The organism is Streptomyces sp. NPDC050535 (assembly GCF_044457665.1).
Taxonomy (GTDB): Bacteria; Actinomycetota; Actinomycetes; order Streptomycetales; family Streptomycetaceae; genus Streptomyces.
Genome location: NZ_JBITHE010000006.1, coordinates 247,263 through 304,382 on the forward strand (window position 1 = coordinate 247,263; position 57,120 = coordinate 304,382).

Here is a 57,120-nt window from a genome sequence, read left to right on the forward strand (position 1 = left end):
ACAGCGGCTTCTTGACCGCTGCTCGACGGCGCCCGCTCCGACGGCGGCTTCTTGGCGGCTGGTTCCTGGCAAGTGATCCAGTGACTTCCACAGAAAGGGACGGATAACCGGTGTCGACGCCGTTCTATGTCTCACCCCAGCAGGCGATGGCCGACCGGGCGGAATACGCCCGCAAGGGCATCGCCCGTGGTCGCAGCCTCGTTGTGCTGCAGTATGCCGACGGCATCGTGTTCGTCGGCGAGAACCCGTCCCGCGCGCTGCACAAGTTCAGCGAGATCTATGACCGGATCGGCTTCGCGGCCGCCGGCAAGTACAACGAGTACGAGAATCTGCGGATCGGCGGTGTGCGCTACGCCGATCTGCGGGGTTACACCTACGACCGTGACGATGTGACCGCCCGCGGTCTCGCCAACGTCTACGCCCAGACGCTGGGCACGATCTTCTCCAGCGCGGCCGAGAAGCCGTACGAGGTGGAGCTTGTGGTCGCCGAGGTGGGGGACACCCCCGAGGGTGACCAGATCTACCGGCTCCCGCACGACGGGTCGATCGTGGATGAGCACGGGTCGGTCGCGGTGGGTGGCAGCGCCGAGCAGATCAGCACCTATCTGGACCAGCGTCATGAAGACGGCATGTCGCTTGCCGAGGCGTTGAAGCTGGCCGTGCAGGCGTTGTCGCGTGAGGCGAACGGGGGAGAGCGGGAGATTCCCACGGAGCGGCTCGAGGTCGCGATTCTTGACCGTACGCGGCCGCAGCAGCGGAAGTTCAAGCGGATTGTCGGACGGCAGCTCGCTCGGTTGCTCGAGGCGGGCGGGGCGTCCACGGCTACCGAGGCGGAGGATCCTGACGACGACGAGTGAGTCGTTCGTCAGCGTTGTGCCGTTTGTCGCGTGCCCCGGGCCTTCGTCGGCCGGGGCACGTGGCGTTTCCGTGCCTGCCGGTGCCGGTGCCGGTGCCGGTGCCGGTGTCGTGTCGGTCCGTTGTGGGTCGGGGCCGGGGGGCCGGTACATCCGCCCGTCGCCGATGGGCACTTTGGTTTGTTGTGGGGCTGGGGGGCGGTGTGACCACGTACGCGACGGGCATTTGAAGTACCGGCCCCCCGGCCCCTTCCGTGCGGTTCCGGGTGCGGCTGCGTGGGTGGTGATGAGTGGGGGGTCAGGAGGGGGGCGCGCTCAGGTCGTGGGTGGGCCGGGCGCGCTCAGGTCGGGGGAGTCGCGGGGTGGGGTGGGGCTGTGGAGCCTCGTACCACCAGTTGCACCGGGATGTCGTCCTGCGGGGGTGTTCGGCCTTCCAGGACGGCCAGGAGGGCCTGCATGCCCTGTTCGCCGAAGAGTTCGGCGTTGAGGCGGACGGTGGTGAGTTCGGGGTCGATGGCTCTGGCCAGGGCCAGGTCGTCCAGGCCGGTGATCGAGAGGTCGTCGGGGATGTGGAGGCCGAGGCGGCGGGCCGCCTTGTAGGCGCCGGCGGCCAGTTTGTCGTCGTCGCAGACCAGGGCGGTGGGGCGGGGGCCGGGGGCCGCCAGGGCCCTTTCGGCGGCCTCCAGGGCGCCTTCCATGGAGATGGGGGCTCTGGCTGTGCGGAGGCGGGTGCCGGGGACGTCGGACAGGCGGGTGGCGAGTTCCTGGGCGCGTACCTCGAAGGTCCAGGAGGGGATGTCGGCCGCCAGGTGCAGGAAGTGGCGGTGGCCCAGGGCCAGCAGGTGTGCGGCGACCTGGCGTACGCCGTCTCTGATGTCGAGGTTGACGGTCGCCGCGCCCAGGCTGCCCTCGGGGTCGCTGTCGAGCATGACCAGGGGGAGCTGGTCGCCGCGGATGGCGGTGAGGGCGTCGGCGGCCATCGAGGAGGCGATCATGCCGTCGAGGGCGGCGGGTGCCGAGCCGAAGGGGTCGCGGGCCGGGCCGATGCCTTCGGGGGAGGGATAGAGGACGACACCGAAGCCGTGCTCGGCCGCCACCCGGGCGGCACCCGTGTACACCCCCGCGAAGAACTCGGTGGTCAGCGCGGGAACCACGAGGAGGACCGTGCGGGTGCGGCCCAGGCGCAGGTTGCGGGCGGCCAGGTTCGGGCGGTAGCCGAGCTCCTGGGCGGCTTCCCGGACCCGTTCGGCCGTCGCCTCGGAGACCCGGCCGCGCCACTTGTCGCCGAGCACCAGCGAGACGGCGGCCTGGGAGACGCCGGCGGCCTGGGCGACGTCCCGGCTCGTGGGGCGCGTGCTGCCTTGTGCCACCGTCGACCTGCTCCCTCGTATGGACTCGCGGACTGCGCACATGGTACGTATGGGAGAGGGAGTTATACGTAAAACTTCGGACGCGGCGGGGTGCGGACGGAACGGGATCAGGGGAAGGGCGCGTCATGGCCGCGGGATATCTGGAGATCCTCCGGGCGAGGCATGCCGCCAGGCTGCTCGCCGGCACGCTCATAGGACGGCTGCCGAACGCGACCGCCGCCATCGCCGTGGTCCTCTTCGTCCGCGCGGAGGGCGGCACGTACAGCCTGGCGGGTGGACTGGCCGCCGTGTACGGGGTCGCCAACGCCGTGGGGCAGCCGCTGCTCGGGCGGCTCGTGGACCTCTACGGGCAGCCCCGCGTCCAGTTGCCCGCCGCGCTCGTCTCGGCCCTCGGGATGGCGCTCTTCGCCTTCTCGGGCACGGACCCGCTGGCGCTCGCGTATGTCGCCATGGTGGTCGCCGGGCTCTTCACGCCCCCGCTGGAGGGCGGCCTGCGGGCGCTGTGGCCCTCCGTCCTCCGCAAGGAGGAACAGGTGCACACCGCGTACGCGATGGACGCCGTGGCGCAGGAGATCATGTTCACCGTCGGGCCCCTGCTGGTGACGCTGTGCGTGGCGCTCTGGTCCGCCGAGGCGGCGCTGCTCGTCCTGAACGTCATCGGCCTGCTGGGCGCCCTCTCCGTGGTCGTGTCGGTGCCCTCGCGCGCGTGGCGCTCGGCTCCCCGCGAGGCGCACTGGCTCGGGGCGCTGCGTTCGGCGGGGCTCGTGGCCCTGCTCGGCGCGTTCCTGTTCGTCGGGATCGCGCTCGGCTCGATCACGGTCGCCGCGCTGTCGTACTCCGACGCGCACGGTGGGGACGCGGTGTACGGCTGGCTGATGGCGGGCATCGGCCTCGGCGCGCTCGTCGGCGGCGCGGTGTACGGCGCCCGGCAGTGGACCGGGGCGCCCGAACGGCGACTGCGGCTGCTCGTCGCGCTCCTGGCGGTGTGTTACGTGCCGCTGACGCTGGTGCCGGGTCCGGTGGCCATGACGGCCCTCACCGCGCTCGCCGGGGTGTTCCTGGCGCCCTGTATCGCCTGCGCGTTCGTCCTCGTCGACCGGCACGCTCCCCAGGGCACCGTCACCGAGGCTTTCTCCTGGCTTGTGACCACGTTCACCGTGGGAGCGTCCGTCGGAACGGGCCTCGCGGGACCTGTCGTCGAGTGGGGCGGGGCGGTGTGGGGCTACGCCGTACCGGGTGCCGCGGGAGCCGCCGCGCTGGTGGTTCTGCTGGCCACGGGGCGGGTCCTCGCGGCCACCGGGAACACGGCGGTCGTCGCGGTCTCCTCGGAAAATGATCCAAACCGTGCCGTCGAACCCCGTTTGCGCTCAGGGGATCGGGCGTAATGTTCAGTCATGGACCGCCGCATTTTCGGGCTGGAGAACGAGTACGGCGTCACGTGTACGTTCAGGGGACAGCGCCGCCTGTCTCCCGACGAGGTGGCTCGGTACCTCTTCCGCCGTGTCGTGTCATGGGGCCGCAGCAGCAATGTCTTTCTGCGGAACGGTGCCCGCCTCTATCTCGACGTGGGATCACATCCGGAATACGCGACTCCCGAATGTGACAACGTGACCGAACTGGTCACCCACGACAAGGCCGGCGAGCGCATTCTCGAAGGACTCCTGGTAGACGCAGAACGACGCCTGCACGAGGAAGGAATCGCGGGCGACGTCTATCTGTTCAAGAACAACACCGACTCTGCGGGCAACTCGTACGGGTGCCACGAGAACTACTTGGTGGCCCGGCACGGGGAGTTCTCCCGGCTCGCGGACATTCTCATTCCGTTCCTCGTCACGAGGCAGCTCCTCTGCGGCGCCGGCAAGGTGCTGCAGACTCCGCGCGGCGCCGTGTACTGCGTCAGCCAGCGTGCCGAGCACATCTGGGAGGGCGTCAGTTCCGCGACGACCCGCTCCCGGCCGATCATCAACACGCGCGACGAACCGCACGCGGACGCCGAGCGCTACCGCAGGCTGCACGTCATCGTCGGCGACTCGAACATGTCCGAGACGACCATGCTCCTCAAGGTCGGTGCCACCGACCTCGTGCTGCGCATGATCGAGGCGGGCACGGTGATGCGCGACCTGACCCTGGAGAACCCGATCCGGGCGATCCGCGAGGTCAGCCACGACATCACGGGCCGGCGCAAGGTGCGTCTGGCCAGCGGCCGTGAGGCCTCCGCCCTCGATGTGCAGCGTGAGTACTACGAGAAAGCCGTGGACTTCGTCGAGCGCCGCGGCATCCGTACCGGAGTCGTCGAGCAGGTCCTGGAACTGTGGGGTCGCACGCTGGACTCGATCGAGTCCGAGGACCTCGACCGGATCGGCACCGAGATCGACTGGGTCATGAAGTACCAGCTCATCGAGCGCTACCGAGCGAAGCACAACATGACCATGTCCAACCCGCGCGTCGCGCAGATAGACCTCGCCTACCACGACATCCACCGTCGGCGCGGCCTTTACTACCTCCTGGAGAGGAAGGGCCAAGCCGCCCGGATCTGCAACGACTTGAAGATCTTCGAGGGCAAGTCCGTGCCCCCGCAGACAACTCGGGCACGGTTGCGCGGCGACTTCATCCGGCGCGCTCAGGAACAGCGCCGGGATTTCACGGTCGACTGGGTGCATCTCAAGCTCAACGACCAGGCGCAGCGCACCGTGTTGTGCAAGGACCCCTTCCGCAGTGTCGACGACCGGGTGGAGAAGCTGATCGCAGGAATGTGAGCGGAGTGCTCCGGGCCTGATTCCGGAACGCAACGCGGGGCGCCGTACGTTTTCCGTACGGCGCCCTTCTCACGTCGTAGAGTTGCGCGCACGCCATCAACCAAGATCGACCGAACGAGGGCCCCCACCGTGCGCCGACGCTCACTTCTTGTAGCCGTACCCGCTGGACTTGTCACACTCGCCGCGTGCAGCGACGACAAGTCGGACTCGGCCGAGTCCAGCAGCAGCCTGTCGGCTTCGGCCTCCGGCTCCGCCTCGGCCGCGCCGCCGCCGAAGATCGTCGACGGTCCGGTGCCGGCCATCACGGCGGGTACGAAGTTCGGCGAGAAGCCGACCGTCGCCAAGGGCAGCGGCGACCCGTCGAAGGACCTGGCCGTCAAGACGGTCATCGCGGGCAACGGCAAGCCGGTCGCGGAGAACGACTACGTCCAGGCGCACTACCTGGGCCAGGTCTGGGCGACGGCGAAGGTCTTCGACAACTCCTACGACCGCAAGACGCCGCTGCTCATCCAGCTCGCGCAGGGCAGCATCATCGACGGCTGGCGCTACGGCCTGGCGGGCAAGAAGGTCGGCAGCCGCGTCGAGATGGCCGTACCCCCGACCTGGGGCTACGGCAAGGAGGGGAACACGCAGGCGGGCATCAAGGGCACCGACACCCTGGTGTTCGTCGTCGACATCCAGAACACGTTCAACTCCAAGAGCTCCGCCAAGGGCAAGACGGTCGCGCAGGACAACATCGACCTTCCGAAGGTGGGTACCAACACCGACGGCAAGGCCCCCTCCATCGACGTACCGAAGTCGGACGCCCCGACGAAGCTCGTGGCGAACTACGTCATCGAGGGCGACGGCGCGGAACTCGCGGCGGACAGCACGGTCCTGGTGCAGTACGAGGGTGTTCTCTGGGACACCGGCAAGGAGTTCGACTCGACGTACGGCAGGGACGCGCTGACGTCGTTCTCGCTGACCCAGGTCGTCAAGGGCTGGGCGCAGGGTCTGACGGGCAAGAAGGTCGGCAGCCGCGTCCTGATCGTCGTCCCGCCGAGCCTGGGCTACGGCGACAGCCCGCCGGAGGGGAGCGGTATCAGCAAGGACTCCACGCTGGTGTTCTCGGTCGACATCCTGGCGAAGATGTAACGCCTTCGGGGATGTGAGACTGTCGGTATCGCTTTAAGGCCTTTACGCGAACAAGCAGGAGCTAGAGACGTGAGCATCGAGAAGCCCGAGATCGACTTCCCGGGCGGCGAGCCCCCGGCGGACCTCGAGATCAAGGACATCTGGGAGGGCGACGGGGCGGTGGCCAAGGCCGGCGACTTCGTCAAGGTCCACTACGTGGGCGTGGCCTTCTCCACCGGCGAGGAGTTCGACGCCTCCTGGAACCGCGGCAACCCGCTCGAGTTCCAGCTCGGCGTCGGCCAGGTCATCAGCGGCTGGGACAAGGGCGTGCAGGGCATGAAGGTCGGCGGGCGTCGCCAGCTGGTCATCCCGGCGCACCTCGCGTACGGCGACCGTGGGGCCGGCGGCCGCATCGGTCCCGGCGAGACGCTGATCTTTGTCTGCGACCTCGTCGCCGTCTGATCGTCCGATTGTCCGGGTCACGGACTGATCTTCGTACATCATCCGGCGAGGTCTGACCGAACTTGATCATTTGGGGCCCATGCCTGTTCGGGCATGGGCCCTCGGCTTTTGTCGCGACAGGTCGGAGCGGTACGGTCATCGGTCTGAAGCACCATAGGAAGGGCGTCGATGGCCATTGCCAAGGCCGAGCGGCTGATGAACCTTGCGCTGTGTCTGCTCGGGACACGGCGGCCGCTCAGCAAGCGCGAGCTCCGCGAGTCCATCGAGGCCTATCTGGAGGCGAGCTCGGACGACTCCTTCAACAGGATGTTCGAGCGGGACAAGGACGATCTGCGCGAACTCGGCCTGGTCATCGAGACGGTGGAGAACCTCGACGGTGAGGTCGGCTATCTCGCGCGCCGCGACAGCAACCGGCTGCCGGCCATCACGCTCGACGCCGAGGAGGCCGCGGCCCTCGGACTCGCCGCCAAGGTCTGGCAGCAGGCCCGCCTCGCCGGTGCCGCGAGCGGCGCGCTCCAGAAGCTGCGCGCCGCGGGCCTGCCCGAGGACGTCGATCCGTACGAGCCCCACGGCGCGCTGGAACCGCACATCCCCGTGCACGAGGCGGCCTTCGAACCGCTGATGCTGGCCTGCCGCGACCGCCGTCCGGTCGCCTTCGACTACCGCAAGGCCACCGCCGCGCGTCCCGAGCCCCGCCTTGTCGAACCCTGGGCTCTCGAATGCTGGCGAGGCCACTGGTACCTGGCGGGCTGGGACCGCGACCGGGGAGCCGAGCGTGTCTTCCGGCTCTCGCGGATCACCGGCAAGGTCCGCAGCAGGTCGGGCCGGTACACCGCCGAGGTGCCCGACGTCGTCACCGTCCGCGAGACGGTCGCCGGCTGGGCGGGCGAGATCGCCGACCGCTCCGCGCTGATCCGGCTGCGCACCGGCTCCGGCTACCCGCTGCGGGCCAAGGCCGCCTCTGTCCGGGAACTGGACGACGGCTGGGACGAGTTGGAGATTCCGTACGGGCACGGTCTGGACGCCTGGCTGGTCGAGTTCGGGCCCGACGTGGTGGTCCTGGAGCCGGCCGAGCTCCGTGCGGATGTCGTGGACCGGCTGCGCGCCGTGGCCAAGGGCTGAGGGGGAACGTAGGAAAGTGGCAGGAAAACCGGCCAGGCCCACGAACGCGATCGACCAGACCCGGCGGATGCTCTCCCTGGTGACCTATCTGCGTGAGCGCCCCGGGGCACGCGTCAGCGACGTCGCCCGGGCCTTCGGGATCACCGAGGACGAACTGATCTCCGACCTCGACGTGCTGCCGCTGTGCGGGACCAGTTTCCGCGGCGGTGACCTGCTCGACATCGACACCGACGGCGACCGGATCTGGTGGCGCAACCCGGGCGCGCTCGGCGCGGACGCGGCCGAGCCACTGCGGATCGCCGCCGACGAGGCGACCGCGCTGCTCGTGGCCGCCCGTGCGGTGTCCACGCTCCCCGGGCTGCGCGAGGGCGACCGGCAGGCACTGCTGCGCGCCACCGCCAAGGTGGAGGCCGCCTCGGGGGAGGCGGCCGGGGCCAGCTCACGGCTCTCGGTCACCTTCGAGTCCGAGGGCGGCGTCTTCGCCGACGTCGACCGCGCCATCTCCGAGCGCCGCCGGCTGTGGATCCGCTACTACTCGCCCTCGCGCGACGAGCTCACCGAACGCGAGATCGACCCGATCCGGCTGGTCAGCGTCGGCCACACCTATGTCGAGGCCTGGTGCCGTCGCTCCGAGGCGCGGCGCACCTTCCGGCTGGACCGGGTCGCCGAGATCCGCATCCTGGACGAGCCGTCCGCCCCGCCCGAGATCGAGATGCGGGACCTCTCCGAAGGGCTGGTGCAGCCTGCGGCCGAGGATCCCGAGGTGGTCGTGGAGGTCGGTCCCGGCGGGCGCTGGGTCGCGGAGTACTACCCGCACGACAGTGCGGATGAGCTTGCGGACGGCGGGCTGCGTATCACCTTGCGGACCCCCGACCCCACCTCGCTGCGACGACTGGCGCTGCGGCTGGGCCGGGACGGCCGGATCGTGTCACCCCAGGCCCTCGCGGACAGCGCCCAGCAGGCGGCGCGCGAGGCCCTGGCGGCCTACGACGGGCTTCAGGGAGTTCAGGACGGGCCGTACGACAGGCAGGAGCAAGGGCTTTGAGCACGTCGACGTCGACGATGTCCGGTTCTGGTGCGTCGGAGAAGGCTGGTGTGGCGGCGACCGCCGGTGCTCTGGACCGGGCCGGTGTTCCGGACCGGGCCGCCGGTGTGTCCTCGGGCGGCCCCGAGATGTCCGTCGTCACGGCCTTCGCCGGGATGAGGAGGGTCGTCGAGACGGTCTTCCGGGCCGGCTGCCCCGACTGCGGGGCCGAATTCGAGCTCACGGCGAGCGCCCTGATGCTGGCCATCGGCGGATCTAGCCGTACCACCTTCTACTCCTTCACCTGCCCGGAGTGCGACAGCGCCGTGCGCAAGCCCGCCGGTGAGCGCATCGTCGAACTCCTCACCGGGGGCGGGGTGCGGACACTGCGTCTGCACTCGACGGTCTGAAGGAGTGACCGTGGCGGTGCCCGGGTCTCCGGGGTCGTCTAGGGTCGGCGTCATGTTCTGGCCGATGTTCGCTATTGCTGTGGGTTTCCTGGGAATCGCCGTTCTCGGCGTGCTCGCTGTCCGTGTCTTTCTCGAAGCGGAGCGTCTGGGCAGGCAGGTCTCCGATTCCGCGGAGCGCATCGGCAGGGCCGCCGAGGACCTGGAGCGCGCGGCTGTGACCACGGCTCGCTCTGTGGACGCGCTGTGAGTCGAGGGTTCGTCGCGCTTCGAGTGGCTTTCGCCCTGTCACCTTCCCGGCAACGGCAGGTACGCTGCTGGTCGCGGCCCCGATAAACGAGGCGCGGGTCGCGAACTGGGAGTACGCACAGGGATTGCCCCCCGTTTACCCCTGAGCGTTACGATCGCTGTCAGCGCGACGATCGGACAGATGTCCGACCGATCGGACAGCCCCCATTCCATGCCGCCTCGGTGAGAAGGTAAAGAATTATGTTCGGAAGGCTCGGAGCTCCCGAGATCATTCTCATCCTCGTCGTCATCATCCTGCTGTTCGGCGCGAAGAAGCTTCCGGACATGGCGCGCTCGCTCGGCAAGTCCGCGCGCATCCTGAAGAGCGAGGCCAAGGCCATGAAGACGGAGGGCCAGGACACGGCCGCCGCTCCGGCCGCCCCGCCGGCCACCGACGAGCAGCCCCCTGTCCAGCGGACCATCCAGGCGGCGCCCGGCGACGTGACCAGCTCCCGCCCGGTCACCGAGCCGACGGACTCGACGACCAAGCGCTGACGCAGGGCCGGTGACCTCCGGCCCGCCGCACGAGATGGGAACGTGGGTTGCTGAAGCCTGCCCGCCAGAAGGAGAAGGATCCCGAGGGGCGCATGCCCCTCGCGGAACACCTTCGCGAGCTCCGCAACCGGCTTGCGAAGGCGATGCTGGCCATCGTCGCTATCACCGTCGTCGCCGCCTTCTTCTACAACGACATCATCAATCTCATCACCAGGCCGATCCTCGACTCGGTCGGCTGTGACCAGAGCTTCGAGCAGCTGGCGAAGTCGTCCTCCTCCGAGCCGTGCGCGCAGATCACCATCAACGGTCTGCTCACCCCCTTCACGCTCGCGCTGAAGGTGTCGCTGATGGCCGGTGTCGTGCTGGCCTCGCCGGTCTGGCTCTACCAGCTCTGGGGCTTCGTCGCCCCCGGTCTGCACCGGCACGAGAAGAAGTACGCCTACGCGTTCGTCGGCACCGGCGCCCCGCTCTTCCTGGGCGGCGCCTACTTCGCCTACTCCGTGCTGCCCACCACGGCGAAGGTGCTGCTCGACTTCACACCGGACGGCACGTCCAACCTGCTGCCGCTGGACGACCTGCTCGACCTCGTCACGCGCATGGTGCTCGTCTTCGGCCTCTCCTTCGAACTGCCGCTGCTGCTGGTCTTCCTCAACCTCACCGGGGCGATCACCGGCAGGCGGATGCTCAACTGGTGGCGCGCCATGATCATGGGCATCACGGTCTTCGCGGCCGTGGCCACGCCCAGCACCGACCCGCTGACCATGCTGGCGCTCGCCGGACCGATCTGGGTCCTCTACTTCGGCGCCGTCGCCTTCTCGCTGCTGAACGACCGGCGCAGGCGTCGGCGCGACGCGGCGGGACCGGCCGACGACGAGGCCTCCGAGCTTGACCTCACGCCCGAGGCCATCGGCGAGATCGAGACGGTGTCGGCCAGCCGGACCGCACTGCCGGAGCAGGCGAGCACGGAACGCGTCAACGGTTATGACGACGTGACCTGAGGAACCGCGAAGAGATCATAGGGTCGGGCTCGTGACCAGCGAGATCACCCTCTTCGTGAACCCCACCGCGGGACGCGGCCGGGGCGCCCACGCGGCGCAGCCGGCCGCTTCCGCTTTGCGGGCGGCGGGATTCTCCGTCCGTACGGTCGTCGGGGAGAACGCCGAGGACGCCCTCACGCGCGCGTGTGCCGCCGTCGCGGAGGGGACGGGTGCCCTGATCGCCGTCGGCGGCGACGGCATGGCCAACCTGGCCCTTCAGGCCGTCGCCGGGACGCGCACCCCGCTCGGCCTGGTCGCCGTGGGCACCGGGAACGACTTCGCGCGAGCCCTGGGCCTGCCCGTACGGGATCCGGCGGCAGCGGGGCGAGTGATCGCCGAGGCACTCAAGACGGAACGGCTGCGTGACGTCGACCTGGGCAGGGTGGGCGGTCGCTGGTTCGGTACCGTCCTCGCCTCCGGCTTCGACTCCCGGGTCAACGACCGGGGCAACCGGATGCGGTGGCCCGTCGGCCGAATCAAGTACGACCTCGCGATGCTCGCCGAACTGGCCGCCTTCAAGCCCGTCCCGTACCGGATCACGCTGGACGACGGCGAGGCCCGGGAGATCGAGGCGACGCTCGTGGCGGTCGGCAACGGTTCGTCGTACGGCGGCGGCATGAGGATCTGCGCGGGCGCGGAGCTGGACGACGGGCTGTTCGATGTGACGGTGGTCGGGAACTGCGGCCGTACGACACTGCTGAAGGTGTTCCCGAAGGTCTACCGGGGCACACATCTCGATCACCCCAAGGTCACCGCGTACCGGGCGGCCAGGGTGGAGCTGGCCGCCGACGGCGTCACGGGGTACGCGGACGGCGAACCGCTGGGGCCGCTGCCGCTCACGGCGGAGTGTGTGCGTGGTGCGGTACGGGTGGCGATTGCCTGAGCTGCGGGGACCCTCGGGTTTCGCGGGTGTGGATCCGGATATTGATCGTTGTGTTGTCAGTGGCTCCCGGTAGTCTCGAAAGCACGATGACAGAGGAACTCTCCCCGGCCGAGCGGTACGCGGCAGCACGGAAGCGCGCTGTCGAGCAGGCCACCGCACTCGCCGGCTTCCGCGAGATGTACGACTTCGGCCTCGACCCCTTCCAGATCGAGTCCTGCAAGGCGCTCGAGGCGGGCAAGGGTGTGCTGGTGGCCGCGCCCACCGGATCGGGCAAGACGATCGTCGGTGAGTTCGCCGTCCACCTCGCCCTCCAGCAGGGCAAGAAGTGCTTCTACACGACGCCCATCAAGGCACTCTCCAACCAGAAGTACGCCGACCTCTGCCGCCGTTACGGCGCGGACAAGGTCGGCCTGCTGACCGGTGACAACAGCGTCAACTCCGAGGCTCCGGTGGTCGTGATGACCACCGAGGTGCTGCGCAACATGCTGTACGCGGGCTCGCAGACCCTCCTGGGCCTCGGCTATGTCGTGATGGACGAGGTGCACTACCTCTCCGACCGGTTCCGGGGTGCCGTCTGGGAGGAAGTGATCATCCACCTCCCCGAGTCGGTGACCCTGGTGTCACTCTCGGCGACGGTGTCGAACGCTGAGGAGTTCGGCGACTGGCTGGACACCGTCCGCGGCGACACCCAGGTGATCGTCTCCGAGCACCGGCCCGTGCCGCTGTTCCAGCACGTGCTCGCCGGGCGCCGGATGTACGACCTGTTCGAGGAGGGGGAGGGCCACAAGAAGGCCGTCAACCCCGACCTCACGCGCCTGGCCCGGATGGAGGCGAGCCGCCCGTCGTACCAGGACCGCAAACGGGGCCGCGCGATGCGCGAGGCGGACCGGGAGCGCGAACGCAGACAGCGCTCACGGGTGTGGACGCCGAGCAGGCCCGAGGTCATCGAGCGCCTGGACGCCGAGGGACTCCTGCCCGCCATCACGTTCATCTTCAGCCGCGCGGCCTGCGAGGCCGCCGTCCAGCAGTGCCTGTACGCGGGGCTCCGGCTGAACGACGACGAGGCGCGGGTCAGAGTGCGTGAACTCGTCGAGGCGCGCACGGCGTCGATCCCGAGCGAGGACCTGCACGTCCTGGGCTACTACGAGTTCCTTGAGGGCCTGGAACGCGGCATCGCGGCCCACCACGCGGGCATGCTGCCGACGTTCAAGGAGGTCGTCGAGGAGCTGTTCGTACGCGGTCTGGTGAAGGCCGTGTTCGCCACCGAGACCCTCGCGCTCGGCATCAACATGCCCGCCCGCTCGGTGGTGTTGGAGAAGCTCGTCAAGTGGAACGGCGAGCAGCACGCCGACATCACCCCCGGCGAGTACACCCAGCTGACCGGTCGCGCCGGTCGCCGTGGCATCGATGTCGAGGGCCACGCGGTGGTGCTGTGGCAGCGGGGCTTCAGCCCCGACCACCTGGCGGGACTCGCGGGCACCCGCACCTATCCGCTGCGCTCCAGCTTCAAGCCGTCGTACAACATGGCGGTGAACCTGGTCGAGCAGTTCGGCCGGCACCGCTCGCGCGAGCTGCTCGAGACGTCCTTCGCACAGTTCCAGGCCGACAAGTCGGTCGTCGGGATCTCCCGGCAGGTGCAGCGCAACGAAGAGGGGCTCGACGGCTACAAGGAGTCCATGACCTGCCACCTCGGGGACTTCGAGGAGTACATGGCGCTGCGCCGCGAGCTCAAGGACCGTGAGACGGACCTGGCCAAGCAGGGCGCGGCACAGCGGCGCGCGGAGGCGGCCGTCGCGCTGGAGAAGCTCAAGCCCGGCGACGTCATCCACGTCCCGACCGGCAAGTACGCGGGTCTCGCGCTGGTGCTGGACCCCGGACTGCCGGCCGGGCGGTCGAACGGCTATCGGGGCTTCGAGCAGCACGACGGGCCGCGCCCGCTGGTGCTCACCGCCGAGCGCCAGGTGAAGCGGCTCGCCTCGATGGACTTCCCGGTGCCGGTCGAGGCGCTGGAGCGGATGCGGATCCCGAAGTCCTTCAATCCGCGCTCGCCGCAGTCCCGCCGTGATCTGGCGTCCGCGCTGCGCACGAAGGCCGGGCACATCGTCGCCGACCGGCACCGCAAGAGGCGGTCCGAGGCCGCCGACGACCGTGAGATCGCCCGGCTGCGCACCGCGATCAGGGCCCACCCCTGCCACGGGTGCAACGACCGGGAGGACCACGCCCGTTGGGCCGAGCGCTACCACCGGCTGCTGCGGGACACCTCGCAGCTGGAGCGCCGTATCGAGGGCCGGACGAACACCATCGCACGCACCTTCGACCGGATCGTCGCGCTTCTCACCGAGCTCGACTACCTGCGCGGCAACGAGGTCACCGAACACGGCAAGCGGCTCGCCCGGCTGTACGGCGAACTCGACCTGCTCGCCAGCGAGTGCCTGCGTGCCGGTGTCTGGGAGGGCCTGAGCCCGCCCGAACTCGCCGCGTGCGTCTCCGCTCTGGTCTACGAGTCCCGGGTCGCCGACGACGCGATGGCGCCGAAGGTGCCGTCCGGCAAGGCGAAGGCCGCGCTCGGGGAGATGGTGCGGATCTGGGGGCGACTGGACGCGCTGGAGGAGGACTTCGGGATCACCCAGACCGAGGGGGTCGGACAGCGGGAGCCGGATCTCGGGTTCGCGTGGGCCGCGTACGAGTGGGCCTCCGGGAAGGGGCTCGACGAGGTGCTGCGAGAGGCGGAGATGCCCGCGGGGGACTTCGTGCGGTGGTGCAAGCAGGTGATTGACGTGCTCGGTCAGATCTCGGCGGCGGCACCGGTGTCCGGGGCCGCGGACTCGACGGTCGCGAAGAACGCGCGCAAGGCGGTGGATGGGCTGTTGCGGGGGGTTGTGGCGTACTCCTCGGTGGGGTGAGCGTCGGGGGCTCGGGAGGGGTGGGTGCGGGGGAGTTTTTCGCCCCCTCCGCCCCTTCCCGTCCCTTGTTTCTGTGGCTCCGCCCCAGGCCCCGCCAGGGGCGCTGCCCCTGGAACCCGGCTCCTCAAACGCTGGCGGGGCTGACTTTCCTCAAGCGCCGGAAGGGCTGAGGATCTTGTCCCGCTTCGCGACCTCCTCGCGGACGATCGGGATGACGTGGCGGCCGAAGTCGACGGCGTCGTCGAGGAGGTCGTAGCCGCGGGCCGAGAGGATGTCGACGCCGAGGTCGTAGTAGTCGAGGAGGGCCTGGGCGACCGTCTCGGGGGTGCCGACCAGGGCGTTGGAGTTGCCGGCGCCGCCGGTCTCCGCCGCGGTCGGGGTCCACAGGGCGCGGTCGTGGCGGTCGCCCTCGGCGGCCACCGCCAGCAGACGCTGGGACCCGGTGTTCTCCGGATTCTTCACGGGGTAGCGGCGGTTGAGGAGCCCGCCGGACCTACGGGTCTTGATCCTCGCGAGGGTGTCGTGCGCCTTCTCCCAGGCCAGTTCCTCGGTCGGCGCGATGATCGGGCGGAACGCGACCTGGATCCTGGGCACGTCCGTGCGGCCCGCCGCCTTCGCCGCGGTCCTCACCGACTCGATCTGCTCGGCGGTCTGGGCCAGCGGCTCGCCCCAGAGGCAGTAGATGTCGGCCTCGGCGCCACCGGCCTCGTACGCCGCCGGGGACGAGCCGCCGAACGAGACGCGCGGGTGCGGCTGTTGGACGGGGAAGGTGTCGCTGACGAAGTCGTTGAAGCGGTAGTGCGTGCCCTCGTGGTCGAAGGGCTCGTGCGAGGTCCACGCCTTCTTGATGATCTGGATGGCTTCGCGGGTACGGGCGTACCGCTCGTCCTTGGTGAGGAAGTCGCCCTCGCGCTGCTGTTCGTGGTCGTTGCCGCCGGTGATGAAGTGCACCGCGAGGCGGCCGTCGCTGATGTGGTCCAGGGTCGCGAAGGTCTTCGCCGCGAACGTGGGGTACGAGACGTTCGGGCGGTGGGCGACCAGGATCTGCAGCTTCTCGGTACGCGCGGCGATGTACGCGGCGGCCGGGGTCGGATCGGGGGAGCCCGAACCGTACGCGAACAGGACCCGGTCCCAGCCGTGGTCCTCGTGGGCGCGGGCGAGCCGGAGCGTGTACTCCCTGTCGAAGGAGACGCCACTGCGCGCGGTGACTTCGGAGCCATCGTTGGTTGCGGCTATGCCGAGGAACTCGACGGGCATGGGAATGCGGCCTCGATTCAGCTGTGCGGAGGTGTCGTGCGGTGACGGAGAAGGCGTGGGTTCTCGTCAGGCACTACACGCCGCCGACCACACACGACCGAAGTCGATGTGGTCGCGGGTGACCAGCCGCAGCTGAGGGCGCATGGCTTCAGTGGAACAGGCGGTCGTGGACCGAGTCAACCAGGCGTCCCGCGAACGGATCCCGCCGCGAACAGCCGTCCTCCCGAGGTGTGTTCACGAGCGGGCCCTGAGGTAGGCACGCCAGCCTCCGTACGCGGTGATGTCCCGCGCGCCTTCGAGCGCGGCCGGTTCGCACAGGAAGCCGGGTACGTGCGTGCCGTCCGCCAGTTCGACGCGGCCGAGGGTCATCGGACGGGGCAGCTCGGAGAGCAGGCTGCCGAGGCCCTCGGCCGGGAGGCGCCAGACCTCGGCCTCGACGGCGGCGCCGCCCGCTCCGACATGGACCAGGCCCGGTTTGGGCGGTGTCGTGGACAGTGCGTGCAGGTGGTAGACGGGTGCCGTGGTGGTGGCTTGTTCGAACTCCGCGCCCAGGGAGAGGAGTTGGCTGTTCAGTGGCTGGCCCGACAGGTGCGCTCCCACCACGGCGACCCGCAGTCGCGGCTGGAGCAGGCGGGCGATGCTCGCGAGGCGCTCGTCGGTGAACGCCGGGCCGATCAGCATCACGCCGAAGGGCAGTCCGGCCACCGTGCCCGCGGGGACGGCGACCGCCGCCAGGTCGAAGAGGTTCGTGGAGTTGGTGAAGCGGCCGAGGCGGGCGTTGGCGCCCAGGGGGTCGGCGGCGACCTCGGCGAGGGTGGGGTGACCCGGGGTCGTCGGCAGCAACAGGGCGTCCGCGTCACCGAGTTGTGCGAGGGCGCGGGAGCGGAGGGCGGCCAGGCGGTCCTGGTCCGCGTACAGCTGGTGGGCCGGGATGTCCCGGGCGCGGGTGATGATTCCGGCGACGGTCGGGTCGAGCCCCTCACCGCCCTCGCTGATCAACTTGTCGACAAAGCTCCCCACGGCGGTGTAGCGCTCGGCGACGAACGCCCCTTCGTAGAGCATCGCGGCGGCCTCGGTGAAGGGGCTGAGGTCGAGGGTGCGCAACTCGGCACCGGCGGACCTGAGTTGGTCGACCGTCGCCTCGTACGCCGCCGCCCAGCCCTCGTCCAGCTCGCCGAGCTGTGCCGGTGACGCGACGGCGACGCGCCACGGGCCGGGCGTCCGCTGGGGGAGGGCCGGCAGACCGCGTCCCGGCGGAGCGGCCATGTGCGCGAGGGCCTGCTCGGCTTCCGGGAGCGTACGGGCGAAGACGGTCACGCAGTCGAGGGAGGCGCAGGCGGGGACGACGCCGGTGGTGGGGACCAGGCCGCGGGTCGGTTTGAGGCCGACGATGCCGTTGAAGGCGGCGGGCACCCGGCCCGAACCCGCCGTGTCGGTGCCCAGGGCGAGGTCGACGATTCCCAGGGCCACGGCGACGGCCGATCCCGAGCTGGAGCCGCCGCTGATCCTGGCCGGGTCGAGGGCGTTCCGTACGGCGCCGTGGGGGGAGCGGGTGCCGACCAGGCCGGTGGCGAACTGGTCCAGGTTCGTGGTGCCGAGGACGATCGCGCCTGCCGCGCGGAGGCGGGCGACGACGGGGGCGTCGCCCTCCGGGGCGTACGCGTACGCCGGGCAGCCCGCGGTGGTCCGCAGGCCTGCCACGTCGATGTTGCCCTTCGCGGCGAGGAGCCTGCCGGCCAGGGGGAGGTGTTCGCCCGCCGTGACGCGCTCGTCGATGACGCGCGCCTCTTGCTCGACCTCCCTCTGAGGGCGCAGGTCGATCCACACCTCGGGGCGGTCGACCTCTTCGATGCGGGCGTAGGCCCTTCGGACGCGGGTCAGGGTGGGGGACGACATCTGTGCTCCTTGCCTCGGGGTTCGTGCTCGACTGCCGGCCGGTGGATGGTGTGTGCCCACCCGTTCCGCCCCGCGGAACGCCTGCCCACACACCATCCGGCGGGTTGATGGCGCCGCCCACACACCATCGGGCGGGTGTATGGAGCTCCACACACCATGCGGCGGGTTCGCGGCGCTGCCCACCCCGTCCGGTGGGTGTACGGCGGTGCCCACGCCACTCGGCGGGTTCGCGGTGCCGCCCACGGACCGTGCCCGGGGGCTTCAGGACGCTGCCGGACTCGCCGGTGCCAGCACGATCAGGGCTGTGCCCGCCTCCACCTGGTCACCCGGCTTCGCGAGGATCTCGGTGACCACGCCGTTCATCGGGGCGGGCACCCTGGACTCCATCTTCATGGCCTCCAGTGCGAGGAGGGGCTGGCCGAGGGTCACCTCGTCGCCCGGCCGGACGTTCAACTGCCATACGGAAGCGGCGAATTCGGCCTCCACCAGACGGCCGCCCGCAGGGACGGTCACCTCGGCCGCGGGAGCCGTGGAGGCCGGCGGGGCCTCGGCCCGGGTGAACTCGCCCGCCGCCTCCCAGGCGTCGCGCTCCGCGGCGAACGCCCCGCCCTGCCGGGCACGGAACTCCCCGATGGAGTCGGCGTTATCGGCGAGGAAGGACTCGTACGCGGCGAGGGAGAACTCGCCCTCCTCGATCCGCGGGACGAAGCGGCCGGAGATGATGTCGGCGCGTAGATCGAGCAGTTCGTCGGGCTCGACGGGGTACCACCTGACGCGGTCGAAGAAGCGCAGCAGCCAGGGCGAGCCCGGCCGGAACGCGCCGCGCTGCTGCCAGGGCGACCACACCTGGGTCGTACGGCCGACGAACTGGTAGCCGCCGGGCCCCTCCATGCCGTAGACGCAGAGGTAGGCACCGCCGATGCCGACCGAGTTCTCGGCGGTCCAGGTGCGCGCCGGGTTGTACTTGGTGGTCACCAGACGGTGCCGCGGGTCCAGTGGTGTCGCGACCGGGGCGCCCAAGTACACGTCGCCGAGACCCAGTACGAGGTACTCGGCGTCGAAGACCGTGCGGTAGACGTCGTCCACCGAGTCGAGGCCGTTGACACGGCGGATGAACTCGATGTTCCACGGGCACCAGGGCGCGTCGTCGCGGACGCCCGCCATGTAGCGGGCGATCGCCTCGCGGGTGGCCGGGTCGTCCCAGGAGAGGGGGAGGTGGACCGTGCGGGAAGGGACGACCAGTTGGTCGCTCGGTGGGAGTGTCGTCACGATCTGCCGTACGGCCGCGAGGAGTTCGCGCAGTGGCAGCCGTCGCGGGTCCGTCCGGATCTGCAGGGAGCGGATGCCCGGGGTGAGGTCGGTGACGCCGTCGGGAGACGCCTCGGCGACCGCTTCCATCAGCGCGTGCACTCGCATGCGCAGGGCCAGATCCAGCTGCATGGGACCGAATTCGACCAGCAGGTTGTCGTCGCCGCTGCGCCGGTACGTCACGTCGCCGTCCCGCGCGAGGACGCCGCCGTCGACGATCGCGGCCCGTGTCGAGCCGTCGTCGGCGACCGGCGTGAACCGCACCGTGTCACCGGGGCGCAGCTGCCCCAGCTTCCAGCGCTCCGAGCTGACGACCGTCGCCGGGCAGACGAAGCCGCCGAGCGAGGGGCCGTCCGGGCCGAGCAGCACCGGCATGTCGCCCGTGTAGTCGACGGCGCCGACCGAGTAGGGCGTGTCGTGGATGTTGGACGGGTGCAGGCCCGCCTCGCCGCCGTCCTTGCGTGCCCAGCGGGGCTTGGGACCGACCAGTCGTACGCCGGTGCGGGCCGAGTTGAAGTGGACCTTCCAGTCGGCGGCGTAGAAGTCGTGGATGTCCTCCTCGGTGAAGAACTCCGGTGCCGCGTGCGGGCCTTCGAGGGCGCCGACGTGCCAGCGCGCACCGAGGACCGGCCGGTCGCCGACGGGGACGGCAGTTCCCGAGCTCACCGGTCCGCCGTCGGCGGCTACGGGCGTGCCCGAGGTCACCGGTCCGCCGTGCAGCACGTCCCCCGTCCGCAGTGCCCGCCCGCCGTGCCCGCCGAACCGGCCGAGGGTGAAGGTGGAGACGCTGCCCAGGAACGCGGGCACGTCCAGGCCGCCGTCCGCGAACAGGACGTAGGTGCGCAGTCCGTGTGCGGCGGGTGCGCCGACCTCCAGTACGGCTCCGGCGGGCACCGTGACCGGCTCCCACTGGGCGACCGCCGTGCCGTCCACGGTGACCGGAGCGGGGGCGCCCGTCACGCACACCGTCGTGGGGTGGGTGAAGCGCAGGGCCGGTCCCTGAAGCGTGCACTCCAGGCCGGGGGCTCCCTCGTCGTTGCCGAGGGCCCGGTTGCCGAGGCGGAAGGACAGGTCGTCCATCGGGCCGCACGGCGGCACCCCGACCTGCCAGTAGCCGGTGCGGCCCGGCCAGTCCTGGACCGTGGTGAGCGTCCCGCCGGAGACGACCTCGACGCGCGGCGTCGGATCCACGACTCCGGCGAGTGTCGCCGTCGAGTGTGCGGCCGCCCGGAAGGACTCCTCCGACAGTGCCGCGCGCACCAGCCCGAGGTTCGTCTCGATACCGTCGACCCGGGTCGCGGCCAGGGCCTCGTCGAGCCGCTCCAGCGCCTGTGCCCGGTCCGAGCCGTACGCGATGACCTTCGCGAGCATCGGATCGTACGAGGTGGTAACCTCCGTGCCCGTCTCCACCCAGCCGTCCACGCGGACGCCCGCGGGGAACTCGACCCGCGTCAACAGGCCCGCGCTGGGCCGGTGTTCGCGCGAGGGGTCCTCGGCGTAGACCCGGGCCTCGACGGCATGACCGCGCGGCGTCCCCGGGTCCCGTACGACCTCCGACTCGCCGCGCGCCAGGCGCAGCATCCAGGCGACGAGGTCGACCCCGTAGATCTCCTCGGTGACCGGATGCTCCACCTGGAGACGGGTGTTGACCTCCAGGAAGTACGCCTCCTCGCGGGCGGCGTCGTACACGAACTCGACGGTTCCGGCCGAGCGGTAGCCGACCGACGCGCACAAGTCACGTGCCGCGGCCGCGAGTCGGTCGCGCACCGAGGACGGGAGCCCGGGTGCCGGAGCCTCCTCCAGCACCTTCTGGTTGCGGCGCTGGAGCGAGCAGTCACGGTCGCCGAAGGTGACGACGCGGCCCCGGCCGTCGCCGAAGACCTGCACCTCGACATGGCGGGCCCGCTCCACGAGCCGCTCCAGGAACACCCCGGCGGAGGAGAACGAGGCCGCGGCGACGCGCTGCACGCTCTCCCAGGCCTCGGCCAGTTCGTCGGCGGATCGACAGGCCGACATACCGATACCGCCGCCACCACCGGTCGCCTTCAGCATCACGGGATAGCCGACGCGCCCGGCTTCGAGCAGGGCCTCGGCCAGGCCGGAAAGCAGCCCGGTGCCCGGCGCCATCGGCACCCCGGCCGCCTCCGCCGCGGCCCGCGCCGTGTGCTTCGCCCCGAACAGCTCCAGTTGCTCCGGCGTCGGACCCACGAACACGATCCCCGCCTCCTCGCAGCGGCGTGCGAAGGCCGCGTCCTCGGAGAGGAAGCCGTAGCCGGGGTGGATCGCCCCGGCGCCGGTGTCCTTCGCCGCCTTGAGGACGAGGTCGGCGTCGAGGTAGGACTCCTTGGCGGGCGCCGGACCCAGGCGTACCGCCTCGTCGGCGAGCCGGACGTGGGGTGCGGAGCGGTCGGGGTCCGCGTACACGGCGACCGTGCGCAGGCCGAGTTCGCGGGCCGTCCGGATGATCCGCACCGCGATCTCGCCCCGGTTGGCGACCAGCAGCGTGTCGAAGGTCATGCGCCGGTCCCGCCGATCGCGCCGTACGCCATGTCGGTCCCGCCGGTCGCCACGTCGGTCCCCCCGCTCGTCACGTCGTCCCCGCCGTACGCGACGCGGGTCCCGCTGATCGTCATCTCCACGGCGGTCGGTTCGAAGCCGTTGCAGGGGTTGTTGATCTGGGGGCAGTTGGAGACCAGCACGAGCACATCGCGTTCGGCGCGCAGCGTCAGGCCCAGTCCCGGGGCCGAGATGCCGTCGACGATCCCGAGGGTGCCGTCCTTCTCCACCGGCACGTTCATGTACCAGTTGATGTTCGAGACCAGGTCCCGCTTGCCCAGGCCGTATCTGGCGCCCTCCGCGAGGAAGTTGTCCACGCAGGCGTGCTGCGACCAGGTGTGATGCCCGTACCGGAGGGTGTTCGACTCCTTGGAGCAGGCGCCGCCGACCGTGTCGTGCCGGCCGACCTGGTCCTCGGCGACGGTCATCAGCGGCGTGTGCTCGTTGGACATGAGCACGCTGCCGGTGGTGAGGAAGAGGTTGCCCTGCGCGTGGATCGTGTCGGGCGCGCTGTAGCGGACCGCCGTGTCGTGGGCGTCGTACACCAGGAAGTCGACGGCCTGGTTGCCGTGCAGGTCGGTGATGGTGAGCGTCTCGCCCTCGGGCACGACGGCCGACCAGGCGGCGCGTGCGGGAACGGTGACCGTGCTCGTGTTCATGCGAGCCCCCTCGCGGCAAGGAATTCGGCGGTGTTGAGGAAGGCGCGACGGCCCTCGGGTGTGGCCTCCCACAGCGGATCGCCCGGCCTGGTGGCCTCCGAGCGCCAGGCGAGCACCTCCAGCGGGGAACTGACGTACTCCGCACGGGAGTCGGCCGGGTGCGGCACGTTCGCGATCAGCACGGTGACGTCCTGCTCGGTGCGCAGGGTCACGCTGCCGCCCGCACCGGCCGAGCCGGTGAAGTCGAGGGAGCCGTCGTCGCGTACCTCCACACCCTGGAAGAAGGAGAGCGACGGCGGCAGATCACGCGGTCCGAGGCCGTTCTTGGCCGCGGCCAGCTTGAACAGCTCACGGCCGGCCGGGGACGCGGACTGCGGCGCCCCGTCCCCGTACCGGTCGGTGTTCCGTACGAGGGTGGAGGTGCCGCACAGCGCGTCGTGCCGTCCGGAGGTGTCGGCGATCAGCGAGGCGAGCACGCGGCCCTGGTCGGACAGCAGGAGCTGACCCTCGCCCAGGTAGGCGTTCCACTGGACCTTGACCGTGTCCGCCACGTTCAGACGCTCCCAAGGGCGGTCGGCGACGTACAGGAGCAGATGCGCGCAGGCGTCGCCGGCCAGGTCGGTGAGGCGCACTTCGGTGCCGCGGGCCAGCACCCGGTGGGTGTAGTTGCCGCCCGCCACCGTCTCCGCCCACACCAGGTGGCCCGCCTCGCAGGGCGGCGCCGGCCAGCCGCTCGCCGGGACGACGGGCATGGCCTCGGCGCGGGTGCCGTCCTGGGAGCGGGCGTGAGCGCGAGCTCCGTACGGGGTTGCTGTCGCCATCGCGGGACCTCCGGCTCCGGGGGGTTTCTGTCGCTCGACAGAAATTAGGAGCGGGGAGGGTCGGCGCCGTGTCCCGTGCGTTGCCGTCCGGTAACCGATCCCTCACGGTGATCGCCGCAAGACCCCGTGTGCGAGGATCGAACACATGGGAACCGGTGGTGGGCGACGGGTCGGCCGGCCGCGGGCGGATCAGCGGCCGGACAGCGGTCTGCCGCCTCGCGACGAACTGCTCGACGCCGCGGCCGAGTTGTTCACGACCCGGGGATACGCGGCCACCACCACCCGTGCCGTCGCCGAACGGGCGGGCATGCGCCAGGCGTCGATGTACCACTACGTCTCCGGCAAGGAGGAGCTGCTCGCCGAGCTCCTGGAGTCCACGGTCACGCCCTCGCTCGCCCTCGCCCGGGAACTCCTCGCGGACGACACGGCCCCGGCCGAGGGCAGGCTCTGGGAACTGTGTCGTGCGGACGTCGAACTGCTCTGCGATGGCCCGCACAACCTGGGCGGGCTCTATCTGCTGCCCGAGGTGCGCACCGAACGCTTCGCCGGCTTTCACGCCGTACGGGCCGAACTCAAGGACACCTACCGGCAGTTGCTCGCGGCGACGACCGCGGGGGGTGCGCTCGCCAAGGGTGAGCTGGCGCTGCGGACGGATCTGCTGTTCGGCCTCATCGAGGGCGTGATCCTCGTGCACCGCTCCGATCCGGAACGCCCCGTGTCGGCGTTCGCCGAGGCCACCGCGGACGCGGCGCTCCGCATCGCCGGAATCTGACCGCTCGGGCCCACGCGGAGGGCGGATTCCGCACGCCCGTACGTCATTACGCAACGTGTGCGAACGACGTCGCAGCGTATAAATGAGCCGAGGGTACTCCTCTTGAATGGGCGATTTCAGGCGCTTGCTGAATATGACACGGCGATGATCCTGTCGGACTAAGCTCGCCCGCAGCGCACCGAGTTGGGATGTATTCGTGCGCTTGTTCCCAAAAGTTCCGAAGATTCAGTTTGATCCATGCCGTTTCCCCGCAGAACTCCCCGATCCCCCAGTCGATTTGTCTTAGAGGGCATACATGGTGAGTGTTCAATCGCCTCCCGGTGGCCGCGAACTTCCTTACGCGCGCGTGCTGTTGCTGCCGGCCATAGTCATGGCCGCGGCGACCGGAGCCGCCGTCGCCGTGGTGACCGACCCGGCCCGGGCCGCCGTCGGCTGGTGCGGAACCATCGCGACGCTCCTGGTCATCGCGATCGGCGCCGAAGCCGTACGACGCGGCCGCGTAGCCCGCGATCTGCGCCTCGACCTGGCGCAGCGCACCGCATATCTCGAACAGCGCATCGCCGTCCACGACCAGGAGATCCTGTACTTCACCCACGAGGTCCTGCCTGTCGCGCTGGACCGGCTGCACGCCGGAGCGTCTCCGGCGGAGGTGATCCGCACGCTCCCCGAGACGGATCCGGACATCGGTGAACTCCCGGCGCCGCAGCGCGAGTTGCTGAAGAACGTGCTCAAGGTCATCGACCGCGAGGAAGCGATGCGCGACTCCGCGCAGCGTGCCTTCGTCAACATCGCCCGGCGCGTCCAGGCGATCGTCCACCAGCAGAACAAGGAACTCCGTGAGATGGAGGAGGACCACGGGCGCAACCCGGAGGTCTTCGACGACCTCCTGCGCATCGACCACGGCACCGCGCTGATCGGCCGGCTCGCCGACTCCATCGCGGTGCTCGGCGGCGGCCGTCCCGGACGTCAATGGCCCGAGCCCGTACCGCTGTTCAGCGTGCTGCGCGGCGCGATGTCACGCATCCTGGAGTACCGCCGCATCGAGCTGCACAACGTCGTCGAGGTCGCCGTCAACGGCGTGTCCGTCGAACCGCTCATCCACGCCGTCGCCGAACTCCTCGACAACGCCACGCGCTACTCGCCGCCCCACACCAAGGTGCACGTCACCGCCCTGGAAGTGCAGACCGGCGTCGCCATCGAGATCGAGGACGGCGGCGTCAGCCTCAGCGACGAGGCCCGCGACAAGGCGGAGGACCTGCTCCGGCAGGCCGCCCTCGGTGTCGACATGGACTCCCTCGGCGCGACCCCGCGGCTCGGCATGGCCGTCGTCGGCCGGCTCGCGAAGATGTACAACCTGCAGGTCTCGCTAAGGCAGTCCGCCTACGGCGGTGTCCGCGCCGTCCTCGTCGCGCCGCGCGCCATGCTCACCACCGACGACGCTCCCGGTCTCGCGCACGGCATCGGCATCGCCTCCGTCCCGACCATGGACACCGACGGCGTCGAGGGCCCCAACCGCAAGCCCAAGAAGCGCCGCCCGACCACCGGCCCCCGGGTCTCCACCCCCCTCGGAGCGATGGAGGACGACGTCCCCCAGGTGACCGAGTGGACGGCCAACGGCCTGCCGCAGCGGCGCAGCCGCGTCAAGGTCTCCTTCCACCAGCGGATCGCCGAGGCCCGGGCGGACGCCGAGGCCGCGGAGGCCGCCGCCGCGGCGCCCGCGTGGTCGCCCGAACCCGTCCCGGAGGAGAAGGAGCCCGAACCCGGCCTGTGGGTCGAGGCGTTCATGGAAGGGCTCAAGGGAGACCCGGACCCGGCCGCCACCGGCACCGACACCGAGCCGGCCCCTGTGGAGGCCGACGACGAAGGGGACCTCAAGTGATCCAGCAGCGCGCCAACTTCGACTGGATGCTGAAGGAACTCGCCGACGGCGTACCGGGAATCCAGCAGATCGTCGTGCTCTCCGCCGACGGACTGCGCATCGCCCGGTACGGCGGTGACCCGGACGCCGCCGACCGGGTAGCCGCCGCCTGCGCGGGCCTGCAGAGCCTGGCCGGAGCCGTCGCGAGCGAGATCCCCAACAGCGACGGCCGGATGCGCATGGTCATCATCGAGATCAACGGCGGCTACTTCTACCTGATGTCGGCAGGACCCAACGCCTATCTCGCGGTCCTCGCCAACCAGACCGCGGAGCCCGGCCTGATGAGCAACCGCATGCGCGACCTCGTCGTGCGGATCGGAGCCCATCTGACGAGTCCGCCGCGCCGCAACGGGCAGAGCGTATGACTCCTCCGCAACGCCGACGGCGCTATCCCAAGGAAGAACCCGCGGGACCTCCCATCGAGGGACCTCCCAGCGAAGAACCCTCTCAAGGGGGACCCCCGAACGAGGGATCGCCGAAGGAGGGGCAGGACCCGAAGAACCCCGAGCGGCTGTACCTGCTCACGGGCGGGGCCGAGGGCGGCGACCGGGCCGCCCTCGACCTGGTCACGTTGATCGTGGCCCGCGCCGAGGCGCCGCCGCCCAACGCCCAGCCGGAGAAGTCGGCCCTGGTCCGGCTCTGCACGGCCCCCCTGTCCGTGGCCGAACTCTCGGCCTATCTCAACCTGCCGGTCAGCGTGGTGACCGTCCTGCTCACCGAGTTGCTGGCGGCCGAACTGGTACAGGCGCGCGCCCCGATCGTCCGCTCGGCGCTCCCCGACCGTTCCCTCCTCGAAGCGGTGATGCATGGACTTCAAAAGCTCTGACACCATCACGGGCCCTCGCGCCGAGGACCATCTGCCGCACACCACCCAGGCAGCCGTGAAGATCGTCATCGTCGGCGGCTTCGGAGTGGGCAAGACGACCATGGTGGGCTCCGTCAGCGAGATCAAGCCGCTGACCACTGAGGAGACCATGACGCAGGCCGGGATCGGGGTCGACGACAACTACGGCTCCGAGACCAAGACGGCCACCACCGTCGCCATGGACTTCGGCCGCATCTCGATCACCGAACAGCTGGTGCTCTACCTCTTCGGCACGCCGGGCCAGGAGCGCTTCTGGTTCCTGTGGAACGGCCTCTTCGAGGGTGCGCTCGGCGCGGTCGTCCTCATCGACACCCGCCGCCTGGAGGTCAGCTTCGACGTGATCGGCCGCCTGGAGGAGCGCGGTGTGCCGTTCGTGGTCGCCATAAACACCTTCCCGGACGCACCCGACTACCCGGTCGAGGATCTGCGGGCCGCGCTCGACCTGGCCGACGAGATCCCGATCGTGCAGTGCGACGCGCGCCGCAGGGCCTCCAGCCGCGACGTCCTGATGACGCTGATGCGTTTCCTGCACTCGCTGGCGATGACCTCCACCAGCGCCTGAGCCCCGTACGGAACGACGAAGATCCGGCCCCGCACCGGCAGAAACGCCCTCCCCAAGACACCAGTTTCGGAGCGATCACCGTGACGCCTGAATCCCACTCCCCGACCGGTATGGACGATCTCACGCTCGACCCGCCGCCCGGCTGCCCCGCCCATGGCTCAGGTCCCGGCGGGCTGCGCCGGCTGTACGGGCCCGAGGCGGAGGACCTGGAAGCCCTCTACGACAAACTCCGCGCCGAACACGGCGCCGTCGCCCCCGTGCTGCTCCACAACGACGTGCCGATCTGGGTGGTACTCGGCCACGGCGAGAACCTGCACATGGTGAGCACCCCCTCGCACTACGCGCGCGACAGCCGCCTGTGGACCGCGGTCCAGGACGGCACGGCGGGCCCCGAGCACCCGCTCGCACCGCACATCGCCTGGCAGCCCATCTGCTCCCACGCCGAGGGCGACGAGCACCTGCGGCTGCGCGGGGCGGTCACCGGAGCCATGTCGACCATCGACCACCGCAGCCTGCGGCGGCACATCAACCGCGCCACCCAGCGTCTGGTCAACCAGTTCTGCGAGCAGGGCAGGGCCGACCTGGTCGGCCAGTTCGCCGAACACCTGCCGATGGCCGTGCTGTGCGAGATCCTCGGCATGCCCGAGGAGTACAACGACCGCATCGTGCAGGCCACCCGCGACCTGCTCAAGGGCACCGAGACGGCGATCGCCAGCAACGAGTACGTCCAGGGCGTCCTGTCCCGGCAGACGGCCCGCCGCCGAGCCCAGCCCGAGGAGGACTTCACCAGCCACCTCATCAACCACCCGGCCCGCCTCACCGACGACGAGGTCACCCAGCACCTGTGGCTGGTGCTGCTCGCCTCCTACGAGACCACCGCCAACCTGATCGCCAACGTGCTGCGCATGGTCCTCACCGACCCGCGCTTCCGCGCCCAGCTCAACGGCGGCCAGATGACGGTCCCCGAGGCGGTCGAGCAGTCGCTGTGGGACGAGCCGCCGTTCAGCGCCGTCCTCGGCTACTTCGCCAAGCAGGACACGGAGTTGGGCGGCCGGCGCATCCGCAAGGGCGACGGGCTGCTCTTCGGGATCGCGCCGGGCAACGTCGACCCGAAGGTACGACCGGACCTCGCCGCCAACATGCAGGGCAACCGGTCACACCTCGCCTTCGGCGGCGGCCCCCACGAGTGCCCCGGCCAGGACATCGGCCGTGCCATCGCCGACGTCGGTGTCGACGCCCTGCTGCTGCGCGTGCCGGACGTCCAACTCAGCTGCGCGGAAAGCGAGTTGCGCTGGCGCGCGTCGATGTCGTCACGCCACCTGGTGGAGCTTCCGGTGCGGTTCGAGCCGAAACCCCTGCAGGACGTCACCCAGTTGCCCGCCCTCCACGCGATGCCGCGCCAGCGTCCGAACCGGCAGGTCACGACGGAGCGTACGGAGCCGGCCGCGACCGCTCCGCAGCCGGTGACGACGCCAGAGCGCGCCGCGCGGCCGGAGCCCGCCCACCGCCTCGGCGCATGGCAGCGGTTCGTGCGGTGGTGGCGCGGCTACTGAGCCGTCTCCGCCAGGAGGTCCGGCGCCGCCCAGGTGTCGAACGAGTCCCAGGCCTCCAGCTCCCGCCCGCTGACGAAGCGGTGCTCTTGCCCCGTGACCGGATCGGTGAACTCCAGCCTCCGCGCCAGCAGTTGGAGCGGACGCCGGAAGTCACCGGCCGGCACGGGGCCGGTCACCACCGGGTACAGGGGATCGCCGAGGATCGGCACGCCCAGGGCGTTCATATGGACCCGGAGCTGATGGGTCTGCCCCGTGCCGGGCGTCAGCCGGTAGCGCCCGATGTCCTCGCGACGGCCGGCCAACTCGACCAGGCTGACGGCGTTCGGCTCGCCCTCGACCTCCCGGGCGGCCATCACCCCGCGCTCCTTGACGATCCGGCTGCGGACGGTGCGCGGGAGAGCGAGGCCGGGGGAGTACGGGGCGATGGCCTCGTACTCCTTCCTGACCCGCCTGTCGCCGAACAGCGACTGGTACGCGCCGCGTTCCTCGGGCCGTACCGTGAACAGCAGGAGCCCGGCCGTGAGCCGGTCGAGGCGGTGCGCGGCGCCGAGCGCCGGGATGCCGAGGTCCCGCCGCAGCCGGGCGAGGGCGGTCTCGGTGACATGGCTGCCGCGCGGGGTGGTGGCGAGGAAGTGCGGTTTGTCGGCCACCACGATGTGCTCGTCGCGGTACACGACGCCGAGCGCGAACGGCACCCGCTCCTCGTCCGGCGGCTCCCGGTGGAACCACACGAACATCCCCGGCGCGTACGCCGTGTCGCCCGCCAACGGCCGCCCGTCCGCCCCGACGATCAGCCCGTCCGCGATCATCCGGTCGATCACCTCGGCCGACGGCGCCAGCCGCTCCACCAGATGCTCCCGCACGGTGGCCCAGCCCCCGCCCTCGGGCAGCCTGATCCGCACGGGGTCGACCCCGTCACGCTGCGGCAGGGGAGAGGGCGGGATCCGGGATTTGCGTCTCACCTGGTCAAGCGTACGAGGGCGGAACCGCCTCGGAGGTCTCCGGCACCGTCGTCCGTGACTTGTACGCCCGGTACGCCGCCCCCGCGACGACTGTCGCGCCGAGGAAGAGCAGCGTGAACCACTGGAAGTACCAGTGCCCGCCCGCCGGGTCGTACACCGCGGCGCGCGGCCAGGCGAGGTTGACGGTCATGAAGAGGCCGTACAGGAGGGCGATCACGTTGACCGGGACGCCCCAGCGGCCCAGGGAGAAGAGCGGGCGGCCCTCCTCGTCGACGCCGTCCGGGCCGGGGAACCGGCCGCGCAGCCGTCGGACCAGGAGCGGTCCGGTGACCATCGCGTACGCCAGGTACAGCATCACGATGCAGGTGGTGCCGATGGCCAGGAAGGCCTCGGGGGATGCGAAGTTGAGGAGCAGCACGGTGGCGGCGAGGACACCGACGACCAGGGCCGGGGCGTTCGGCATGCCGGTGCGCGGGTTGACCTTGGCGAGGCGGGCGGAGAAGGGGAGCCGGCCGTCGCGGGCCATGGAGAAGAGCATGCGCGCGGCGGCCGTCTGGATCGCCAGGGTCGCCACCGCGATGGCCACCACCACGTCGGCCAGGAGCGCGCGCCCCACTCCGTCGCCGAGGGTGCTGGTCAGTACGTAGCTCAGGCCCTCCAGGCCGAGGCGTCCGTCCGTGAGGCTCGGGGCCGCGAGCAGTCCGCCGAGGACGATCAGCCCGCCGAGCAGGCCCGCCGCTCCGAGCGCGGTGAGGATCGTACGGGGCGCGGTACGGCGTGGATCGCGGGTCTCCTCGCTCATCTCGCCGGCGCTGTCGAAGCCGATCATGACGTACGCCGCCATGAAGGAGCCCACCATCAGCGCCCCGATGAGGCCGGTGCTGCCCTCGGCGGTGTGGAAGGTGATGCCGGGGGTGCGCTCGGAGTGGGTCAGCAGCAGCACGATGATCAGGGCCGCGCCGATGATCTCGGCGGTCACACCGACCCGGTTGATCACGGACATCACCCGGTTGTCGAGGATGTTCACCAGCGTGGTGAGGACGAGCAGGATCACCCCGAGGACCGCCGCGTTGGCCGCGCCGTCGGCGCTGGTGGGCGCCGGGTCGCTGCCCACGAACTGGAAGCCGGACCAGATCGCGGGCAGCACCATCTGGAGCGCGAGCGCCGCCGCAGCGACCACCACGATCTGCCCGATCACCATGATCCACCCGGCGAACCAGCCGAAGGAGAGGTTCGAGAGCCGGGAGGACCACTGGTAGATCGCGCCCGAGATCGGATAGCGCGCGGCCAGTTCCGCGAAGCACGCGGCGACCATCAACTGGCCCACCAGAACGGCCGGCCAGGTCCAGAAGAAGACGGGGCCGCCGAACGCGTACCCGAAGGCGAAGAACTGGAAGACGGTCGTCAGTACGGAGATGAAGGAGAAGCCGGCGGCGAATGAGGCGTACCGGCCGAGGCTGCGGTGCAGTTCCTGGCGGTAGCCGAACTCGGCGAGGGAGTGGTCGCCGGGGGACTCCGGTGGGTCGGGGCGTACTTCGGACGGGGCGGTGGTCGTCACGGTGGCACCTGCCTTCGGCGCGGAGGGCGAGCGGAATTCCTGTCGGGTGACAGAAATTAGGGATGGCCTGTTTCGCTCGCGTGACGTGGCCATGTCTGCGACGGGCCTAAGTCCTCACGCCCTTGCGGTCGGCGGATAATCGCGATACATCGTGTGTGTTGACGCTCTCGCGCGGTCGCGATATGTTCGGCTACGGATATTCGGGCACGAGGTGAGGCTGTCATGGCGACGAAGCGGCGCAAGCTGAGCAACCCGCTGGCGCTTGCCGTGATGGCGACCCTCTGGCAGAAGCCGATGCATCCGTACGAGATCGCCCAGACGTTGCGCCGCCAGGGCAAGGACACCAGCACGAAGATCAACTACGGCTCGCTCTACACGGTGGTGCAGAACCTGGAGAAGCACGGCTTCGTCGAGGTCACCGACGTGGAGCGGCAGGGCAACCGCCCGGAGCGCACGGTCTACGGCATCACCGAGGCCGGGCGCGAGGAGATGACCGAGTGGCTCTCCGACCTGATGGCCGTCCCGGCCCGGGAGTATCCGATCTTCGAGACGGCGCTCTCGCTGATGGGCGCGCTGCATCCGGACGAGGTGACGCGGCTTCTCGAAGAGCGGCTCAACTCCCTCGAGGTGCAGGCCGCGAGCGGCCGGGGGGCGCTGGAGAAGCTGTACGAGACGCTGCCCCGGATCTTCCTCGTGGAGACCGAGTACCAACTGCACATGGTCCGGGCGCAGGCGGAGTGGGTCCGTGGCTTCCTCGCGGAGATCAGGGCGGGCGCCCTGCCCGGCGTACAGGCGTGGCGGAGCTTCCACGAGACGGGGGAGATCCCGCCGGAGTTCCAGGAGTTGGAGGACCGCCCCATCGAGAAGTGACCCCGATACGAACAGACCCCGGCAGAGCTGTTGGAGCAGCCCTGCCAGGGTCTCGAACCCCGAACCGGACCCGCGGTGAGGCAGGCCAGGCGATCGAGGTGCGGCACACCCAGGATAGCCCGGCACTCTTCACGCGGATCGGTCCACATCCGCTGCCTGCGGATTCGTTGTCATCCGCTCACAAGGAGAGCAGTCGTCATGAATACCCGTGCGCCCGCGGTAGAGGCGCGTCAGCTGGTCAAGACCTATCCCGGTGACGTCACCGCGCTGCGCGGTATGGACGTCACCGTCGAGGCAGGCACCGTCTTCGGACTGCTCGGCCCGAACGGCGCCGGCAAGTCCACCACCGTCAAGATCCTCACCACCCTGGCCCGCCCCGACTCGGGCACCGCCACCGTCGCGGGCCACGACGTGCTGCGCCACCCGGACCGGGTGCGCCGCGCGATCGGCGTGGTCGCCCAGAGCTCGGGCGCCGACCCGATGGCGACCGGCCGGGAGAACCTCCAACTCCAGGGCAGGCTTTACGGGTTGAGAGGGGCCGCGCTCGGTCGCCGGGTGGACGAGCTGCTCGACCGCTTCAGGCTCGCGGACGCGGCGAAGCGCCCGGTGAAGGGCTATTCGGGTGGCATGCGGCGCCGCCTCGACGTCGCCCTCGGCCTGGTCCACCGGCCCGAGGTGCTCTTCCTCGACGAGCCCACCACGGGCCTCGACCCCGAGGCACGCACCGCGATGTGGGACGAGATCGCCCGCCTCGCCGGGGACGAGGGCCTGACCATCCTGCTCACCACGCACTACCTCGAAGAGGCCGACCGGCTCGCCGACCGCATCGCGATCGTCGACCGCGGCCGGGTCGTCGTCGAGGGCACCCCCGACTCGCTCAAGGGTGAACTCCGCGGTGACGCAGTGCACTTGGAGTTGCGCACGGCGGTCGAGGAGGCCGGTCGCACGCTGCTGAACGGCGCGCTGACCGGACTGCCCGGGGTGCGCGAAGCAGTGTTCGACGGCCGCCGCATCAGTGTCCGCGCCGACGACGGCGCGGCGGCGATGCCCGCACTGCTCGGGGCACTTGAGCGCGCCGGGGTCGATGTCGCCTCCGCGACCGTCGCACGGCCCTCCCTCGACGACGTCTATCTCCGCTACGCGGGCCGCCGTTACTCCGAGGCGGAAGCGGAAGTCACCGAGCGCCTCGCCCTCACGGGAGGCGCGCGATGAGCACAGCCGTCTCCCAGACCTGGTACATGACCCAGCGTCAACTCATGGTGTTCGTAAGGCAGCCGGCGTTCCTGCTGATCACGCTGATCCAACCGGTGGTCTGGCTGTTCCTGTTCGGCAACCTCTTCAAGAACGTCGTCGAACTGGGCGGCTTCGGCACCACCTCGTATCTGGACTACCTCGTTCCCGGTGTGGTCGTGATGAGCGCGCTCAGCTCCAACATGTGGGCGGGCATGACCACGCTCGACGAGATCCAGCGGGGCACCCTCAACCGCTTCCTGACCACGCCCGTCAGCCGGGCGGCGCTGATGAACGGCAATGTCGTCAACAACGGCCTGGTGACGGCCCTGCAGTCGGTCATCATCGTGCTGCTCGGGCTGCTGGGCGGCGCCGACTATCCGGGCGGCATCGGCGGTGTGGCGATCCTGATCGTCGCCTCCGTGCTCCTCGGCACGGTTTTCGGGGCGCTGTCCAACGCGCTGGGCATGCTGGTCCAGGAACGCGAGTCGATCATCGGCATCAACACGTTCCTGCTGCTGCCGCTGACGTTCCTGTCCTCGGCGTTCATGGCGCCGTCCCGGATGCCGGGCTGGATGCGGCACGTCGCCGACTTCAACCCGCTCAACTGGGCGATGGTCGCGGGGCGTTCGGCGCTGTCGGCGGACCCCGACCGGGGCGACGTGCTCAGCCGGGGCGGTGCGCTGCTCGCGCTGGCGATCGCCGCGGTGTGGCTGTCGATCCGGACGTTCAGGTCGTACCAGCGGTCGGTGTGAACCGGTCGTAGGCCGGTGTCGTCCCGCCGGAAACCGGCGGACATCAGGAGGCGGCCCGCATCACGCGTGGCCGCCTCTCGTCGCCGAGCGGCTACCTCCCGGTACCGAGTACCTCCCGGTACCGGCTGCCTCCCGGTACCGGCTACCTGCCGGTACCGGGTACCTCCCGTCGCCCGAACGAGCGACTTCCGGTACCCGAGCGAGCGCCTCTCGACATGGCGAATTCCAGGGCGGGGCCGCTCTCGATGCCGGGCGGGACCGCCTCAGGCGGACGCCTCCTGCTCCGCCTCCACCTGCGCGTTCCAGTCCCGCTTCGACGCCTGCCAGCCGTCCTCGTTGTGCCCGAGCCGCCAGTAGCCGGAGATCGACAGGTCCTCGCGCGGGAACTCGTGCTCGACCCGCAGCTTCCGGCGCAGCTCCTTCACGAAGCCGGCCTCGCCGTGCACGAAGGCGTGGACCCGGCCTTCCGGGAACTCCAGGGCGCGCACGGTCTCGACGAGCGCCTCGCCGACGGGCCGGTCGCCGCGGTGCAGCCAGACGACGTCCACCACCGAGTTGATCTTCTGCTCTTCCTCGGGTCCCGAGATCTCCACGAAGGCGTGCGCCACGGCACCGTCGGGCAGCGCCTCCAGGGCGGCGGCGATCGCGGGCAGCGCGCTCTCGTCACCGGCCAGCAGATGCCAGTCCGCGCTGGGGTCCGGCGCGTAGGCGCCGCCGGGGCCCATGAACCGCACGAGTTCGCCCGGCCGGACGTTCGCCGCCCAGGGGCCGGCCAGGCCCTCGTCGCCGTGCACCACGAAGTCGAGGGTCAGCTCGCGGTGTTCGGCGTCCCAGTGCCGCACCGTGTACGTACGCGTCACGGGCCACTGGTCGCGCGGGAACTCCGCGCGGATGACCTTCATGTCGAACGGCTCCGGGTAGGTGACACCCTCGGCGCCGAACAGCAGCTTCACATAGTGGTCGGTGCAGGTGTCGGCGCTGAATTCCGCGAGGCCGTCGCCGCCGAGCACGACCCGCTGCATGTGCGGGGTGAGCCGCTCGGTCCGCACGACGTGCGCGGAGTGCGGTGTGGGGGTCCTGCGTTCCGGACGCTCTGCCATGACGGCCTCCCATTTTTTGAGCTAAGGCTTACCTAAGTTAGCACCTCCCCCTAGTTAACACGTCAAACCTGAAGAGTCGAGAGCAACCTGTGCAACGACCCGCCCAAACCCCAGCGTACGGCCAGCTCGTCCAGCACGGCCGGGGCGCGCGGGGCGCGTGGCAGCGCGGTGTCCACCTCCGGCAGCGGGACGTCACCGGCGACCTTGACGACCGTGGGCGCCACCGCGACGTACGGCCGTGACTCGTCGAGGCGCTTGCGCTGCGACGGGGTCAGCTTGGCCTTCGGGTCGTCCACCGCCGCCATGATCCCGGCCAGGTCGCCGAATTCGGCGAGCAGCTTGGCCGCCGTCTTCTCCCCGATGCCGGGGACGCCGGGCAGTCCGTCGCTGGGGTCGCCGCGCAGCAGTGCCAGATCCGCGTACCCCGGGCCGTCGACGCCGTACTTCTCGCGCAGCCATGCCTCGTCGGTGAGTTGGAGCAGGCCGACGCCCTTGAGGGGGTAGAGGACGCGGATCTCCCGCTTGTCGTCGACCAGTTGGTAGAGGTCGCGGTCGCCGGTGACGATGTCGACCGGGCCGGTGGCGCGTCCGGTGAACGTGCCGATCACGTCGTCCGCCTCGTAACCCGCCACTCCCACGCGGGCGATGCCCAGTGCGTCGAGGACGGCCTCGATCATGGGCACCTGCGGGGACAGCGTGTCGGGCACCTCCTCCTCGTCCGGGCCGGTGTCGGTCTCCGCGGCGACGCGGTGTGCCTTGTAGGACGGGATCAGGTCGACCCGCCACTGCGGGCGCCAGTCCGCGTCCATGCAGGCCACCAGGTCGTCGGGCCGGTGGTCCTTGACGAGGCGGTCGATGAACTCCAGCAGTCCGCGCACGGCGTTCACCGGCGTGCCGTCCGGGGCTTTCACCGATTCGGGAACCCCGAAATAGGCCCGGAAGTACAGGGAGGCGGTGTCGAGCAGCATCAGGCGTCTGGTCACGCCTCGCATCATGCCGTACGGCACCGACAGTGAACGTCGTCGACAGTGACCTGGACCACTCTTGTGTTTGCTCGGTGTAAGCGGGGGCAGGCACCGCCTCTGAACGAGGCCGGGTGCGCGGTTCAACCATCGTTCAGCCGACGTTCAGCCGGTCCACCCGACGTACGAAGGATCGGACCGACGTACGAAGGCTCGGCCGAGGCGCGAAGGATCGGCCGACGTGCGAAGGATCCGGCCGCGTTCAGCGGATCAACCGTTCAGGCGCTCCACCGTCGAAGCGCTCACACCCTCCGGACGAGAGGCACACGTGTCATCCAGGCTAGAGGCCGAGCATCTGTACAAGGTGTTCGGCAGACGACCCGAAGAGGCGATGGAGCGGCTCCAGCAGGGCGCGGACCGTGAGGACCTGCGCGCCGAAGGCACCACCGCCGCGGTGATCGACGCCTCCTTCACGGTGGAGCCCGGCCAGATCTTCGTCGTCATGGGCCTGTCCGGTTCCGGAAAGTCGACGCTGCTGCGCATGCTCAACGGACTGCTGGAGCCGACCGGTGGCCATGTGCGCTTCGACGGCCAGGATCTGACCCGGCTAGGCGCCCGCGAACTGCGCGAGGTCCGGGCGAAGAAGATCAGCATGGTCTTCCAGCACTTCGCGCTCTTCCCGCACCGCAGCGTCCTGGAGAACGCCGCGTACGGCCTGGGCGTACAGGGTGTGCCGCGCGCCGAGCGTGACGAGCGCGCCGCCAGGGCCCTGGAGCTGGCCGGTCTCGGGGGCTGGGAGAAGTCCTGGCCCGACGAGCTGTCCGGCGGCATGCAGCAGCGCGTGGGGCTGGCCCGCGCGCTCGCCACCGACGCCGACCTGCTGCTGATGGACGAGTCGTTCAGCGCACTCGACCCGCTGATCCGCCGCGACATGCAGGACCAGCTGATCGAGCTCCAGAAGAAGCTCAAGAAGACCATCGTCTTCATCACGCACGACCTCAACGAGGCCATGCGGCTCGGCGACCGGATCGCCGTCATGCGGGACGGCCGTATCGTCCAGATCGGCACCGCCGAGGACATCCTCGTGCGCCCCGCGGACGACTACGTCGCCTCCTTCACCCAGGACGTCGACCGCTCCCGCGTGCTGACCGCGGAATCCGTGATGGACACCGACGTACGCGGCGACGAGGCGGACTGCGCCTGCGACACGGCCACGCCCGACACACCCTTCAACGACGTATGCGCGATCAGCGCGCGCCTCACGCACCCGGTCGCCGTGCTCGACGCGGGACGAGAGGTCGTCGGCGTCATACCGCGGCAACGGCTGATCAGCTTCCTCGGTGACGAGCAGGCCGAGCCCACGCCCTGCGCGGCTCCGCGCGACGATTCCGTGAAGGCGGTGCAGGCCGGTGCCTAGGATTCCCTTCGGTGACTGGGTCAACGACACCGTCGACTGGCTGCTGAACCACATGGCGTGGCTCTTCGACTTCCTGAAGACCGTGTTCGACGGCGCCTACGACGGCGTCAACGCCGTCCTCCAGGCCCCGCAGCCGCTGCTCCTCGCGGCCATCTTCGCCGTGATCGCGTTCTGGCTGCGCGGCACCTCCGCCGGTGTCCTCACCTTCCTGGGATTCGCCTTCATCGACTCCCTCGAACTGTGGGACGACGCGATGGTGACCCTCTCGCTCGTCCTGGTGGCGACCATCATCGCGCTCGTCATCTCGGTGCCCGTGGGCATCTGGGCGGCGCGCTCCGACCGGGTCAGCAGCGTCGTGCGCCCCGTGCTCGACTTCATGCAGACGCTGCCCGCGATGATCTACCTCATCCCGGCCATCCTGTTCTTCGGCACCGGCGCCCCCGCTGGCATGGTCGCCACCCTGATCTTCGCGCTGGCGCCCGGCGTGCGCATGACCGAGCTGGGCATCCGCCAGGTCGACAAGGAACTGGTCGAGGCCGCCGACGCGTTCGGCACCAGCCCCCGGGACACCCTGCTGCGCATCCAGCTGCCGCTGGCCCTGCCCAGCGTCATGGCGGGTGTCAACCAGGTCATCATGCTGGGTCTGTCCATGGCCGCCATCGCCGGCATGGTCGGCACCGGAGGCCTCGGCGGCGACGTGAACCAGGCCATCGGCCAGCTGAACGTGGGCCTCGGCTCCGAGGCGGGCGTCGCCATCGTCATCCTCGCGATCTACCTGGACCGCATGACCAGCGCACTGGGCACCCAGGTCTCGCCGCTCGGCCGCCGCGCCGCCGCCAGGCTGCGCGCCACGCAGGGCATGAAGATCTGGTCCTACCGGCCCCGCCCGGCCGTGGCCGTCGTCGGCGTCGTCGTGCTCGCGCTCGTCGCGGGCGGCATGGGCGTCTTCGGCGGTACGGACTCCACCTCCACCGCCGCCGCCGACGGCAAGAACGTCGGCCAGGGCAAGAAGATCAGCATCGGCTACATCCCCTGGGACGAGGGCATCGCCTCCACCTTCCTGTGGCAGGAGATCCTGGAGCAGCGCGGCTACGAGGTCGAGACGAAGCAGCTCGACGCGGGCCCCCTCTACACCTCCCTCGCGCAGGGCGACATCGACTTCGAGACGGACTCCTGGCTGCCGACCACCCACGCGGAGTACTGGAAGAAGTACGGCAAGGACCTCGACGACCTGGGCTCCTGGTACGGCCCGACGTCGCTGGAGCTGAGCGTCCCCTCGTACATGAAGGACGTCGACTCCCTGGCGGACCTCAAGGGCAGGGCGGCCGAGTTCGGCGGCAAGATCACCGGCATCGAGTCCAGCGCCGGAATGATGGGCCTGCTCAAGACCAAGGTGCTCAAGGAGTACGGGCTCGACAAGGAGTACAAGGTCGTCGACAGCTCCACGCCCGCGATGCTGGCCGAGCTGAAGCGCGCGTACGCCAAGAAGGAGCCGATCGTCACGACGCTGTGGTCGCCGCACTGGGCGTACAGCGACTACGACCTGAAGAAGCTCAAGGACCCGAAGGGCGCCTGGGGCTCGGGCGACGGCGTGCACACGCTCTCCCGCAAGGGCTTCGCCAAGGAGAACCCGGTCGTCGGCGAGTGGCTCAAGAACTTCGAGCTGACCGAGAAGCAGCTCACCGGCCTCGAGTCGGAGATCAACAAGGCCGGCCAGGGCAAGCAGCAGGACGCGGTCCGCGCCTGGCTGAAGGAGAACCCCGGCCTCGTCGACAAGCTCGCCCCGGTCAAGTCCGGCAAGGCCGCCGCCGAGACGAAGCGCGCCCTGGACGTCGCCTGGTTCCCCTGGGACGAGGACGTCGCCGTCACCTACCTGTGGAAGAACGTCCTGGCGCGGCGCGGCTACACGCTGAATCTGAAGCAGATGGACGTCGGCCCCGTCTACACCGGCCTTGCCTCCGGCGATCTCGATCTCAACTTCGACGCCTGGCTGCCGTACGCCCAGTCCAACTACTGGGATCAGCACAAGAACGATCTGAGAGACCTCGGCACCTGGTACGAACCGACCTCTCTGGAGATCGCCGTGCCCAGCTACGTGAAGGACGTCAAGTCCCTCGCCGACCTCAAGGGCAAGGGCGGCACCTTCGGCGGGAAGATCATCGGCATCGAGCCGGGCACCGGCGAGATGAACCTGCTCAAGACGAAGGTGCTTCCCGGCTACGGCCTGGACAAGGAGTACAAGGTCGTCGACGGCTCCACGCCCGCGATGCTGGCCGAGCTGAAGCGCGCGTACGCCAAGAAGGAGCCCGTCGCCGTCGTCCTGTGGTCGCCGCACTGGGCGTACAGCGAGTACGAGCTCACCAAGCTCGCGGACGACAAGAAGCTGTTCGGCGAGGGCAACACGATCCGGACCATCTCCAGCAGGAAGTTCCCGGAGCAGTATCCGCAGCTCACCGAGTGGATCAAGAACTTCAGGATGAGCGAGGACGAACTCGGCAGCCTGGAGGCCGAGATCAAGGACCAGGGCCAGGGCAATGAGGAGGACGCCGTGGCCGCGTGGCTGAAGGAGCACCCGGACATGGTGGAGCGGATGACTCCGCAGTAGTCCGCCGGTGGTTCGCCGAGGGGTGGACCTTCGTCGCGCGGGGCGGTTGCCCCGTGTGGCGAAGGCCACCCCTCGCGCAGTTCCCGGAACCCCCGGCCGGTCCGTACGCTCGCCTCCCCTTCCCCTCGCGTTTCTGTGAGACCCCGTGCGATCCCTGCTCCGCCCCCGCTCCCTCGCGGCCCTGCTCGTGGTGCTGGCGACGGCCGCGCTGCCGCGGGCGGACGCGGCGCCCGGGTCCGCCGCCGTGGCGAGGCTCGTGTCGCTGGCCGGCGACGTGCGCGACGCCGACGGTTACGCGTACGCGCTGCGTGACGACTCCGGCCGCACCATGGACACCGCGGAGATCACCCGGTCGCCCGACGGCACCTATCTCGCCGTCTACCACTCGACCCTCGCCGACGGCCGCTTCCATTCGGCCATCGCCACCTCCACGGATCTGCGGACCTGGACCCGCCGCCACGACTTCGGCGCGGGTACCAGCCAGCCCACACTCGCCTTCGACGGCGCCGGTGGCTACGTACTGGCGTACGAGAGGGATCCGGACAACCACATCGCGGTACGCGGCTACGCCGATCTCGGTGCCCTGCTGGCCGGAGACGCCGACCGCGCCTACGACACGCCGCGCACTCTCTCGTCCTGCGCCGAGGGCACCCCGGACATCACCGCCGTGCACGACGGCACGGTCGAACTCACCGGCCACTACCGGGCGGGCTGCGACACCGACCGCCAACTCCGGGCCACGCTGACGGACTTCACGACCTGGCACGCCGAGCCCGACCAGCGCCTGGACCGGGCGCTGGAGGCCTGGGGGACCAGCGGAAACATCGGCGACCGCTCGGCGATCGAACTCGCGGGTGCGAAGCTGGTGTTGGTAGAGGGGCAGGGGTTGCGCGAGGACTTCGGAAGCTGGCGGACCTATGCCTACGATCCGGTGACAGGACGGGCCGACCGGCTGACGGTACGCACCCACGGCGGCAGCCGGGCCTTCGCCAACCCGTCCGCGACCCTGCTCACCGACCCGGACGGGCATCCGGCCCTACTGGTCAGCCTTTTCGTGCCGAGGGAGGGCGCGGCGCCCGGCGAAGCGGGCCAGCTCCTCTATTGGCGCGAACTGTAGCCCTCACCCTCCCTCCACGTGTCAGCGATGTGACGGGTGCGTGAAACGGTTTGCCGAACATGCGTAGGGTGCAGACAACTCTTCAGAAGCGGTGCGCCGAAGCACTGACCGTAGAAGCGACCGACGACGCGAGGGAGGGAGCCGAAACGATGGGCGACCACAAAGAACAGCCCCTTCGGGTGGGCGCGGCAGTACGGCGGCGCCGCCGTGCGCTCGACCTCACCCTCGCCGTCGTGGCCGAGCGCAGCGGCCTGTCGGTGCCCTTTCTCAGCCAGGTCGAGAACGAGCGCGCCCGCCCCAGCAGAACGTCCCTGGAGAAGGTCGCCGACGCGCTCGGCACCACCGCCGTCGAACTGCTCGCCGCCGCCGACCCCGCGTGCAGCGTCGATGTCGTGCGCGCCGAGGCCGCCGAGTACGCCGCCGAGGCGCGCGTGCGCCCCCTGGTGCGCGGACACCACCAGTTGCACGCCACCGAATTCACCGGCGACCACGACGAGGGCCGCGAACTCCAGCTCCGCAACGACAAGTTGATGTACGTCGTCGACGGCGCCGTCGAGGTCGAGGCGGAGGGCCGCGCGCATCGGCTGGGGCGCGGCGACACCATGTATCTGACGGGTGGCGTGCGGCACCGGTGGCGGGCCACCGTGCCGGACACCCGGGTGATCGTGGTCGAGGTCGCCGACCACATCGACGCGGTGGAGGACCGGCACAACGTTGGCAGGCACTGACCCGGGCCGTGCCGCCCCGCGCGTCGTGTCCCTCGTGCCCTCGCTCACCGAGGCCGTCGCGCTCTCGCTGCCCGGCGTCCTGGTCGGTGCGACCGACTGGTGCGCCCATCCGGCGGACCTCGACGTCGTACGGATCGGCGGCACCAAGAATCCCGACGTCGACGGCATCCTGCGGCTCGCCCCCGACCTGGTGGTCGCCAACGAGGAGGAGAACCGCGAGCCCGACCTGACCGCCCTGCGCGCGGCGGGCGTCGAGGTTCTGGTCACCGAGGTACGGGACCTGCCGGGAGCCTTCCGTGAGCTGGACCGGGTGCTGCGCGCGTGCGGGGCGCGGGACCGGCCGCGATGGCTGGACGAGGCGCAGGCGGCGTGGGCAGAGCTGGTGCCTCCGGACCGGCGTAGGACCGCGGTCGTACCGATCTGGCGCCGGCCCTGGATGGTGCTCGGCCGGGACACCTTCGCCGGGGACCTGTTGGCCCGCCTCGGCGTGGACAACGCGTTCGCGCGGCACGAGGACCGCTATCCCCGTCTCCCGTTGCCGGAGCTCAGGGCGGCGGCCCCCGAGCTCGTGGTCCTGCCCGACGAGCCGTACCGCTTCACCGCCGACGACGGACCCGAGGCGTTCGACGGCCTGCCCTGCGCGCTCGTCGACGGACGCATGCTCACCTGGTACGGGCCGTCACTGGCACAGGCTCCGCGAGTGCTGGGCGAGGCGCTGCGAGCAGCTCGCCGCTGACCAGGCCGCGGGCCGTGCGGACGGCGGCCACCGCCCAGGCGGTCACCAGCAGGGCGTACAGCGCGACCGCGAGTCCGTCGAAGGCGACCAGACCGGTGTGCCGGGCCAGCCCCTCCGCGCCGGTGACGCAGGTACCCACCGGGAAGGTGAACGCCCACCACGTCATCGTGAAGCCCATGCCCCGGCGCCGGGCGCGCAGCACCATCGTGCCGGCGAGGGCGAGCCAGAACAGCGCGAAGCCCATCACGGGGACGCCGTACAGGACGGCGAGCGTGCCGAAGCCCTGGTCGTACGGGGCGGCCACCACGCCGGGCGCGAAGTCGGCGAACTTGCCGACCGCGGTGGTGGACTGGCCGAGCGGGCCGAGCACCAGGAACAGCGTCGGGGTCAGGGCGAGCGGCAGCGGGCCGTCGGTGACCAGCCGGGCGAAGATCAGTGGCAGCATCAGCAGGGTGGCCAGCAGGCTCAGTCCGAACATCGCGAAGCACCCGAGGAAGAGGGCCTCCCGCGCCTGGCCGGGCGGCAGATACGGGACGAGGAGCGGGCCGAGAGCGGCGGACACCATCGGCGCGACGACCGGGAGCAGCCACACCGGGCTCGCCTGGCCGGGCTCGATCCGGTGCCGGACCACCATGAGGTACGGGATGGCCACGGCGCCGGCGAGAGCGATGACCGTACCGGCGCCGAACAGGACGGCGTCCAGCGCGACCGCCGCGTCCACGCCGATCCAGTCCCGGCCCACGACCAGGGCACCGCCGCCCACGGCCAGCAGGGCCATGGACAGGCAGCCGTAGAAGGGGGCGGTCGCCGGGTCGAGGAAGCCGGCGCGCGCCCGGTCGCGGTGGTGTGTCCAGTGCAGGGCCCGCGCCACGAGCAGGACCACGAGCATCGCCAGCGAGAGCGCCCAGACGGCGGCGCAGAGGGTCCGCAGACCAGGGACCGCCCCGGGGAGCCCGGCGCCCGCCGTGGCCACGATCGCGGTGCCCATCACCGGGGCGTACCAGTTGGGGCCGAGGTGGCGGAGAGCGGTGGTGCGCCGGGTTCCGGCCCCGGCGAGCGACGTGACGGGGTGCGCTGCGGAGACCATGACTCCACCGTCCCGCCGCGGCGCGCTCCCCACCAGGGAGTACCGCGCTATGAGGGCATAAGCTGGCTTTATGAGTGGGAGTGCTGGGTCCGGCGAACGGACGGGGGTCGCGCACCGGGTGCCGGATCTTGGGGCGATGGAGCTGTTGCTCGCGGTGGCCCGGCTGGGCAGCCTGGGGCGGGCCGCGCGGGAGCTGGGGATCACCCAGCCGGCGGCCAGCGGCCGGATCCGTTCGATGGAACGGCAGCTGGGCGTGGCTCTCGTCGACCGCTCACCGCGCGGATCGCGTCTCACCGACGCCGGGGCACTGGTCACGGACTGGGCGCGGCGGGTCGTGGAGGCGGCCGAGGCGTTCGACGCGGGGGCGCAGGCGCTGCGGGACCGGCGTGACTCCCGGCTGCGGGTCGCCGCGAGCATGACGATCGCCGAGTATCTGCTGCCGGGCTGGCTGATCGCGCTCCGCGCACAGCGGCCCGACACGGCGGTGTCCCTCCTCGCCGGGAACTCGAAGGCGGTCGCCGAGCGTCTCCTCGCCGGTGAGGCCGACCTCGGTTTCGTGGAGGGCCTGGCCGTGCCGCCCGGTCTCGACTCGGCGGTCGTCGCGCACGACCGGCTGATCGTGGTGACGGCGCCGGACCATCCGTGGGCGCGCCGCCGTTCGCCGCTGGCCGCGGCGGAGTTGGCGGCGACGCCGCTGATCCTCCGAGAGGAGGGCTCCGGTACCCGACAGGTCCTCGACGCCGCCCTCGGTGGCCTTGCCCGGCCCCTCATCGAGCTGTCCTCCACCACCGCCGTCAAGGCGTCCGTCGTCAGCGGCGCGGGCCCAGCCGTCCTCAGCGAACTGGCCCTTGGCGAGGAGCTCTCCGCCCACCGTCTGGTGAGCGTTCCGCTCGCCGACGTCCAACTGCGGCGGGCCCTGCGGGCGGTGTGGCCGACGGGGCACCGGCCGACGGGGCCGGCGAGGGACCTGCTGTCGCTGACGCGGCGGGTGTGAGGGGGTTTCCTCGCCCCGCCGCCGCCCAACCCCCGCTCCTCAAACGCCGGAGGGGCTGATTCTCAGCCCGTCCGGCGTTTGAGGACGAGCGCGTCAGCGCGAAAGGGGGGTCTGGGGGCGCAGCCCCCAGGAACGGGACGGGAAGGGGCGGAGGGGGCGAAAAACCCCCGGCGTTCAGGACGCCGCGCTCACCAGCCCCTCCATCACCCGCAGATCGTCCCCCATCTCCGGATGCCACTGCACGGCCAACGCCCAGGTGGCACGCGGAAGTTCAATCGCCTCCACCGTCCCGTCCACCGCGTGCGCGGACACCCGCAGCCCCTCACCGAGCCGATCCACCGCCTGATGGTGGTACGTCGGCACGGCGGACGACTCCGGCACGAGACCGGCGTACAGACTCCCCGGCACCGGGATCACGTCATGGTGCCCGACCACCCCGACCTCCTTCACATGCCCGTCGAGATGCTGGACGAGCGTCCCGCCGAGGGCGACGTTGAGGAGCTGCATGCCCCGGCAGATGCCCAGGATCGGCGTGCCGGAGGCCAACGCCGCGTCGAGCAGGGCGAGTTCCCAGGCATCGCGCTCGTGCGCGGGAGGCCCGGTACGCGGCGACCGCTCGGCGCCGTAGCGGGCGGGATCGACGTCCGGCCCACCCGCGACGACCACCCCGTCGAGGCGGGCGACGACCGCCGCCGCGCGGGACGGATCGTCCGGCGGCAGCATCACGGCGAGCCCTCCGGCCCGCTGCACGAGCCGCGGATAGCCGACCGGCAGCAGCGCCGCCTCCAGCTCCCACACACCCCAGCGCGCCGCGGACTCCAGATACGTACTCACACCGATCAGCGGCCTGGCCACCCTGCCTCCTCCGAACTGATTGGAACGCGCCCATACCTTTGCGGGCCGGACGCCCGGAAATGAGACCCTCGCGGCCTCACGTCAGGAACCCCCGCAGCAGCGCCGCCGTCCCCCCGCAGTGCTCCCGCATCATTTCCCGCGCCCCGTCCGCGTCCCCGTCGAGCACCGCCTCGACCAGCGCGCCGTGCTGGTGCTGGGAGTGCTCCAGGTTGCGTACGAGGAGCGGGATGCAGTCGAGGAGATCGTTCACACGAGCGCGTACGGCCGCGTACTGGGCGGTGAGCGAGGGGGAGCCGGAAAGCTCGGCGAGGGTGAGGTGGAGCATGGTGTCCAGCCGGCGGTAGTCGGCCAGCGGGGCGTCCCGGGTGCCGGCGAGGGCCGCGCGCAGCCGCTCCGCCTGCTCGTCGTCGAGTCCGTGGGCCGCGCACAGACCCGCCGCGCCCACCTCAAGCACCTCGCGGAAGCGCAGTACGTCCTCGATGTCGACCTCGGCGACTCGGCGCCGCAGTTCGTGCTTGCCGGGCGCGCCGGTCCTGGCCAGCACAAAGGTGCCGCCGTACCGGCCGCGCCGCGACTCGACGAGCCCCTGGTCCTGCAACACCTTCAGGACCTCGCGCAGCGTCACCCGGCTGATGCCGAGCCGCTCCGCCAACTCCCGCTCGGCGGGCAGCCGTTCACCGCCCGGCACCAGGCCGAGCCGGAGGACCTGAAGGATCTGCTCCAGCGCCTCCTCGAAACCGTTGCCCGCCCGCACGGGCCGCAGCACCGACGTCAGCCGGTCGTCCGCCCCGCCGTCGGATTCCACCCGCGTCATCCGGTCGCGCCCCCTTCCCAAGCAATGGTTCTCAGCAATACCTTATGACTCTCGGCTGACCCAAGGAGGCTTTTCCGGTGGCAGACCGCACACCCCCGCTCACCGTCGAGGAACTGCGCGACCTGGTCGCGGGCGGCGAGATCGACACGGTCGTCCTTGCCTTCCCCGACATGCAGGGACGGCTCCAGGGCAAGCGGTTCGCCGCGCGATTCTTCCTCGACGAGGTCCTCGAACACGGCACGGAGGGCTGCAACTACCTCCTCGCCGTCGACACCGAGATGAACACGGTCGACGGTTACGAGATGTCCTCCTGGGACCGGGGGTACGGCGACTTCGCCATGCACCCCGACCTGAGCACCCTGCGCCGGGTCCCCTGGAACGAGGGCACGGCCCTGGTCGTCGCCGACCTCGCGTGGAACGACGGCTCCCCGGTGGTGGCCGCGCCCCGCCAGATCCTGCGCCGCCAGCTCGACCGGCTCGCCGAACTCGGCCTCACCGCCCAGGTCGGCACTGAGCTGGAGTTCATCGTCTTCAAGGACACCTACGAACAGGCCTGGGACGCCGGGTACAAGGGGCTCACCCCGGCCAACCAGTACAACATCGACTACTCGGTGCTGGGGACGGGACGGATCGAGCCGCTGCTGCGCCGCGTCCGCAACGAGATGCAGGCCGCGGGCCTCACCGTCGAGTCCGCCAAGGGCGAGTGCAATCCCGGCCAGCACGAGATCGTCTTCAAGTACGACGAGGCCCTGGTCACCTGCGACCAGCACGCGGTCTACAAGACCGGCGCCAAGGAGATCGCCTCCCAGGAGGGCGTCTCGCTCACCTTCATGGCGAAGTACGACGAGCGCGAGGGCAACTCCTGCCACATCCACCTCTCGCTCACGGACAAGGACGGCACGAACGTGATGGCCGGCGACGGACCGGGCGGCATGTCGGACGTCATGCGGTACTTCCTCGCCGGACAGCTGGCCGCGCTCCGCGACTTCTCGCTCCTCTACGCCCCGAACATCAACTCCTACAAGCGGTTCCAGCCGGGCTCCTTCGCCCCGACCGCCGTCGCCTGGGGCCAGGACAACCGCACCTGCGCCCTCCGGGTGGTCGGCCACGGCCGCTCCATGCGCTTCGAGAACCGGCTCCCCGGCGGTGACGTCAACCCGCACCTGGCCGTCGCCGGACTCCTCGCGGCCGGCCTGTACGGCATCGAGAAGAAGCTGGAACTGCCGGACGCGTGCACCGGCAACGCCTACACCGCCGGGTACGACCAGGTCCCCACCACCCTGCGCGAGGCCGCCGAGCTATGGGAGAACAGCCCCATCGCCCGAACCGCCTTCGGTGACGAGGTGGTCGCGCACTACCGCAACATGGCGCGCGTCGAGCTGGACGCCTTCGACGCCGTGGTGACCGACTGGGAGCTCCGCCGCTCCTTCGAACGCCTGTGAGGCCGAACGTGTCGCGACCGTACGAACTGGAAGTGCTCAACCCGGCGACCGAGGAGGTCATCGCCACCGTCCCCGGCGCCACCGCGGCCGACGTCGACGCCGCCGTCGTACGGGCGGAAAAGGCACAGGCCCGGTGGGCCGCCCTCGCCCCGGGCGAGCGTGCCCGGCTGCTGCGCCGCTTCGCCGTCGTCGTCGACGAACACCTCGAGGAACTCGCCCGGCTGGAGGTCCGCGAGGCCGGTCACGTGATCGGCAACGCCCGCTGGGAGGTGGGCAACGTCCGTGACCTGCTGGACTACGCGGCCGGGGGAGTGGAGCGGCTGACCGGCCACCAGATCCCGGTCTCCGGCGGCCTGGACATCACGATCCTCGAACCGCTCGGCGTCGTCGGGATCATCGCCCCCTGGAACTTCCCCCTGCCGATCGCCGCCTGGGGCACCGCCCCGGCGCTCGCGGCCGGCAACGCGGTCATCCTCAAGCCCGCCGAGACGACACCCCTCACCGCGTTGCGGCTGGCCGAACTCGCCCTGGAGGCAGGCCTGCCCGAGCACCTCTTCCAGGTGCTCCCGGGCGCGGGACCCGTCGCGGGCAACGCGCTCGTCGAACACCCGGGCGTCGCGAAGATCGTCTTCACGGGGTCGACGGCGGTGGGCAAACAGGTGTTGGCGAAGGGCTCGGCGCTCCTCAAGCGCGTCACCCTCGAACTCGGCGGCAAGAGCCCGAACATCGTCTTCGCCGACGCGGATGTCGAGGCCGCCGCCGCCGCGGCTCCCATGGCCTTCCTCGACAACTCCGGCCAGGACTGCTGCGCCCGCACCCGCATCCTCGTCCAGCGCTCCGCGTACGACCGCTTCCTCGAACTCCTCGCCCCGGCCGTCGAGTCCGTCGTCGTCGGCGACCCCTCCGACGAGCTCACCCAGATGGGCCCGCTGATCTCCAGGACGCAACGGGAACGCGTGCGTTCGTACGTCGCCGCCGACGCGCCCGGCATCCACGGCAAGGCCCCCGAGGGCCCGGGCTTCTGGTTCCCGCCGACGGTCCTCACCGATGTCGAGCCCGACGCGCGCGTGGCCGTCGAGGAGGTCTTCGGCCCGGTCGCGGTCGTCCTCCCCTTCGAGGACGAGGCCGACGCGATCAGGCTGGCCAACGCCACCGACTACGGCCTGTCCGGCTCCATCTGGACCCGCGACGTCGGCCGCGCCCTGCGCGTCTCCGGGGCCGTCCGCGCCGGGAACCTGTCCGTCAACTCCCACTCCAGCGTCCGCTACTGGACCCCGTTCGGCGGCTTCAAGCAGTCGGGGATCGGCCGCGAACTCGGCCCGGACGCCCTCACCGCCTTCACCGAGACCAAGAACGTCTTCATCAGCACGGAGGGCCCCGCACAGTGACGTCACAGACCTCAGAGACCATCTGCCGCCGACTGGTCGGCCGTACCGCCGTCATCACCGGCGCGGGCAGCGGCATCGGGCTCGCCACCGCGCGACGGCTCGCCTCCGAGGGCGCCCACGTCGTCTGCGGCGACGTCGACGAGACGAGCGGCAAGGCGGCCGCCGAGGAGATCGGCGGGATCTTCGTCAAGGTCGACGTCACCGACCCCGAGCAGGTCGAAGCGCTCTTCAGGACGGCGTACGACACCTACGGCTCCGTCGACATCGCCTTCAACAACGCGGGTATCTCACCGCCCGACGACGACTCGATCCTCGAAACCGGCCTGGAGGCCTGGAAGCGGGTCCAGGACGTCAACCTCACCTCCGTCTACCTCTGTTGCAAGGCGGCGATCCCCTACATGCGGCGCCAGGGCAAGGGCTCCATCATCAACACGGCGTCCTTCGTGGCCCGGATGGGCGCGGCGACCTCGCAGATCTCGTACACGGCCTCCAAGGGCGGGGTGCTGGCCATGTCCCGTGAACTGGGCGTGCAGTTCGCGCGGGAGGGCATCCGGGTCAACGCGCTGTGCCCCGGCCCGGTCAACACCCCACTGCTCCGGGAGCTGTTCGCCAAGGACCCCGAGCGGGCCGCGCGCCGGCTCGTGCACATCCCGGTCGGCCGGTTCGCGGAGGCGGACGAGATCGCCGCGGCGGTCGCGTTCCTCGCCAGCGACGACTCCTCCTTCGTCAACGCCAGTGACTTCCTGGTGGACGGCGGAATCTCGGGCGCGTACGTCACGCCGATGTAGCGGGGTCCTAGAGTGCCGGGATGAGTATGACGCCGCCGCCCGGCTGGTACCGCGACCCGTCGTACCCGCTCGCCGAGCGCTGGTGGGACGGGACGGCGTGGACCGAACACCGGCGTCAGCCCGTGGCGCCCCAACAGCCATTGGCGCGGCCGGAGTTCCCCGACGGGGGTTCCGGCCGCGCGAAGGCCGTCGCCCTCGTCGCCGCCGTGGCTGTGCTGGTCGCCTCCATCGTCACCGGCGCCGTACTCCTCGGCCGGGGCGACGGCACCGGCGACGCGGCGACGAACACCGAGCCGACCCTCGTGCCTTCCTCCGAGCCGTCCTCCTCCGTGCTCTCGCCCTCCCGGTCCCCGTCCGACGATCCCGCGGTCGTCGTGGACGAACTCAACGGCATCACCTTCCCGTTGCTCGACGGCTGGGCGAGGCCCGAGAACGTCACCGAGGACGATGTCGTGATGACGACCCCGGGCACCTACGACTGCCCCGGCGACCCCGGTCCCTGCCGCCACGGTCTGGTCATCTCGCGCACGGTCACCGGGAACGACGAGAAGTCTCCGGAGATCCTGGCCAAGCGGGACATCGCGGAAGCGGCGGACAGCGCGTACGACCGTGACATCCTCGACCGGCGCCCTTTCGACGGCATCGACTCCCACAAGCAGCTGAGGGCGGGACCGGTCGCCGTCGCCGGGCGGGCCGGGTACCTCGTGCGCTGGCAGGTCGACACGGCCGCCGGGCCCGGGGGTTACGTCCAGTCGCTGGCGTTTCCTGCGGGCGTGGGTTCGCAGGCGCTGGTCATCGTCCGCTTCGTCTTCGACGCGGGCGAGGACGGGCCGCCGCCGGCCGACCTGGACCGGATCACCAAGGGGATCCGGCCGGTCGGCGACGCGGACACCGGCGGCGGTGTGGGCAGCGGCATCGGTCCGTCCCAGTAGCCGCCGCTGCCACCGGAACCGGAAGGCGGGCGTCAGAGGAAGGTGTGTCCTTCCCCGCGATACGTCGGGACCGACTCCGTCACCGAGTCGCCCGCCACCAGGTGGAGCGTGTCGAACCGCTCGCACAGCTCACCGGCCTTGGCGTGCCGGAACCACACCTTGTCGCCGATCAGCAGGTCGTCCGCGGGGGCGCCGATCAGCGGGGTCTGCACCTCGCCCGGGCCCTCCTGGGGGTCGTATTTCAGCCCTTCCGGGAGGTAGGGCACCGGCAGCCGGTCGGGACCGGCGGCGCCCGACGCCGGGTAGCCGCCGCCGAGGACGGTCACGATCCCGACGCCCGGCCGGCGGACGACGGGCTGGGCGAAGAGCGCGGCCGGACGCCCGCTGAACGAGGTGTAGTTGTCGAAGAGCCGCGGCACGTAGAGTCCCGATCCCGCCGCGATCTCCGTGACCGAGTCCTCGGCCGCCGTGTGCTGCACGCTGCCGGTGCCGCCGCCGTTGACGAACTCCAGGCCGGGTTCCACGGCTCGTACGGCACGGACGACGTCGGCGCGCCGCTGGACGAGTTCCTTGCGGGCGGTGGCCTGCATCAGGCGGACGGCACGCGACCGCAGCGGACGCCCCTCGACCGCGTCCCCGACACCCGCGATGTGGCCCTCGTACGCCATGATCCCCACGAGCCTGAACCCGGGGCGCCGGGTCACCGCACGGGCCATCTCGGCGAGCTGGGCGGCGGAGCGGAGCGGCGAACGGAGGGCGCCGACCCGGACCCGGCCGCCGAGCAGCTGGAGGGAGGTGTCCAACTCCAGGCAGACGCGCACGACTTCGGTGCCGCCCTGGCGTGCCTCGTCGATGAGGCGCAGCTGGGCCGGGTCGTCGACCATGACGGTCACGGCGGCGGCGAGCTTGGGGTCGGAGGCCAGCTCGGCGAAGCCCTTGGTGTCGGCGGACGGGTAGGCGAGCAGGATGTCGTCGAAGCCGGAGCGGGCCAGCCAGATCGATTCGGCGAGGGTGAAGGACATGATCCCGGCGAAGCCGTCGCGGGCGAGGACGCGTTCGAGCAGGGCGCGGCAGCGGACGGATTTGCTGGCGACGCGGACCGGTTTGCCACCGGCCCGGCGGACGAGGTCGTCCGCGTTCGCGTCGAAGGCCTCCAGGTCCACGATCGCGAGAGGGGCGTCGAGGTGAGCGGTGGCCCGGTCGTAGCGGGCCCGGTCTGCGGCGCGGGCAGTCATGCCCGAAGCCTGCCAGACAGGATTACCGCAGGGTAGGGGGACGATCCGGGCAGATGCCCCGGGCCTGCCGACTGAGTCCCTCCGGGCGCACGTCAACCCGTAGAGTGACGCGCACGCAGGGAGGAACGACCTTGCCCGGGCGGGGTGCGCCCGGGGTGACGGCCCCCCGGCGCGGGTATGCGTGCCCGTGGCGGGCGACCCGTACGGACGCCCTCCCGCAACAGCTGCTACGGCCCGGCAGAGCTCCGAGACGAGCCGGTGGCCCGGTACGAGGAAACGGGGGGTGCATGAGCACGGAAGCGCGCCGGGCCTCGATTCCCCCACGCCCACCGGTCCCACCCCGCCCAGCGACCCCGCCCCACCCGGACCGGCCCCCACCCCCGGACATCCCGTCCCCGCCGGACACCCCCCCGACGCCGGACCAGCCGTCCCCGCCGGACAGCCGGCGCACTCCGCCCCAGCCCCCGAGCCACTGGCCGGCACCGGATCCCCAACGGCCGGCGTCGGACCGGCAGTCGGTTCCGGACCAAGCGTCGGCATCGCACCAACCCTCGCCATCGGACCAACCGTCGGTTCAGGATCAGCCGTTGGCCCCGAACTGGCCGCCGGTTTCAGGCCAACCGTGGACACCGAACCGGCCCTCGGACGCGGGCGGGCGGTCTGTTCCGGATCGTCTGTCGGCCCCGAGCCGACCGCCGTTCCCGGACGGGCGGCGGACTTCGGAGCAGCCTCCGAGGCCGGACCGGTCCACACCGCCGAACCAGTCGTCGGCTTCGAGCCGGCCACCTGCTTCGGACCGCCTGTCGCCCCCGAACCGACCGCCGTTCTCGGACCGGCCACGGACGCCGGAGCAGCCACCAAGCCTGAGCCGGCCAGCGGCGCCGGAGCGTCCGTCGACCCTGAACAGCGCGTCCGCGACGGACAGTTCGCGGACTTCGTCCCAGCCCGCGTCGCCGGGACGGCCCGCCGTGCCCGAGCGAAGCCCTGCGCAGGGAGGCTCCCCGTCCAGGGGTGCCGCCCCGCTGCCGCCCCGCCCCCGGACCCCGCCCCCGGGACACCCTCCGACAGCCGGACCCCGTCCGACGCAGGCCGGCGACGCCCCGTCGCGGCCGCCCAGGCCGCGAGACGAGCCGTCGGCCGAGGCCCCGCCTCGGTTCCGGCCCACGTCCGCGTGGGACGGCGACGTCGAGTCGCGTCACCCCCGCGGCCTGCCGTCGGAGCAGCCTTCGACGGCCGGGCGCCGCCCGATGCCCTCGCAGTCCGGCGATGCCGAGTCGCGCCGCACCGGCGATCTTTTCCCAGGGCAGCCCTCTACAGCCGAACCTCGTCCGACGCAGGCCGGCGACGCACCGTCGCGTCCGCCCCACCCCCGGACACCGCCGCTGAGCGGTGCCCCGTTCGTTCGGCCCTCCCGCACGGCGGGATCGCCCTCGGAGCGGATCGGCACTGGGTCGCGGACGGTTTCGGAGCCTCGGGAGAGTGACGGCGGTCCCCGGTCGGCCGGGGTGGACGGGGGCGCCGGGCACGGTCCACGCGTACCGTCGCCGCCCAGTTCGTTCGACTTCTTCGACTTCTCCACCGATGCGGAGCCGCCGAATCCGGAGGCGCCCCCGGCGCAGCCGCCCGCGGCTCCGCGTCCCCCGCAAGGGGCCCGGCGCTTCCCGGGTCTGCGCCCGCCCCGGCGGCCCGACTCGGCACCCCCGCCGCCCCCGGCCTCCGCACGGTTCCCCGACACGCCCCCGGCACCCGGAAACACGGCACCCGGAAACACGGCACCCGGGCGCACCGCACGCGCCTCGGAGACGACCAGGCGGCTCAGACCCGTACCGGCCGAGGCACCCGCCCCGCGCCCGACGGCCCCGCCCCCGTCCGAAACCCCGTTCGTGGAGCGTCCGTTCGTGTCCTTCGGGCAGCCGGAGACGTACGACGACAACGTTCGCGCGCGTCGCCGCGGCGGACGTAGCCGCGCCCGGGCGCTGGCCGCCGCGGCCTGTGTCGTGCTGGGGTTCGGCCTCATCGGCGGTGCGGTGACGGGGAGTTGGCTGACCGGCGAGAGCTCGGCGGGTGTCGACGCGCGGACCGAGTTCGCGTCCGCGGGCGAACTCTGGCACAGCGTGCCGGTGGACCTGCTCTTTCCGCCCACCGTGCAGGGCGACGGCGCGGGCCCCGGCGGCGCCGACCGCGTCTGGACACGGGTCGCCGTCGCCCCGGACACCGGCTGCGCGAACGCCTTCGACCCCCTCCTGCGCAAGGCCCTCGCCCCGGCGGGCTGCCTGCGGGTGCTGCGCGCCACGTACACGGACGCGACCCACAGCCTGGTGACCACCGTCGGCCTGCTGTTCACCAAGGCGGACGCGACGGCCATGGCCTCGCTGAAGGCCCGCTTCGAGAAGGACGGCCTGGACCGGCGCACCGACCTGATGCCCCGCCCGTACGCGGTCAGGAACACCGCCGCGGCCGGCTTCGGCGCCGACCAGCGTGCCTCCTGGACGGTGTCGGTCCTCACCGACGCCCCCGTCGTCGTCTACGCCGTCTCCGGCTTCGCCGACGGCCGTACGGTCACCGCCCCGCAGCCCGCCGAGGACGCCATGAAGCCCGGCGCGACCACGGACCCGGCGCAGGCAGGACTCGGCCACGACGCCCAGGGTCTCGCCGACCGCGTCGAGCGAGGCTTCCGCAAGACCGTCACCTCGGCCACGGAGAAGCCGTCATGACCCGCGCGGCACCCAGGACCCGCGGCCCGGTTCGCCGCAGGGCCGGACTCCTCGGCGTCCTGCTCGCCGCCTCCCTCGTCCTGGTCCCCGCCACCACCGCCCACGCCGACGGCATCCGCGCCCAGCAGTGGGCGCTCGACGCGATGCACACCCAGGAGGCCTGGCAGACCACGAAGGGCCGGGGGATCACCGTCGCCGTCCTCGACACCGGCGTCGACGACGAGCACCCGGACCTGGAGGGCAACGTCCTCACCGGCAAGGACATGGTCGGCTTCGGAGCGTCCCGCGGCGACCGGGCGTGGGCCAGACACGGAACCGCCATGGCGGGGATCATCGCCGGCCACGGACACGGGCCGGACGACGCCGACGGCGTCATGGGCATCGCCCCCGAGGCCAGGATCCTCCCCGTCCGCGTCATCCTCGAAGACGGCGACTCCTCCCGTACGAAAGCCCGCAACACCCGCGGAAACGCCCTCGCCGACGGCATCCGCTGGGCCGCCGACCACGGCGCCGACGTCATCAACCTCTCCCTGGGCGACGACTCCGCGTCCGCCCACCCCGAACCCGCCGAGGACGAGGCCGTCCAGTACGCCCTGCGGAAGGGCGCCGTCGTCGTCGCCTCGGCCGGCAACGGCGGCGAGAAGGGCGACCACATCTCCTACCCCGCGGCCTACCCGGGCGTGATCGCCGCGACCGCCGTCGACAGCAACGGCACCCGCGCCTCGTTCTCCACCCGCCGCTGGTACGCCACGGTCAGCGCTCCCGGCGTCGACGTCGTCATCGCCGACCCGGACGAGAGGTACTACGAGGGCTGGGGCACCAGCGCGGCCTCCGCGTTCGTCTCCGGCGCCGTCGCGCTCATCAAGGCCGCCCATCCGGGCCTGTCCCCGGCCCAGATCAAGCAGCTCCTGGAGGACACGGCCCGCAACGCCCCCACGGGCGGCCGGGACGACTCCCGCGGCTACGGCTTCATCGACCCCGCGGCCGCCATTAAGGAGGGCGGCAGGCTCAAGCCCGAGGGGATTCAGGCGGAGTACGCCCAGAAGTACTTCGGACCGGGTCCCGACACCCCCGAGGACGACGCGGACTCCACCGGCTGGGCCGGCCCGCTCGCGGGCGGCCTCGGCGCGGTACTGCTCGCCGCGGCCGTCGTCCTGTGGCGGGGCCGCAGAGAACCACGCGGGTACGACGGCTTCTGACAAGCCGCCGCACGACCGGCCCCACGGGCGAGCCGTACGAGCCGGCCGCTCGACCCCTAATCGGTGGCCGTCGCCGTACCGGTGGACGTCTCCTAGAGCGCCGCCACCGCCGCCTTCGCGACCGCCTCGACCAGCGAGATCCCCTTCGCCTTCGTCGTGGTGCCGTTCGACAGCACCGCGACCAGGTAGTCGTGGCCGTCGGCGGTGACCCGTCCGATGCTGTTGATGTCCCACAGCCCGGTCGCGCTGCGCGCCAGCCACCCGTTCTTCAGCGCCCACCCGGAACCGTCGGCCGCGGCCGACACCCCCCAGTGCTGGTCGACGGCTATCTCACCCATGAGCCCCCGCAGATACGTCCGCGAGGTCTCGTCGAGCTTCGACTCGTCCCCGAACACCTGCCGCAGCAAGGTGAGCTGATCGGCGGCCGTGGTCTGCGTCAGACCCCACAGGGCACCGTCCCCGCCCTTCGTCGCCGTCAGCCCGAAGGTCCTGTTCGCGGTGTCGAGGCCGTCCGCCTGTCCGATCGCGTCCCAGAGGGCGCTCGCGGCGGTGTTGTCGCTGTTCTCGATCATCCGGGTGGCTTCGGCCTTCTCCGTCGCCGTCAGCTCCCGGTCCGCTTCCTGCGCCTGGAGCAGCAGCGTGGCCAGGATGTCGACCTTGACGATGCTCGCCGTGTCGAAGGACCCCTCGCCGTACGCGGCGCTCTCGCCGGAGTCGACGTCGAGGACGGACACCGACACCGCGGCGCCGT

General features: G+C 71.0%; 50 protein-coding genes (2 of these 50 running past the window's edge). 35 read left to right on the top strand and 15 right to left on the bottom strand.

From position 1 onward, the window contains the following. Together prcB and prcA are read left to right on the top strand one after the other, a co-directional pair. On the top strand, position 1 holds a 1-nt sliver of the coding sequence (prcB, locus tag ACIBLC_RS16530) for a proteasome subunit beta (protein WP_399211642.1). Its footprint begins 845 nt before the window's first position; a 1-nt sliver of its 846-nt coding sequence is all that appears in the window; its start codon lies off the left edge, out of view; the stop codon is cut by the window's left edge — 1 of its three bases falls inside, at position 1. A 109-nt stretch (positions 2–110) separates the two neighbouring features. Further along, positions 111–857: a proteasome subunit alpha gene (gene prcA / locus ACIBLC_RS16535; protein WP_399211643.1), complete on the top strand. Its 747-nt coding sequence runs from the start codon at positions 111–113 to the stop codon at positions 855–857. Between the two features lie 338 nt (positions 858–1,195). Here prcA and ACIBLC_RS16540 read toward each other — a convergent pair whose 3' ends face one another. Further along, positions 1,196–2,224, bottom strand: coding sequence for a LacI family DNA-binding transcriptional regulator (locus ACIBLC_RS16540; RefSeq protein WP_399211644.1), 1,029 nt, complete (start codon positions 2,222–2,224; stop codon positions 1,196–1,198). 125 nt (positions 2,225–2,349) lie between these two features. On the opposite strand from ACIBLC_RS16540, the gene ACIBLC_RS16545 reads away from it, so the two are divergent. The 12 genes from ACIBLC_RS16545 to ACIBLC_RS16600 all read left to right on the top strand — a co-directional run bounded on the left by ACIBLC_RS16545 (position 2,350) and on the right by ACIBLC_RS16600 (position 14,714). Beyond that, positions 2,350–3,609 carry an MFS transporter gene (locus ACIBLC_RS16545; RefSeq protein WP_399211645.1) on the top strand — a complete coding sequence of 420 codons (1,260 nt, stop codon included), beginning with the start codon at positions 2,350–2,352 and terminating at the stop codon, positions 3,607–3,609. Positions 3,610–3,618: 9 nt separating this feature from the next. Beyond that, positions 3,619–4,980, top strand: coding sequence for a Pup--protein ligase (gene pafA / locus ACIBLC_RS16550; RefSeq protein WP_266467065.1), 1,362 nt, complete (start codon positions 3,619–3,621; stop codon positions 4,978–4,980). A gap of 129 nt (positions 4,981–5,109) precedes the next feature. Next, a complete protein-coding gene (locus tag ACIBLC_RS16555; protein ID WP_399211646.1) occupies positions 5,110–6,114 on the top strand; it encodes an FKBP-type peptidyl-prolyl cis-trans isomerase in 1,005 nt (334 codons plus the stop codon). Between the two features lie 69 nt (positions 6,115–6,183). Further along, positions 6,184–6,555: an FKBP-type peptidyl-prolyl cis-trans isomerase gene (locus ACIBLC_RS16560; protein ID WP_399211647.1), complete on the top strand. Its 372-nt coding sequence runs from the start codon at positions 6,184–6,186 to the stop codon at positions 6,553–6,555. 168 nt (positions 6,556–6,723) lie between these two features. Beyond that, positions 6,724–7,677 carry a helix-turn-helix transcriptional regulator gene (locus tag ACIBLC_RS16565; protein ID WP_399211648.1) on the top strand — a complete coding sequence of 318 codons (954 nt, stop codon included), beginning with the start codon at positions 6,724–6,726 and terminating at the stop codon, positions 7,675–7,677. A gap of 16 nt (positions 7,678–7,693) precedes the next feature. Next, positions 7,694–8,722, top strand: a complete 1,029-nt coding sequence (locus tag ACIBLC_RS16570; RefSeq protein ID WP_399211649.1) for a helix-turn-helix transcriptional regulator — start codon at positions 7,694–7,696, stop codon at positions 8,720–8,722. Positions 8,723–8,739: 17 nt separating this feature from the next. Beyond that, positions 8,740–9,111, top strand: coding sequence for a hypothetical protein (locus tag ACIBLC_RS16575; RefSeq protein ID WP_399211814.1), 372 nt, complete (start codon positions 8,740–8,742; stop codon positions 9,109–9,111). A 52-nt stretch (positions 9,112–9,163) separates the two neighbouring features. Then, positions 9,164–9,358, top strand: a complete 195-nt coding sequence (locus ACIBLC_RS16580; protein ID WP_399211650.1) for a hypothetical protein — start codon at positions 9,164–9,166, stop codon at positions 9,356–9,358. A gap of 239 nt (positions 9,359–9,597) precedes the next feature. Then, on the top strand, positions 9,598–9,891 hold the full coding sequence (tatA, locus tag ACIBLC_RS16585) for a Sec-independent protein translocase subunit TatA (RefSeq protein WP_266825037.1): 294 nt from the start codon (positions 9,598–9,600) through the stop codon (positions 9,889–9,891). A 47-nt stretch (positions 9,892–9,938) separates the two neighbouring features. After that, complete coding sequence (tatC, locus tag ACIBLC_RS16590; protein WP_399211651.1) at positions 9,939–10,889, top strand: twin-arginine translocase subunit TatC; 951 nt, start codon at positions 9,939–9,941, stop codon at positions 10,887–10,889. Positions 10,890–10,920: 31 nt separating this feature from the next. After that, positions 10,921–11,811: a diacylglycerol kinase gene (locus ACIBLC_RS16595; RefSeq protein WP_399211652.1), complete on the top strand. Its 891-nt coding sequence runs from the start codon at positions 10,921–10,923 to the stop codon at positions 11,809–11,811. Positions 11,812–11,852: 41 nt separating this feature from the next. Beyond that, on the top strand, positions 11,853–14,714 hold the full coding sequence (locus ACIBLC_RS16600) for a DEAD/DEAH box helicase (RefSeq protein ID WP_399211653.1): 2,862 nt from the start codon (positions 11,853–11,855) through the stop codon (positions 14,712–14,714). Between the two features lie 150 nt (positions 14,715–14,864). On the opposite strand, the gene ACIBLC_RS16605 is transcribed toward ACIBLC_RS16600, so the two are convergent. The 5 genes from ACIBLC_RS16605 to ACIBLC_RS16625 form a co-directional block, all read right to left on the bottom strand. Beyond that, positions 14,865–15,971 carry an LLM class flavin-dependent oxidoreductase gene (locus ACIBLC_RS16605; RefSeq protein WP_399211654.1) on the bottom strand — a complete coding sequence of 369 codons (1,107 nt, stop codon included), beginning with the start codon at positions 15,969–15,971 and terminating at the stop codon, positions 14,865–14,867. 234 nt (positions 15,972–16,205) lie between these two features. Further along, positions 16,206–17,867 (bottom strand): allophanate hydrolase, encoded by a 1,662-nt coding sequence (gene atzF / locus ACIBLC_RS16610; protein WP_399211655.1) that lies wholly within the window; start codon positions 17,865–17,867, stop codon positions 16,206–16,208. A 261-nt stretch (positions 17,868–18,128) separates the two neighbouring features. Then, the gene (locus ACIBLC_RS16615; protein ID WP_399211656.1) at positions 18,129–21,692 is read right to left on the bottom strand and encodes a 5-oxoprolinase/urea amidolyase family protein; all 3,564 of its coding nucleotides are present in this window, start codon (positions 21,690–21,692) and stop codon (positions 18,129–18,131) included. Then, a complete protein-coding gene (locus ACIBLC_RS16620) occupies positions 21,689–22,390 on the bottom strand; it encodes an urea amidolyase associated protein UAAP2 (RefSeq protein WP_399211657.1) in 702 nt (233 codons plus the stop codon). Before ACIBLC_RS16620 ends, ACIBLC_RS16615 begins: the two co-directional genes overlap by 4 nt. Continuing rightward, complete coding sequence (locus tag ACIBLC_RS16625; RefSeq protein ID WP_399211658.1) at positions 22,387–23,211, bottom strand: urea amidolyase associated protein UAAP1; 825 nt, start codon at positions 23,209–23,211, stop codon at positions 22,387–22,389. Before ACIBLC_RS16625 ends, ACIBLC_RS16620 begins: the two co-directional genes overlap by 4 nt. Positions 23,212–23,356: 145 nt before the next feature. Between ACIBLC_RS16625 and ACIBLC_RS16630 the strand changes: the two genes are divergently transcribed. The 6 genes from ACIBLC_RS16630 to ACIBLC_RS16655 all read left to right on the top strand — a co-directional run bounded on the left by ACIBLC_RS16630 (position 23,357) and on the right by ACIBLC_RS16655 (position 28,881). Further along, positions 23,357–23,983 carry a TetR/AcrR family transcriptional regulator gene (locus ACIBLC_RS16630; protein WP_399211659.1) on the top strand — a complete coding sequence of 209 codons (627 nt, stop codon included), beginning with the start codon at positions 23,357–23,359 and terminating at the stop codon, positions 23,981–23,983. A 295-nt stretch (positions 23,984–24,278) separates the two neighbouring features. Next, complete coding sequence (locus tag ACIBLC_RS16635) at positions 24,279–25,862, top strand: sensor histidine kinase (RefSeq protein WP_399211660.1); 1,584 nt, start codon at positions 24,279–24,281, stop codon at positions 25,860–25,862. Next, complete coding sequence (locus ACIBLC_RS16640; RefSeq protein ID WP_399211661.1) at positions 25,859–26,266, top strand: roadblock/LC7 domain-containing protein; 408 nt, start codon at positions 25,859–25,861, stop codon at positions 26,264–26,266. The genes ACIBLC_RS16635 and ACIBLC_RS16640 overlap by 4 nt, the downstream gene beginning before the upstream one ends. Next, complete coding sequence (locus ACIBLC_RS16645) at positions 26,263–26,727, top strand: DUF742 domain-containing protein (RefSeq protein ID WP_399211662.1); 465 nt, start codon at positions 26,263–26,265, stop codon at positions 26,725–26,727. Before ACIBLC_RS16640 ends, ACIBLC_RS16645 begins: the two co-directional genes overlap by 4 nt. Continuing rightward, positions 26,708–27,328: a GTP-binding protein gene (locus tag ACIBLC_RS16650; RefSeq protein WP_399211663.1), complete on the top strand. Its 621-nt coding sequence runs from the start codon at positions 26,708–26,710 to the stop codon at positions 27,326–27,328. Before ACIBLC_RS16645 ends, ACIBLC_RS16650 begins: the two co-directional genes overlap by 20 nt. Before the next feature lie 80 nt (positions 27,329–27,408). After that, on the top strand, positions 27,409–28,881 hold the full coding sequence (locus tag ACIBLC_RS16655) for a cytochrome P450 (protein ID WP_399211664.1): 1,473 nt from the start codon (positions 27,409–27,411) through the stop codon (positions 28,879–28,881). On the opposite strand, the gene ACIBLC_RS16660 is transcribed toward ACIBLC_RS16655, so the two are convergent. Together ACIBLC_RS16660 and ACIBLC_RS16665 are read right to left on the bottom strand one after the other, a co-directional pair. Continuing rightward, positions 28,875–29,843, bottom strand: a complete 969-nt coding sequence (locus ACIBLC_RS16660) for an RluA family pseudouridine synthase (protein WP_399211665.1) — start codon at positions 29,841–29,843, stop codon at positions 28,875–28,877. The two genes, ACIBLC_RS16655 and ACIBLC_RS16660, sit on opposite strands and share 7 nt — an antisense overlap. Positions 29,844–29,847: 4 nt before the next feature. Then, the gene (locus ACIBLC_RS16665; protein ID WP_399211666.1) at positions 29,848–31,401 is read right to left on the bottom strand and encodes an amino acid permease; all 1,554 of its coding nucleotides are present in this window, start codon (positions 31,399–31,401) and stop codon (positions 29,848–29,850) included. Positions 31,402–31,623: 222 nt separating this feature from the next. Here ACIBLC_RS16665 and ACIBLC_RS16670 point away from each other — a divergent pair, with 222 nt between their 5' ends. The 3 genes from ACIBLC_RS16670 to ACIBLC_RS16680 all read left to right on the top strand — a co-directional run bounded on the left by ACIBLC_RS16670 (position 31,624) and on the right by ACIBLC_RS16680 (position 34,256). Then, a complete protein-coding gene (locus ACIBLC_RS16670; RefSeq protein WP_399211667.1) occupies positions 31,624–32,271 on the top strand; it encodes a PadR family transcriptional regulator in 648 nt (215 codons plus the stop codon). A 198-nt stretch (positions 32,272–32,469) separates the two neighbouring features. Continuing rightward, on the top strand, positions 32,470–33,483 hold the full coding sequence (locus tag ACIBLC_RS16675) for an ATP-binding cassette domain-containing protein (protein WP_399211668.1): 1,014 nt from the start codon (positions 32,470–32,472) through the stop codon (positions 33,481–33,483). Beyond that, positions 33,480–34,256, top strand: coding sequence for an ABC transporter permease (locus ACIBLC_RS16680; protein WP_399211669.1), 777 nt, complete (start codon positions 33,480–33,482; stop codon positions 34,254–34,256). Before ACIBLC_RS16675 ends, ACIBLC_RS16680 begins: the two co-directional genes overlap by 4 nt. A 263-nt stretch (positions 34,257–34,519) precedes the next feature. Here the strand turns inward: ACIBLC_RS16680 and ACIBLC_RS16685 are convergent, their stop codons facing one another. Then, positions 34,520–35,356, bottom strand: a complete 837-nt coding sequence (locus ACIBLC_RS16685) for a siderophore-interacting protein (protein WP_399211671.1) — start codon at positions 35,354–35,356, stop codon at positions 34,520–34,522. Between the two features lie 62 nt (positions 35,357–35,418). After that, complete coding sequence (locus ACIBLC_RS16690) at positions 35,419–36,348, bottom strand: 5'-3' exonuclease H3TH domain-containing protein (protein ID WP_399211815.1); 930 nt, start codon at positions 36,346–36,348, stop codon at positions 35,419–35,421. A gap of 298 nt (positions 36,349–36,646) precedes the next feature. Here ACIBLC_RS16690 and ACIBLC_RS16695 point away from each other — a divergent pair, with 298 nt between their 5' ends. From ACIBLC_RS16695 to ACIBLC_RS16715, 5 genes are all read left to right on the top strand, one after another. Then, entirely contained in the window at positions 36,647–37,735 is a 1,089-nt protein-coding gene (locus tag ACIBLC_RS16695; RefSeq protein WP_399211672.1) for a glycine betaine/L-proline ABC transporter ATP-binding protein, read from the top strand. Further along, positions 37,728–40,340 (top strand): ABC transporter permease/substrate binding protein, encoded by a 2,613-nt coding sequence (locus tag ACIBLC_RS16700; protein ID WP_399211673.1) that lies wholly within the window; start codon positions 37,728–37,730, stop codon positions 40,338–40,340. The genes ACIBLC_RS16695 and ACIBLC_RS16700 overlap by 8 nt, the downstream gene beginning before the upstream one ends. Positions 40,341–40,485: 145 nt before the next feature. Next, positions 40,486–41,457, top strand: a complete 972-nt coding sequence (locus ACIBLC_RS16705) for a hypothetical protein (protein ID WP_399211674.1) — start codon at positions 40,486–40,488, stop codon at positions 41,455–41,457. Between the two features lie 149 nt (positions 41,458–41,606). Continuing rightward, positions 41,607–42,185, top strand: a complete 579-nt coding sequence (locus ACIBLC_RS16710) for a helix-turn-helix domain-containing protein (protein WP_399211675.1) — start codon at positions 41,607–41,609, stop codon at positions 42,183–42,185. After that, entirely contained in the window at positions 42,172–42,921 is a 750-nt protein-coding gene (locus ACIBLC_RS16715; protein WP_399211676.1) for a helical backbone metal receptor, read from the top strand. Before ACIBLC_RS16710 ends, ACIBLC_RS16715 begins: the two co-directional genes overlap by 14 nt. Here the strand turns inward: ACIBLC_RS16715 and ACIBLC_RS16720 are convergent. Then, positions 42,848–44,008: a TDT family transporter gene (locus ACIBLC_RS16720; protein WP_399211677.1), complete on the bottom strand. Its 1,161-nt coding sequence runs from the start codon at positions 44,006–44,008 to the stop codon at positions 42,848–42,850. The two genes, ACIBLC_RS16715 and ACIBLC_RS16720, sit on opposite strands and share 74 nt — an antisense overlap. Positions 44,009–44,078: 70 nt before the next feature. On the opposite strand from ACIBLC_RS16720, the gene ACIBLC_RS16725 reads away from it, so the two are divergent. Further along, complete coding sequence (locus ACIBLC_RS16725; protein ID WP_399211678.1) at positions 44,079–45,002, top strand: LysR family transcriptional regulator; 924 nt, start codon at positions 44,079–44,081, stop codon at positions 45,000–45,002. A gap of 174 nt (positions 45,003–45,176) precedes the next feature. Here the strand turns inward: ACIBLC_RS16725 and ACIBLC_RS16730 are convergent, their stop codons facing one another. Continuing rightward, entirely contained in the window at positions 45,177–45,857 is a 681-nt protein-coding gene (locus ACIBLC_RS16730; protein ID WP_399211679.1) for a gamma-glutamyl-gamma-aminobutyrate hydrolase family protein, read from the bottom strand. 76 nt (positions 45,858–45,933) lie between these two features. Further along, entirely contained in the window at positions 45,934–46,671 is a 738-nt protein-coding gene (locus ACIBLC_RS16735) for a FadR/GntR family transcriptional regulator (protein WP_399211680.1), read from the bottom strand. Between the two features lie 77 nt (positions 46,672–46,748). Here ACIBLC_RS16735 and ACIBLC_RS16740 point away from each other — a divergent pair, with 77 nt between their 5' ends. Genes ACIBLC_RS16740 through ACIBLC_RS16755 form a run of 4 tightly spaced genes read left to right on the top strand, consistent with a single transcriptional unit; the run spans position 46,749 to position 51,221 of the window. Next, positions 46,749–48,113: a glutamine synthetase family protein gene (locus ACIBLC_RS16740; RefSeq protein WP_399211681.1), complete on the top strand. Its 1,365-nt coding sequence runs from the start codon at positions 46,749–46,751 to the stop codon at positions 48,111–48,113. A gap of 8 nt (positions 48,114–48,121) precedes the next feature. Further along, a complete protein-coding gene (locus tag ACIBLC_RS16745; RefSeq protein WP_399211682.1) occupies positions 48,122–49,501 on the top strand; it encodes an aldehyde dehydrogenase family protein in 1,380 nt (459 codons plus the stop codon). Next, the gene (locus ACIBLC_RS16750; RefSeq protein WP_399211683.1) at positions 49,498–50,289 is read left to right on the top strand and encodes a 3-oxoacyl-ACP reductase; all 792 of its coding nucleotides are present in this window, start codon (positions 49,498–49,500) and stop codon (positions 50,287–50,289) included. Before ACIBLC_RS16745 ends, ACIBLC_RS16750 begins: the two co-directional genes overlap by 4 nt. Positions 50,290–50,315: 26 nt before the next feature. Continuing rightward, a complete protein-coding gene (locus ACIBLC_RS16755) occupies positions 50,316–51,221 on the top strand; it encodes a DUF2510 domain-containing protein (RefSeq protein WP_399211816.1) in 906 nt (301 codons plus the stop codon). A gap of 32 nt (positions 51,222–51,253) precedes the next feature. Here the strand turns inward: ACIBLC_RS16755 and ACIBLC_RS16760 are convergent, their stop codons facing one another. Continuing rightward, on the bottom strand, positions 51,254–52,456 hold the full coding sequence (locus ACIBLC_RS16760; protein ID WP_399211684.1) for an amino acid deaminase/aldolase: 1,203 nt from the start codon (positions 52,454–52,456) through the stop codon (positions 51,254–51,256). 1,883 nt (positions 52,457–54,339) lie between these two features. On the opposite strand from ACIBLC_RS16760, the gene ACIBLC_RS16765 reads away from it, so the two are divergent. Both ACIBLC_RS16765 and mycP read left to right on the top strand, forming a co-directional pair. Beyond that, a complete protein-coding gene (locus ACIBLC_RS16765) occupies positions 54,340–55,170 on the top strand; it encodes a hypothetical protein (protein WP_399211685.1) in 831 nt (276 codons plus the stop codon). Next, on the top strand, positions 55,167–56,369 hold the full coding sequence (mycP, locus tag ACIBLC_RS16770) for a type VII secretion-associated serine protease mycosin (RefSeq protein ID WP_399211686.1): 1,203 nt from the start codon (positions 55,167–55,169) through the stop codon (positions 56,367–56,369). The genes ACIBLC_RS16765 and mycP overlap by 4 nt, the downstream gene beginning before the upstream one ends. 92 nt (positions 56,370–56,461) lie before the next feature. Here mycP and ACIBLC_RS16775 read toward each other — a convergent pair whose 3' ends face one another. Further along, on the bottom strand, positions 56,462–57,120 hold the 3' portion of the coding sequence (locus ACIBLC_RS16775; RefSeq protein WP_399211687.1) for a serine hydrolase. It continues 286 nt past the right edge of the window; only the last 659 of its 945 coding nucleotides appear in the window; its start codon lies off the right edge, out of view; the stop codon is at positions 56,462–56,464.

What these genes read in the sequence shown, in the direction of transcription:
- ACIBLC_RS16545 (WP_399211645.1), top strand. Translation starts at nt 2,350, where the DNA reads ATGGCCGCGGGATATCTGGAGATCCTCCGGGCGAGGCATGCCGCCAGG.
- pafA (WP_266467065.1), top strand. Translation starts at nt 3,619, where the DNA reads ATGGACCGCCGCATTTTCGGGCTGGAGAACGAGTACGGCGTCACGTGT.
- ACIBLC_RS16565 (WP_399211648.1), top strand. Translation starts at nt 6,724, where the DNA reads ATGGCCATTGCCAAGGCCGAGCGGCTGATGAACCTTGCGCTGTGTCTG.
- ACIBLC_RS16575 (WP_399211814.1), top strand. Translation starts at nt 8,740, where the DNA reads ATGTCCGGTTCTGGTGCGTCGGAGAAGGCTGGTGTGGCGGCGACCGCC.
- ACIBLC_RS16580 (WP_399211650.1), top strand. Translation starts at nt 9,164, where the DNA reads ATGTTCTGGCCGATGTTCGCTATTGCTGTGGGTTTCCTGGGAATCGCC.
- tatA (WP_266825037.1), top strand. Translation starts at nt 9,598, where the DNA reads ATGTTCGGAAGGCTCGGAGCTCCCGAGATCATTCTCATCCTCGTCGTC.
- ACIBLC_RS16605 (WP_399211654.1), bottom strand. Translation starts at nt 15,971, where the DNA reads ATGCCCGTCGAGTTCCTCGGCATAGCCGCAACCAACGATGGCTCCGAA.
- atzF (WP_399211655.1), bottom strand. Translation starts at nt 17,867, where the DNA reads ATGTCGTCCCCCACCCTGACCCGCGTCCGAAGGGCCTACGCCCGCATC.
- ACIBLC_RS16615 (WP_399211656.1), bottom strand. Translation starts at nt 21,692, where the DNA reads ATGACCTTCGACACGCTGCTGGTCGCCAACCGGGGCGAGATCGCGGTG.
- ACIBLC_RS16620 (WP_399211657.1), bottom strand. Translation starts at nt 22,390, where the DNA reads ATGAACACGAGCACGGTCACCGTTCCCGCACGCGCCGCCTGGTCGGCC.
- ACIBLC_RS16625 (WP_399211658.1), bottom strand. Translation starts at nt 23,211, where the DNA reads ATGGCGACAGCAACCCCGTACGGAGCTCGCGCTCACGCCCGCTCCCAG.
- ACIBLC_RS16630 (WP_399211659.1), top strand. Translation starts at nt 23,357, where the DNA reads ATGGGAACCGGTGGTGGGCGACGGGTCGGCCGGCCGCGGGCGGATCAG.
- ACIBLC_RS16635 (WP_399211660.1), top strand. Translation starts at nt 24,279, where the DNA reads ATGGTGAGTGTTCAATCGCCTCCCGGTGGCCGCGAACTTCCTTACGCG.
- ACIBLC_RS16645 (WP_399211662.1), top strand. Translation starts at nt 26,263, where the DNA reads ATGACTCCTCCGCAACGCCGACGGCGCTATCCCAAGGAAGAACCCGCG.
- ACIBLC_RS16650 (WP_399211663.1), top strand. Translation starts at nt 26,708, where the DNA reads ATGGACTTCAAAAGCTCTGACACCATCACGGGCCCTCGCGCCGAGGAC.
- ACIBLC_RS16670 (WP_399211667.1), top strand. Translation starts at nt 31,624, where the DNA reads ATGGCGACGAAGCGGCGCAAGCTGAGCAACCCGCTGGCGCTTGCCGTG.
- ACIBLC_RS16675 (WP_399211668.1), top strand. Translation starts at nt 32,470, where the DNA reads ATGAATACCCGTGCGCCCGCGGTAGAGGCGCGTCAGCTGGTCAAGACC.
- ACIBLC_RS16680 (WP_399211669.1), top strand. Translation starts at nt 33,480, where the DNA reads ATGAGCACAGCCGTCTCCCAGACCTGGTACATGACCCAGCGTCAACTC.
- ACIBLC_RS16685 (WP_399211671.1), bottom strand. Translation starts at nt 35,356, where the DNA reads ATGGCAGAGCGTCCGGAACGCAGGACCCCCACACCGCACTCCGCGCAC.
- ACIBLC_RS16690 (WP_399211815.1), bottom strand. Translation starts at nt 36,348, where the DNA reads ATGCGAGGCGTGACCAGACGCCTGATGCTGCTCGACACCGCCTCCCTG.
- ACIBLC_RS16710 (WP_399211675.1), top strand. Translation starts at nt 41,607, where the DNA reads ATGGGCGACCACAAAGAACAGCCCCTTCGGGTGGGCGCGGCAGTACGG.
- ACIBLC_RS16720 (WP_399211677.1), bottom strand. Translation starts at nt 44,008, where the DNA reads ATGGTCTCCGCAGCGCACCCCGTCACGTCGCTCGCCGGGGCCGGAACC.
- ACIBLC_RS16725 (WP_399211678.1), top strand. Translation starts at nt 44,079, where the DNA reads ATGAGTGGGAGTGCTGGGTCCGGCGAACGGACGGGGGTCGCGCACCGG.
- ACIBLC_RS16735 (WP_399211680.1), bottom strand. Translation starts at nt 46,671, where the DNA reads ATGACGCGGGTGGAATCCGACGGCGGGGCGGACGACCGGCTGACGTCG.
- ACIBLC_RS16755 (WP_399211816.1), top strand. Translation starts at nt 50,316, where the DNA reads ATGACGCCGCCGCCCGGCTGGTACCGCGACCCGTCGTACCCGCTCGCC.
- ACIBLC_RS16760 (WP_399211684.1), bottom strand. Translation starts at nt 52,456, where the DNA reads ATGACTGCCCGCGCCGCAGACCGGGCCCGCTACGACCGGGCCACCGCT.
- mycP (WP_399211686.1), top strand. Translation starts at nt 55,167, where the DNA reads ATGACCCGCGCGGCACCCAGGACCCGCGGCCCGGTTCGCCGCAGGGCC.